Origin of the sequence: Colwellia sp. MB3u-45 (assembly GCF_014077005.1) — a bacterium.
Taxonomy (GTDB): Bacteria; Pseudomonadota; Gammaproteobacteria; order Enterobacterales; family Alteromonadaceae; genus Cognaticolwellia.
Genome location: NZ_JACGVC010000035.1, coordinates 1 through 57,671, shown reverse-complemented (window position 1 = coordinate 57,671; position 57,671 = coordinate 1). Strand labels below are relative to the sequence as shown.

42 protein-coding genes and 1 pseudogene (1 of these 43 running past the window's edge) are annotated in these 57,671 nt (G+C 38.8%); 10 read left to right on the top strand and 33 right to left on the bottom strand.

Annotated elements, in window-relative coordinates; all coding sequences use genetic code 11:
• The 3 genes from rapA to H4J41_RS01845 all read left to right on the top strand — a co-directional run.
• Positions 1 to 2,659 carry the 3' portion of an RNA polymerase-associated protein RapA gene (rapA, locus tag H4J41_RS01855; RefSeq protein WP_182136564.1) on the top strand. The gene continues 254 nt to the left of window position 1, outside the view, so only the last 2,659 of its 2,913 coding nucleotides appear in the window; the start codon falls outside the window, past its left edge; its stop codon occupies positions 2,657 to 2,659.
• Positions 2,660 to 2,803: 144 nt separating this feature from the next.
• Complete coding sequence (locus tag H4J41_RS01850; protein WP_182136445.1) at positions 2,804 to 3,487, top strand: pseudouridine synthase; 684 nt, start codon at positions 2,804 to 2,806, stop codon at positions 3,485 to 3,487.
• A 186-nt stretch (positions 3,488 to 3,673) separates the two neighbouring features.
• Complete coding sequence (locus H4J41_RS01845; RefSeq protein ID WP_182136446.1) at positions 3,674 to 4,657, top strand: DUF3530 family protein; 984 nt, start codon at positions 3,674 to 3,676, stop codon at positions 4,655 to 4,657.
• Positions 4,658 to 4,864: 207 nt separating this feature from the next.
• On the opposite strand, the gene H4J41_RS01840 is transcribed toward H4J41_RS01845, so the two are convergent.
• From H4J41_RS01840 to H4J41_RS01830, 3 genes are all read right to left on the bottom strand, one after another.
• Positions 4,865 to 8,020 (bottom strand): efflux RND transporter permease subunit, encoded by a 3,156-nt coding sequence (locus H4J41_RS01840; RefSeq protein ID WP_182136447.1) that lies wholly within the window; start codon positions 8,018 to 8,020, stop codon positions 4,865 to 4,867.
• The gene (locus tag H4J41_RS01835) at positions 8,017 to 9,285 is read right to left on the bottom strand and encodes an efflux RND transporter periplasmic adaptor subunit (protein WP_182136448.1); all 1,269 of its coding nucleotides are present in this window, start codon (positions 9,283 to 9,285) and stop codon (positions 8,017 to 8,019) included. Before H4J41_RS01835 ends, H4J41_RS01840 begins: the two co-directional genes overlap by 4 nt.
• A 153-nt stretch (positions 9,286 to 9,438) precedes the next feature.
• A complete protein-coding gene (locus H4J41_RS01830) occupies positions 9,439 to 9,816 on the bottom strand; it encodes a YacL family protein (protein WP_182136449.1) in 378 nt (125 codons plus the stop codon).
• A gap of 509 nt (positions 9,817 to 10,325) precedes the next feature.
• Between H4J41_RS01830 and H4J41_RS01825 the strand changes: the two genes are divergently transcribed.
• The 4 genes from H4J41_RS01825 (at position 10,326) to H4J41_RS01810 (ending at position 14,598) form a co-directional block, all read left to right on the top strand.
• Positions 10,326 to 11,201, top strand: a complete 876-nt coding sequence (locus H4J41_RS01825; protein ID WP_182136450.1) for a hypothetical protein — start codon at positions 10,326 to 10,328, stop codon at positions 11,199 to 11,201.
• A 315-nt stretch (positions 11,202 to 11,516) separates the two neighbouring features.
• Positions 11,517 to 12,500, top strand: coding sequence for an HlyD family secretion protein (locus H4J41_RS01820; RefSeq protein ID WP_182136451.1), 984 nt, complete (start codon positions 11,517 to 11,519; stop codon positions 12,498 to 12,500).
• A complete protein-coding gene (locus H4J41_RS01815) occupies positions 12,500 to 13,456 on the top strand; it encodes an ABC transporter ATP-binding protein (protein ID WP_182136452.1) in 957 nt (318 codons plus the stop codon). Before H4J41_RS01820 ends, H4J41_RS01815 begins: the two co-directional genes overlap by 1 nt.
• Positions 13,453 to 14,598, top strand: coding sequence for an ABC transporter permease (locus H4J41_RS01810; RefSeq protein ID WP_182136453.1), 1,146 nt, complete (start codon positions 13,453 to 13,455; stop codon positions 14,596 to 14,598). Before H4J41_RS01815 ends, H4J41_RS01810 begins: the two co-directional genes overlap by 4 nt.
• Positions 14,599 to 14,995: 397 nt before the next feature.
• Here H4J41_RS01810 and acnB read toward each other — a convergent pair whose 3' ends face one another.
• On the bottom strand, positions 14,996 to 17,587 hold the full coding sequence (gene acnB, locus H4J41_RS01805; protein ID WP_182136454.1) for a bifunctional aconitate hydratase 2/2-methylisocitrate dehydratase: 2,592 nt from the start codon (positions 17,585 to 17,587) through the stop codon (positions 14,996 to 14,998).
• Positions 17,588 to 18,066: 479 nt separating this feature from the next.
• On the opposite strand from acnB, the gene H4J41_RS01800 reads away from it, so the two are divergent.
• Complete coding sequence (locus H4J41_RS01800; RefSeq protein WP_182136455.1) at positions 18,067 to 20,871, top strand: bifunctional aconitate hydratase 2/2-methylisocitrate dehydratase; 2,805 nt, start codon at positions 18,067 to 18,069, stop codon at positions 20,869 to 20,871.
• Between the two features lie 285 nt (positions 20,872 to 21,156).
• Here H4J41_RS01800 and H4J41_RS01795 read toward each other — a convergent pair whose 3' ends face one another.
• The 7 genes from H4J41_RS01795 to ampD all read right to left on the bottom strand — a co-directional run bounded on the left by H4J41_RS01795 (position 21,157) and on the right by ampD (position 30,735).
• Complete coding sequence (locus tag H4J41_RS01795; protein ID WP_182136456.1) at positions 21,157 to 21,501, bottom strand: hypothetical protein; 345 nt, start codon at positions 21,499 to 21,501, stop codon at positions 21,157 to 21,159.
• A 218-nt stretch (positions 21,502 to 21,719) separates the two neighbouring features.
• A complete protein-coding gene (lpdA, locus tag H4J41_RS01790) occupies positions 21,720 to 23,150 on the bottom strand; it encodes a dihydrolipoyl dehydrogenase (protein WP_182136457.1) in 1,431 nt (476 codons plus the stop codon).
• 241 nt (positions 23,151 to 23,391) lie between these two features.
• The gene (gene aceF, locus H4J41_RS01785; RefSeq protein WP_182136458.1) at positions 23,392 to 25,074 is read right to left on the bottom strand and encodes a dihydrolipoyllysine-residue acetyltransferase; all 1,683 of its coding nucleotides are present in this window, start codon (positions 25,072 to 25,074) and stop codon (positions 23,392 to 23,394) included.
• Positions 25,075 to 25,099: 25 nt separating this feature from the next.
• Positions 25,100 to 27,775 carry a pyruvate dehydrogenase (acetyl-transferring), homodimeric type gene (gene aceE, locus H4J41_RS01780; RefSeq protein WP_182136459.1) on the bottom strand — a complete coding sequence of 892 codons (2,676 nt, stop codon included), beginning with the start codon at positions 27,773 to 27,775 and terminating at the stop codon, positions 25,100 to 25,102.
• Between the two features lie 149 nt (positions 27,776 to 27,924).
• Positions 27,925 to 28,695 carry a pyruvate dehydrogenase complex transcriptional repressor PdhR gene (gene pdhR, locus H4J41_RS01775; RefSeq protein WP_182136565.1) on the bottom strand — a complete coding sequence of 257 codons (771 nt, stop codon included), beginning with the start codon at positions 28,693 to 28,695 and terminating at the stop codon, positions 27,925 to 27,927.
• 431 nt (positions 28,696 to 29,126) lie between these two features.
• Positions 29,127 to 30,008, bottom strand: coding sequence for a beta-lactamase regulator AmpE (gene ampE / locus H4J41_RS01770; protein ID WP_182136460.1), 882 nt, complete (start codon positions 30,006 to 30,008; stop codon positions 29,127 to 29,129).
• Positions 30,009 to 30,141: 133 nt separating this feature from the next.
• The gene (ampD, locus tag H4J41_RS01765) at positions 30,142 to 30,735 is read right to left on the bottom strand and encodes a 1,6-anhydro-N-acetylmuramyl-L-alanine amidase AmpD (RefSeq protein ID WP_220460942.1); all 594 of its coding nucleotides are present in this window, start codon (positions 30,733 to 30,735) and stop codon (positions 30,142 to 30,144) included.
• Between the two features lie 98 nt (positions 30,736 to 30,833).
• On the opposite strand from ampD, the gene H4J41_RS01760 reads away from it, so the two are divergent.
• The gene (locus tag H4J41_RS01760; protein WP_182136461.1) at positions 30,834 to 31,355 is read left to right on the top strand and encodes a TIGR02281 family clan AA aspartic protease; all 522 of its coding nucleotides are present in this window, start codon (positions 30,834 to 30,836) and stop codon (positions 31,353 to 31,355) included.
• Positions 31,356 to 32,243 carry a carboxylating nicotinate-nucleotide diphosphorylase gene (gene nadC, locus H4J41_RS01755; RefSeq protein WP_182136462.1) on the top strand — a complete coding sequence of 296 codons (888 nt, stop codon included), beginning with the start codon at positions 31,356 to 31,358 and terminating at the stop codon, positions 32,241 to 32,243.
• A gap of 155 nt (positions 32,244 to 32,398) precedes the next feature.
• Here nadC and H4J41_RS01750 read toward each other — a convergent pair whose 3' ends face one another.
• The 22 genes and pseudogenes from H4J41_RS01750 to rfaH all read right to left on the bottom strand — a co-directional run bounded on the left by H4J41_RS01750 (position 32,399) and on the right by rfaH (position 57,578).
• On the bottom strand, positions 32,399 to 34,354 hold the full coding sequence (locus H4J41_RS01750; protein WP_182136463.1) for a nucleoside-diphosphate sugar epimerase/dehydratase: 1,956 nt from the start codon (positions 34,352 to 34,354) through the stop codon (positions 32,399 to 32,401).
• Between the two features lie 570 nt (positions 34,355 to 34,924).
• Entirely contained in the window at positions 34,925 to 35,809 is an 885-nt protein-coding gene (galU, locus tag H4J41_RS01745; RefSeq protein WP_220460947.1) for a UTP--glucose-1-phosphate uridylyltransferase GalU, read from the bottom strand.
• A gap of 21 nt (positions 35,810 to 35,830) precedes the next feature.
• Positions 35,831 to 35,983 (bottom strand): annotated as a pseudogene (locus H4J41_RS17530) (protein CapI); the annotation flags it as partial.
• An 18-nt stretch (positions 35,984 to 36,001) separates the two neighbouring features.
• Entirely contained in the window at positions 36,002 to 36,568 is a 567-nt protein-coding gene (locus tag H4J41_RS01740; protein WP_182136464.1) for a sugar transferase, read from the bottom strand.
• Between the two features lie 29 nt (positions 36,569 to 36,597).
• Positions 36,598 to 37,494: an NAD-dependent epimerase/dehydratase family protein gene (locus H4J41_RS01735; RefSeq protein WP_182136465.1), complete on the bottom strand. Its 897-nt coding sequence runs from the start codon at positions 37,492 to 37,494 to the stop codon at positions 36,598 to 36,600.
• The gene (locus H4J41_RS01730) at positions 37,484 to 38,593 is read right to left on the bottom strand and encodes a glycosyltransferase family 4 protein (protein ID WP_182136466.1); all 1,110 of its coding nucleotides are present in this window, start codon (positions 38,591 to 38,593) and stop codon (positions 37,484 to 37,486) included. Before H4J41_RS01730 ends, H4J41_RS01735 begins: the two co-directional genes overlap by 11 nt.
• A 54-nt stretch (positions 38,594 to 38,647) precedes the next feature.
• Complete coding sequence (locus tag H4J41_RS01725) at positions 38,648 to 39,967, bottom strand: hypothetical protein (RefSeq protein WP_182136467.1); 1,320 nt, start codon at positions 39,965 to 39,967, stop codon at positions 38,648 to 38,650.
• Positions 39,967 to 41,034, bottom strand: coding sequence for a glycosyltransferase (locus H4J41_RS01720; RefSeq protein ID WP_182136468.1), 1,068 nt, complete (start codon positions 41,032 to 41,034; stop codon positions 39,967 to 39,969). Before H4J41_RS01720 ends, H4J41_RS01725 begins: the two co-directional genes overlap by 1 nt.
• Positions 41,027 to 42,121 carry a non-hydrolyzing UDP-N-acetylglucosamine 2-epimerase gene (gene wecB, locus H4J41_RS01715; protein WP_182136469.1) on the bottom strand — a complete coding sequence of 365 codons (1,095 nt, stop codon included), beginning with the start codon at positions 42,119 to 42,121 and terminating at the stop codon, positions 41,027 to 41,029. The genes H4J41_RS01720 and wecB overlap by 8 nt, the downstream gene beginning before the upstream one ends.
• On the bottom strand, positions 42,118 to 43,470 hold the full coding sequence (locus tag H4J41_RS01710; protein ID WP_182136470.1) for a polysaccharide deacetylase family protein: 1,353 nt from the start codon (positions 43,468 to 43,470) through the stop codon (positions 42,118 to 42,120). The genes wecB and H4J41_RS01710 overlap by 4 nt, the downstream gene beginning before the upstream one ends.
• Before the next feature lie 3 nt (positions 43,471 to 43,473).
• Positions 43,474 to 44,424, bottom strand: coding sequence for a GNAT family N-acetyltransferase (locus tag H4J41_RS01705; RefSeq protein WP_182136471.1), 951 nt, complete (start codon positions 44,422 to 44,424; stop codon positions 43,474 to 43,476).
• A complete protein-coding gene (locus tag H4J41_RS01700) occupies positions 44,421 to 45,404 on the bottom strand; it encodes a methionyl-tRNA formyltransferase (RefSeq protein WP_182136472.1) in 984 nt (327 codons plus the stop codon). The genes H4J41_RS01705 and H4J41_RS01700 overlap by 4 nt, the downstream gene beginning before the upstream one ends.
• Before the next feature lie 47 nt (positions 45,405 to 45,451).
• Positions 45,452 to 46,969 (bottom strand): asparagine synthase C-terminal domain-containing protein, encoded by a 1,518-nt coding sequence (locus tag H4J41_RS01695; protein WP_182136473.1) that lies wholly within the window; start codon positions 46,967 to 46,969, stop codon positions 45,452 to 45,454.
• 5 nt (positions 46,970 to 46,974) lie between these two features.
• Complete coding sequence (locus H4J41_RS01690) at positions 46,975 to 48,297, bottom strand: lipopolysaccharide biosynthesis protein (RefSeq protein WP_182136474.1); 1,323 nt, start codon at positions 48,295 to 48,297, stop codon at positions 46,975 to 46,977.
• Between the two features lie 2 nt (positions 48,298 to 48,299).
• On the bottom strand, positions 48,300 to 49,400 hold the full coding sequence (locus H4J41_RS01685; RefSeq protein ID WP_182136475.1) for a DegT/DnrJ/EryC1/StrS aminotransferase family protein: 1,101 nt from the start codon (positions 49,398 to 49,400) through the stop codon (positions 48,300 to 48,302).
• Between the two features lie 19 nt (positions 49,401 to 49,419).
• Positions 49,420 to 50,001, bottom strand: coding sequence for an acyltransferase (locus H4J41_RS01680; RefSeq protein WP_182136476.1), 582 nt, complete (start codon positions 49,999 to 50,001; stop codon positions 49,420 to 49,422).
• Positions 50,001 to 50,957 (bottom strand): Gfo/Idh/MocA family protein, encoded by a 957-nt coding sequence (locus tag H4J41_RS01675; RefSeq protein ID WP_182136477.1) that lies wholly within the window; start codon positions 50,955 to 50,957, stop codon positions 50,001 to 50,003. The genes H4J41_RS01680 and H4J41_RS01675 overlap by 1 nt, the downstream gene beginning before the upstream one ends.
• Positions 50,958 to 51,014: 57 nt before the next feature.
• Positions 51,015 to 52,295, bottom strand: coding sequence for a Vi polysaccharide biosynthesis UDP-N-acetylglucosamine C-6 dehydrogenase TviB (gene tviB, locus H4J41_RS01670; protein WP_182136478.1), 1,281 nt, complete (start codon positions 52,293 to 52,295; stop codon positions 51,015 to 51,017).
• 390 nt (positions 52,296 to 52,685) lie between these two features.
• Positions 52,686 to 54,941 (bottom strand): polysaccharide biosynthesis tyrosine autokinase, encoded by a 2,256-nt coding sequence (locus H4J41_RS01665; protein ID WP_182136479.1) that lies wholly within the window; start codon positions 54,939 to 54,941, stop codon positions 52,686 to 52,688.
• Positions 54,942 to 54,955: 14 nt separating this feature from the next.
• Positions 54,956 to 55,390 (bottom strand): low molecular weight protein-tyrosine-phosphatase, encoded by a 435-nt coding sequence (locus tag H4J41_RS01660; protein ID WP_182136480.1) that lies wholly within the window; start codon positions 55,388 to 55,390, stop codon positions 54,956 to 54,958.
• A gap of 12 nt (positions 55,391 to 55,402) precedes the next feature.
• A complete protein-coding gene (locus H4J41_RS01655) occupies positions 55,403 to 56,518 on the bottom strand; it encodes a polysaccharide export protein (protein ID WP_182136481.1) in 1,116 nt (371 codons plus the stop codon).
• 571 nt (positions 56,519 to 57,089) lie between these two features.
• Positions 57,090 to 57,578 (bottom strand): transcription/translation regulatory transformer protein RfaH, encoded by a 489-nt coding sequence (gene rfaH / locus H4J41_RS01650; protein ID WP_182136482.1) that lies wholly within the window; start codon positions 57,576 to 57,578, stop codon positions 57,090 to 57,092.
• Positions 57,579 to 57,671: the final 93 nt, after the last annotated feature.

Below are 57,671 nucleotides of genomic sequence, written 5' to 3'. Positions count from 1 at the left end.
TACTCGACAAGACACAGGTGAAGCCTGCTCGTTAAAAGAAATGATGATTGATCATTTCATTAAATTCAATAAACCTCATGACCGCCTACTGAACGGCCAAATTGATCGCCTAGATTGGTTTCGCTTACGCAAAGATTGCTTACAGCATCAATTTAGCCAACAACAATCTGATTTAACCGGCCTTAGCGGTGGCCGTGTGAGCTTGATCCCACACCAATTATATATTGCCGAAGAAGTCGGTAGTCGTTTTGCGCCACGGGTTTTATTAGCCGATGAAGTAGGCTTAGGTAAAACCATCGAAGCGGGTTTAATTATTCATCAACAATTGGTCACAGGGCGCGCTAAACGTGTGCTGATCATAGTACCAGAATCATTGATGCATCAATGGTTGGTTGAAATGTTACGCCGCTTTAATTTGTCGTTTAGTATTTTTGATGAAAGTCGCTGTGAAGAAATCACCGCTAACAGCGAAGAGGAAAATCCCTTTAGTTCTGAACAACTGGTGCTGGTCAATCTTGGTTTTATTACCAAAAACCCACGTTGGTATGAAGCTATTATGGATGAAGAATGGGACTTGATGGTGGTTGATGAGGCGCACCATTTAAACTGGCAGCAAGATAATGTCAGCATTGAGTACCAATGTATTGAACAGTTAGCGCAAACTATTCCTGGGGTTTTATTGTTAACAGCAACACCCGATCAATTAGGCCATGAAGGTCACTTTGCCCGTTTGCGTTTGCTTGATCCTGATCGCTTTTTCGACTATCAAAAATTCACCGAAGAAGAGCTGCATTATACCGAAGTCGCCAATGCGGCCAATACTTTGGTTACCGATGAGCCATTAGCGACTGAACAAATAACCACCTTGACCAACTTATTGCACGAAGCTGACGTTAGCGCACATATCGCAGCGATAAATCATCTGGAAGAAGCCGCTAAAAAAAATGCTCGCCAGCACATTCTTGACCAGCTTTTAGACCGTCATGGCACTGGCCGTATATTATTTCGTAATAGTCGCAACACCATTAAAGGCTTTCCGGGTCGTGAATTACATGCCACGCCACTGGTGATGCCAGAAGCCTATCAAGACTCGATCAATGAACTATTATTGTCGGGCACAACTGAAGATTTAAAGTCGCAAGCACAAGCAAAACTCTTGTTTACGCCCGAAATATTGTTCAGCTTAGATAGCCATGAAGACTGGGTTGATATTGACCCACGTGTTGACTATTTAATTGCGCTATTACAGTCATTGAAAAAAGAAAAAGTGGTGGTGATTTGTGCACATGCGCAAACAGCAATCGACTTGGAAAACGCCTTACGTGTTAAAGAAGGTATGCGTGCAGCAGTATTTCATCAAGGCTTAAGTATTTTTGAACGCGATCGTGCGGCCGCTTATTTTGCTCAAGATGAAGATAGCGCCCAAGTGCTACTGTGTTCTGAAATTGGTAGTGAAGGACGTAACTTCCAATTTGCTCATCATTTAGTGTTATTTGATTTACCGCTTAACCCTGATTTACTTGAACAACGTATCGGGCGTTTAGACCGTATCGGTCAAACAGAAATTATTCGTATCCATGTGCCATACTTTGAAGAGTCAGCGCAGAGCTTACTGTTTAATTGGTATACACAAGCGTTGAACGCTTTTGAACATACCTGCATTACTGGTCACTCGGTGTTTAAAGCTTTTGGTGAAAGCTTATTTGAGCTTGCACTTAGTGCCAACTGGGACTCTAGCGAAGCACAAAACTTGATTGAGCAAAGCCATGAAAAGCATCTGACCATCAAACAAGATTTAGAAACCGGTCGTGATAAACTGCTTGAGTTACATTCTTCTGGCCAAGGTAAAGCGCATGCTTTAGTGAAGAAAATAGCAAAATTAGATCAGCAAATTCATTTGCCACAATTTATGTTTCAGCTGCTAGACGTTTTTGGTATTCAACAAGATGATAAAGCCGATAACGCCATTGCCCTGCAGCCTTCTGAGCATATGTTATGTGCCAACTTTCCGTGCTTACCAGAAGACGGTACCACCATTACCTTTAATCGTGACACCGCCTTAGCGGTTGAAAATTATCAGCTGATCACTTGGGATCATCCTATGGTGCGCGGCGCGATGGAACTGGTACTTTGTGATGAAATTGGTAACGCTAGTATTGGTGTTTTGAAAAATCCCGCACTACCTACCGGCACATTTTTCTTAGAGTGCATATTTACCTTAGCCGCCATCGCACCGAGCAATTTACAACTAGGGCGTTATTTACCCACTACACCTATTCGTATATTAGTCGACAAAAATGGCAATAACCTTGCTGATAAAGTTAGCGAAACCGTATTAGATCAACAATTATCACCGGTTAAAAAGCAAGTGGCATTGCAGTTAGTTAAGGCACTTAGAAGCCAAGTGGCTCCGTTAGTCGCCAAAGCAGAAGACCATGCCGAGCAGCAAGTTGATTCGATTCAACAAAAAGCGCTGAAAGCTATGCACCTAGCTATGGATGAAGAGCATCAACGCTTAACCGCGCTAAAAGCGATCAACCCAAGTGTGCGTCAGCAAGAAATTGACTTTATTCTTATGCAAAAAAAGGCTTTGGCTGAATATATTGAAAAAGCCAAAATTCAATTTGAAGCGGTACGTTTAATTGTGGTCAGCAACTAAGTCAATACAGACTAAAAGCTAAACACTAAAAAGCTCTTGATAAAAGCCATCAGGCTGGGCATATTCTGTCACCTGATGGCTAGCTTACCAACATCAAAAAGTACAACCTTCAACAGTACAAGCGTTTAAAAGGAAAACAATAAAATGGCTGCTAACCCTGACTTTATTTATCAGCCTCAAATGCGCCCCTACCTTGATATTATTTATCACGACAATGATATTGTGGTCGTCAATAAATCCAGTGGTTTATTGACCGTATCTGGCCGTTTACCTGAGCATCAAGACTGTTTAGAAAGTAGAGTGCACAAAGTATTGCCCACGGCAACTATTGTGCATCGATTAGACATGGCGACATCGGGTATTATGGTGATGGCACTTAATAAACCTGCGCATGTGGCTATTAGTCGCCAATTTGAAAAACGCTTAACGCAAAAAAGCTATATTGCTCGGGTCTTTGGTAAGATTGAAAAAGCGCAAGGCTCTGTTGAGCAACCCCTAATGGGTGATTGGCCTAATAGACCAAAACAAAAAATAGATCATCAACAAGGTAAAGCGGCATTAACGCATTATAAGGTATTAAGTTATCGCCAAGATATTGATGGTCAAACTAGCACCTTAGTTGAGCTGACACCCATAACAGGACGCTCTCACCAGTTGCGCGTGCATATGCTGTGGCTTGGCCACCCAATACTCGGTGATCGACTTTATGCCCACGAGCAAGCCTTGGCGATGAGTAGCCGTTTACAATTGCATGCCCAAATGCTACAAATAAGCCACCCAGTGACAGAGCAAACCTTAACATTTTCAAAAGCCTGTCCGTTTGATTAACACCAAGAGCGGCGAGAGCTAGTTAAAAGCTACTTAAAGGAAAGCCCCACTAGCGTCGATAATATCACTAGAGCCGGTTTTGTCGCGCTTAATAATCCGTTATTAATGATCCGTTATCGACCATCAGTTGCTGATACTCAATGTGCAGTTATTGCTCAGTCACCCATTTAAGGAAGTTTGCTTTTTATGCGCTTAAACATACGCCCACTATTTTTATTCATCGCGTTAACGACCTTAAGTCTATTAGTTAACAGCGCGCACTCATGGGCAATGGAGACTGCTCCGCCTGAAAAGCCAACGGATAACACGAGCTCAACAGCGCCAAAAAGTACTGAAGCTGACACTAACACTGAAACTGAAGCTAGCACTGCGCCAACAAAGTCCACAGAAGATAGCCAGCAAAATAAAGTCATGATCAAGGCACCTGTTGATGCTTTTGAGCAGCAGCAGCAAGATATTAAACACTACTTAGCGCAAGAAAAAATAGTGCCATTACTGGTAGGTACTGACAGCTACCTTACGGTCATTAATGAACACACCACGGCAATTAATAAAGGCGTGATGGTGTTAATTCCTGATTGGCAACAAAGCATAGCAACACCTAATGCACTCAATCAGCTAAGTAGCAATATGCCACAACATGGCTGGACCACCATTACCTTGCATCCCCCGCATAAACCGCAAAGCTACCCTTCACAAGCCTTCACGGCGCAAGAGCGTAGCACTGAAGATATTGAGACCTTAACAAACTATGAGAAAAAATTTGCTGATGTTATGCAAGCAGTCATTACAAAAGCGAAAAGCTACCCAGGCGTCATTATTGTGGTAGCAGAAGGCAATCATAGCGCCGTATTACTGAATATCTATCAACAAGCATTGGTGGCCGAACCCAGTGCTTTAGTGATGCTCAGTAGTTATATGCCGACCTTGCCCGAAAACGATAAAATTGCTCAACAACTCGCGCTAAGCGATTATCCTATACTCGATTTATATTTGCAGCGCGATCACCGTTTAGTACTGGCCAGCGCGAAAATGAGAAAAGATTTTGCCCAAAGAGCCATGAAAATATATTACCGACAAAGACAATTAAGTAATCAAGCTACGGGTTACTATGCGAAAAAAACCTTAACCAAAGCGATTATCAGTTGGCTTAGTGCGATGGGTTGGTAATTAAAAGCAGCTGTCAGCTTGAAGTTATAAGCTGTCAGTAAAAATAAACACCAACTGCATGTTGGCATTGTCTGACAGCTGACAGCTTTAAACTTATCGCTAAAAGTAGCTGTCAGTTTGAAGTTATGAGCTGTCAGTAAAAATAAACACCACTGCATGTTGACATTATCTGACAGCTGACAGCTTTAAACTTACCGCTAAAAACTATTAATTCGGCCTTGTTTCAACCCCGAACTCTGGTCGCTTTCTAAAGAGATTAGCGATATCTTCTTTAATCAAATAAAGCGCTGGGATCAAAAACAGTGTGATCACAGTCGCAAAAACAATACCAAAACCTAATGAAATCGCCATCGGTATAATAAACTGAGCTTGTAAGCTTTGTTCAAAATATAATGGGAAAACACCAAAAAAAGTGGTTAGTGAGGTGAGTAATATCGCCCTAAATCGTTGAGTACCCGCTTGACTCACAATGTCGAACATTCGCATACCCGACCCTTTCGCTTTATTGATAAAGTCGACCATGATTAAACTGTCGTTAACCACAACCCCAGTTAAAGCAATAAAGCCAAACATCGACATCATGTTGATCGTACGGCCCAGCAACCAATGGCCGATAATGGCACCGATAATACCAAAAGGAATAACCGACATAATCACCAAGGGTTGGCTATATGATTTGGTTGGAATAGCGATTAAACCATAAATCAAAAACATCGCACCAATGGCGGCAAAGCCAAGTTGAGATAGGAAATCAGCTTGATCTTTACTCGCCCCTTCAACACCGTATTCCACACTGGGATAGTCCGCTAAAATTTCAGGAATATAATCATCATTCATTTCACTGACCACTTTTCTTGATTCAACCTTATCGCTGTCAATATCAGCTGAAATGGTGATTGAACGCTTCTGGTTAATCCGGGTAATCGTGGAAAAACCTTGGCCTATTTCAATATCAGCCACTTGATAAAATGGCACTTTTTCACCTTGAGGTGTCCTAATCCACATATCTTCTAGATCAGATACCGATAAACGGCTAGCTTCAGGATAACGCACCATGACTTTCAACTCATCACGGCCACGTTGAATACGCTGTGCTTCATCACCATAAAAGGCTTGCCTGACTTGTTTGGCTAAGTTCGACAAAGTTAAGCCCAGTACTTCTGCTTCTGGCTTGATACTAAGCTTAATTTCTTGGCTGCCTCGGCTAAAAGAATGTCGTACATCGTAAACACCATCATAACTATTCAGTTGCGCCTGAATAGCCTCAGCTGCCGCTTCAAGTTCAGTGTCATTTTGACCGGTTAGCTGAAATTCAATCGCGGCACCACCGCCGGCATTAGTGCCAGCAAAAAAGCGTAACTCTTTAGCGCCTGGAATTTCACCAATTTCATCACGCCAAAGTTTCTCTATTTGATAAGCGTCGAGCTCACGTTGATCGGGTTTGACTAATTCTAACAATACATTGGCAACGGTATTACCGTTAGTGAAGATCATTTTATGCTTAATAAAACTGACGCCATTATACTTATTTTGTTTCGCTATGGTCTTAACGGCTTTCTCTACTTGTGCTATCGCTTTATTACGTTGATGCGCAGGAGAGCCGTCCACCATAATAAGATTACCTTGAATAAAGTCACTTGGAATATTAGGGAACACTTCTAACTTAACAAACGCTCCGGTAATAAGGCTAATCGACAAGATTAAAATCGCCACAAATATTGCCATGGTGTTGTAGCGGGCAATTAAGGCCTTTTCAAGAAAAGGCTGATAAACAGTATGAATAAAGTTTTCAAGTTTTTCCTTGAAACGCATTTGAAAACACTCAAGAAAATTTGAATTTTCAGCACTTAACGGGACATATTTCATGTGCGATAAATGGGCTGGCAATATCCACTTTGATTCAATCAGTGAAAATATTAAGCAAAAACTCACCACAATAGAAATAGAACGGAAAAAGGCGGCAAAAGTGGCATCAATAAACAATAACGGTGTAAATGCCGCTATGGTGGTAAGCACACCAAAAGTTGCTGGCATGGCTACACGCATGGTGCCGCGAATAATATTATCACGAGAATGACCATATTTCTCAATTTCGGCATAAGCACTTTCACCAATCACAATGGCATCGTCTACCACAATCCCCAGTACCATGATAAAGGCGAATAAGCTCAGCATGTTAATTGATACCGACCATTCACCTAATAATGGCATCATTAACAAGGCACCAAAAAAGCTAATGGGAATGCCTAACATCACCCAAAAAGCGATTTTTATTCTTAAAAACAGTGTTAACACGATAAAGACTAAAAACGCCCCAATCAACATATTGTCAATCATCATATCTAAGCGCTCAGACAGATAATATGAGCTATCTCCCCAAACGGTTAATCTCGCGCCTTTAGGTAATTGCTGATTTTTTTCATCAACGTAGCCTCGCACTTGGCCAGCAATCTCTAAATCATTTTGATCACCGGTTGACTGCACCATGATGCTTGACGTGTTTTCATCGTCAAAGGTGGCAAAGTCTGCTTGCTCAACAAAGCCATCGTTAATGTTAGCAATGTCTGAAAGCACTAAGCGCGTGCCATCAACATCGGTACGCAACACTAAGTCGCCATATTCATGTCCTGTGTAGGCTTGGCCTTCTGTGCGCAGCAAAATATCACCACCACGCGCTTTAATTGTGCCACCGGGCATGTCTAACGATGAACGACGCACCGCCTGAGTAATGTCGTCAAAAGTCAGTTGGTACTCTTGTAGTTTTTCTTCAGACACTTCAATACTAATTTCATAGTCACGGTTGCCAACAATTTCAGCACTGTTGACACTGGGCAATGCCATGATTTCATCACGAATATTTTGCGCCATCACTTGTCGGGCGCGTCGCTCCATTGAGCCACTAACCGACAACCACATTACCTGACCTTTGAACTCTTGTTTAGTGACTATCGGTTTTTCAGCTTGCTCGGGGAAGGTAGTAATGGCGTCAACTTGCATTTGCACTTCATCAAGTTTTTCTGACATTGAATAGCCTGATTGCAATTCAATAGTGACAATACCCACACCTTCTCTAGCCGTTGCTGTAATACGCTTTATACCTTCAATATCTTCTAATGCTTCTTCAACTTTTAAAATAACTGATTGTTCAACTTCTTCTGGTGCGGCACCTAAGTGAGGCACCATCACCTGAATACTATTAGCGTTAAACTCAGGAAACATTTTTTTATTAATGCCCTGATAAGAAAAGTAGCCTGCCACTAAAATAAACACCATCAAGAGATTAGCCGCGACACTATTGTGCGCAAACCAAGCAATAATACCTGTGTGTTTTTCGTCGTTATGGGCTTGAGTCAACTCGCTCATTCGTCGTCACCTTGCTCGTCGACAATGCTATCTTCGCTTGAGGCTTTTGGTGTATCTTTTAGCTCTCCTAATACACGTAGCGCCATGCCCTCGACTGGCGCTTGCATTTGAGTGGTGACCAATCGAAAGCCGGCGCCAAAGCTGTCATGGCTATAAACATAAGTAGCATCGTTGCGTAAGATATTAATTTCTTGAATATGCAGTTTATTGTCTTTGTCTACCAAGTAAACTCTGTTGGCGCCATGTAAGGCATCACGGGGGATAGTGACAATATCTTTAACTTCTTTGCCTGAAATTTTGGCATTAACAAAGCTGCCAATGCGCAGCTCTTGGTGTTTACTCGATGATAAAACACTATAGGGGTCGTCAATTTGAGCAATGACATAATGCACACGACTTCGACTGTCCACTTCGCCTTCATAACGCGTTAAGTTTGACGCCCAACGATGCTCAGTGCCATTAACTTTAGTGTAAATATCCACGGTTGAGCGACTGCTTTGCTGAGCATTAATTTTTGGTAAATTCAAAAAGCCGACATCACGCGGCTTAATGGGTAACCTAACTTCAGCATAATCAACGGCAAATATGGTTGTTAAAGCCGAGCCCATAGAGACATATTGACCTATATCTACTTGTTTTTCTTTTACTATTGCATCATAAGGTATGATTATTTTAGTACGCGCTAGCTTGACTTCTGCACCAATAACATTAGCTTTTGCTGCTTTGATATCAGCTTTCGCTTTTTGTAATTGCGGTAAGCGTAAAGCAAGTACTGGCGCTTCAGACAAAGCTCTTTTGGTTAACAACCATTGCTCTTCTGCCTGATCTTTTTTCGCTTGCTCTTCAATCAACAGCGCTTTAGCGGCATCTAATTGCGACTGTGCTTGTAATAATGCCACTTGGTAATTAATGTCATCAATACTCAATAACACTTCACCTTGAGTAAAAAACCCACCGATATTAAACTTCTCGTTGACGAAGGTTATTTGTCCAGAAACCTCCGAAATTAGCTGAGTTTGTGTACTAGGTAAAACACTACCTTGGCTGGCAATAACAAAACCAACATCTTGTCTGGCAATCTTTTTAACTTCCACCAGCGGCGCTTTAATAATGACAGGTTTTTTCGCCGGTTTAGGTGACAAAACCGTAAAAATAATTAAGCCGATAACAGCGACTAAAATGATAGCGATGGGGGCTACTACGAAGCGTAGTGGGATCATGCGTTGGTTTTTTTTGTGGTTATTTTCAAGCGCAGAGTTCATCATCAATTCTCAATAAATTCTCAATTAAAGCTTAATAAAGGCTATGCCAAGGACGTTTATATCTTAATTATTACTCTCTTATTAAGATAATAATAACTCTCTTAATGAGAGAGTAATAATCACTTAGCCTGATAAGTCAACCAGGCTAAGTGATAACTATTTATTAAGAAACTTTGCCCAAGACAATAATATTTCACGAAAATCTTCACGCCCACAAGACGATGAGTCATGTTGATCAAAATCAATGTCTTCTTCCATCAGATCCTCTGGCAAGACCTCGACCCCATTCATACTGGCATTGGTTTGCACTGTGACATCGCCACGATTAAAAACCACGGTATATTCACTACCCGTTATGGTGATCTCCAATTTTTTCTCTTGTTCAATCTCGGAAATTGCAGATAATAAATTTGCCAACTTTACCGGGTCAGCACCCACTTCAACCTCTAACCAAGGTCCGATAACTTCATGCTCAAGTGAAAACTTAGCCATGGCGCCACCGGTTATTGGATCGTTTATAAATTGATATTCCATACATACCTCATTTTGAAAAATCTTTGGGAAAGCCCTATTTATACCAAACGGATTATATCACTGGCCACTTAGCGAGAATAATTAAAGCCAATTTAGTATTAAGACGGGTAATTGTTACTTTGCGACAGCAGCAGTGCTTAACATTAGGCTTAACATTAGGCTTAGAACACCAGTGCTATTAATAAAATAGTCACCATGTTTTCAAGAAAATCTACAGCTTAGCTTTACGATGTTTAGCGAATTGCTGTCGCAGCTTAATTGTAGCAAAATCATAGTTTTTAACACGAGATTACGCGCACTTGTTTACTATTTTTTATCCTCACATTAAAAATGGCAATTCAACCAACCTCAACTCAGTATAATTAGTACAGATGAGTGCTATAGACGACTATATCTCTTTGGTAAAGCTGCCATGAGCTAAAACACATGTGCTAGCAATGATATTTTTATCATCTATGGTTCAATCGAATACACCTAGCCCCTATATTAGAAACCAGTCACTCGGGTAAATGACCATTGAACTTAAATTGGGTTACAACGTCTATAAATTACCTGTCTATTTATCTGATCGTTATATCTTTGTGAAAAAAGGAACTTTCACCGCCGTTTTATTATCGCTAATTGTGCATAGCTTAATACTTTTCGTTATGTTCGTAACCCAGCCCGGCCAACAAAAAATAGTAAAATCACCCTCGAAGCATGCGCCAATAAAAAGCTTCATCTATTATGCACCCAAGTTAGACAAAACCGAGCTAAAGGCCATTAAAACAAAACCGCTAGCAAAAGAAATACCCATTGAAGACCTGCCTACGGTAAAAAAAGACCATGAAAATGCGAAAACGAAACAGGCATCAAAACCTAAAAACACAGAAAAACTCATCGATAAAGCACTTGATAAAACACTCAATAAAGCACTCAAAAAACCCTTTAACGATACAATAAGCAAGGTAACCGAATTACCTAAAGCGCGGTCTAAAACGTCACAACCAAAGCCGTTAACAGAGCCAACGAGAAGCAAGCTAGATAGTTTCATGCAATTACAAAGGCTGCGCAGTAAACTTAATCAAAACTCAGTGTCCAATACCGAAAATCCTTATCAAAGCGAGCAACCGCCTTCTATCTTTAATAACGACGTAAAGACGGTGCCTCATTCAGTACCGTTAAAAGATGAAGCACAAACACGTGAAAAAAATACTAAAAATATGGGCGCAGGTATAGCTATTACCAAGGGTGATGACGGCAGATGCTCGATAACTCAGGATTTGAGCGCCTACGGCCTAAGCGAAGGCTCATCAACACAGTTTTTTAGCTGTGGGGAGTCAAAATTTGATAAAAGCTTTCGCGAGCACATGAAAAAAGTCCAAGCTAAACTAGGTAAAAACTAGGCTATCTAATTGCTAACTAAGGGCTAACTAAGGGCTAACTAAGGATTAAACTAAATAAGAAATAAGCTAGGTAGATAGCAAGCTAGGTAATTTTGTCAACTTAGCTGTCACAATCGAATTAACCCCCAAACAAAACTTTTCACAGCCAGTAAAAATCAAACCAAACTTTTATGGTGCACAATTTTTAATCACAGTTACACTTAAAAGTAGCTCCGAAATAAATCCTTAAGCAATAAGTCCTTAAACTTAGCAGGTTACGGCGTAGACTAAATATCCATCACCAAATTTATCAGCTGTTTCAGGAAGATAATAGCCATGTCTAATAAAATACTAGTCAGTTTTGTTTTTTTACTTTTAATCGCATGTAACAACGATCGAAAAAATGTCGCATTAGGCACATTAGAACGCGACCGCATTGCTCATACCGCCACCGTTAGTGAAGTGATCACCGACTTACCTGTTAGCGCAGGTAGTCAGGTCACTAAAGGCATGATACTGGTAAAGCTTGATGATGACTTACAAAAAGCGTTAGTTGCCAAAGCACAAGCACAGGTGCAACAAGCACAAGCAAATTTAAACAAAGCGCATAATGGTGCTCGTGCAGAAGAAGTTGCTGCGGCACAAGCTAATGTGGCTGGCGCTAAAGCGGCATTAATACAAAGTAAGGCAAATTACACCCGAACACAAAGCCTGATAAAGTCTAATTTAACCAGTCAAGCGACGCTTGATAATGATCTAGCGTTGCGCGATGAAAGTTTAGCTAGGCTTAACAGTGCCAAAGAGCAATTACGACAATTAGTTAATGGTACCCGCATTGAAGATTTAGCCATTGCTGAAGCTGTGTTAGCAAGTAATATTGCGATGTTAACCAGCGAACAAAAAAATCTCAGTAATTTAACCATTACCGCAAAACGTGATGGTATTTTAGATAACTTACCGTGGAACTTAGGTGAACGCGTCACTGTAGGTAGCCCAGTGGCTATTGTGCTTGCGGGTAAAGCACCTTTTGCGCGCGTTTATATTCCTGAGCCTTACCGCGTTCATGTCCATATTGGTGATGAATTATCTGTCTACGTTGACGGTTTAGCGCAACCGCTACTGGGTCATGTTCGCTGGGTAGCTACTGAGCCAGCATTCACCCCCTATTACGCACTTAATCAAGCCGAGCGCGCTAACCTAATGTACTTGGCTGAAATTATACTGCCTGACAACGCCGCTGATTTACCTAGTGGCATTCCTGCACAAGTAGTCTTACCCAGTAAAGTTTCACGACAAAAAACCTCCCTAAGTGAGCGCTAATGGCTGAGTTAGCGATTGATGCCAATAATTTAACCCATAAATTTGGCTCTGTGACCGCGGTTTCTTCATTGAATTTACAGGTAGAAAAGCAACGTATTTATGGCTTTCTTGGTCCCAATGGCTCAGGAAAAACCACCGCGATTCGTTTATTTACCGGTTTATTGAAACCTAGTGCTGGCACAGTTAACGTCTTAGGTTGTCATTTACCTAAAGATACCGAAAGCTTACGTCGACAAATAGGCTACATGACACAAAAATTTTCTTTGTATGATGATTTAACCATCAAAGAAAACATGCAGTTTATTGCTCGCGTTTACGGTTTACCCCCCAAAGAACAAAAAGCTCGCCTCGATGAACTCATCAGTATTTATCAATTAGAAAAACTTAAAAAGCAATTAGCCGGCAGCTTAAGTGGCGGACAAAAACAACGCTTAGCACTGGCGTGTGCGGTAATGCATAAACCTAAGTTATTATTTTTAGATGAACCAACATCTGCGGTAGACCCTGAAAATCGTCGTGAATTTTGGGAGCAGTTATTTGATTTATGCGATCAAGGCATCACTATTTTAGTATCAACCCATTATATGGATGAAGCTGAACGCTGCCATAAATTAGCTATTTTAGACAATGGCATTAAACGCGCTGATGATTCACCAGCACAATTAATGGCTGACATGCCGGCTAATGTGATTGAAATATCAACCGACAATCTTAGGCAACTAAAACAACAATTAATCGCCTTACCTGAGGTAGTTTCTGCATCACAGATTGGCGCTCATTTACGGGTATTAATCAATAAAAGCATTGTTGACCCTATCGCCTTTTTAAAGCATAGCCGTATTATGTCTAGCAAGGCAGAACTCAACATCGTTAGAGCCAGTCTTGAAGATGTTTTTGTCTTATCAACTAGCAACAAGCTTATGCCAGCATCACAGGTCAGTAAGGCTCAGTTATGATGTCCTTATTGAGAATTCAAGCCATTGTTATCAAAGAATTAATTCAACTTAGACGTGATCGAATGACCTTTGGCATGGTGATCATGATCCCTTTAGTGCAATTGTTATTATTTGCTTTTGCCATTAATACCAATATTCGCCATATCCCCGCCGGCATAGTCGATCAAAGCCAAACTGCCTTAAGTCGTGTCTTACAACAAACCGTTGCCGCGACGAGTATGGTTAATTTTACCCGCCATTATCATTCGTTACCCCAAGCGCAAGCCGCCATTGACCGAGGCGATGTGCGGGCGGTATTAATTATTCCTAAAGATGTTGCTCAGCGCTTAGTTCGCCATACTAGCATTGGCTTTGGATTACCCCCCGCAAGCGATGAAGAAACCAGCCGCCCTATTGCGCAGTGGTTAGTTGATGGCGCTGACACCGCAATTGCTAGCAGCATAAAAAGTTTACGCAACATGCCCTTAGCCGAGTTATTAGACAAGCCGGTGAATCGTAATGTCCCGACCTTTGAAGTCACTTTATTATATAATCCTGAACAACGTAGTGTGGTCAATACTGTGCCTGGTTTGGTGGCAATTATACTCACCATGACCATGATCATGTTCACCTCAGCCGCGATTGTACGAGAGCGAGAGCGCGGTAATATGGAGCTATTAATTACCACACCCTTAGCTTCGATTGAGCTCATGATAGGGAAAATATTTCCTTATATTTTTATTGGCGCTATTCAAGTGAGCATTATTTTAGGCTTAGGACATTTCTTTTTTAACGTGCCTATTAATGGCAGTTTATGGCAATTAACCTTCGCCACTTTACTCTTTATTTGCGCAAGCTTGGTGTTAGGATTAGTTATCTCTACCTTGGCAAAAAACCAACTGCAATCGATGCAAATGACGGTGTTTATTTTACTGCCTTCGATATTATTATCCGGCTTTATGTTTCCTTACGAAGGTATGCCAGAAGTAGCGCAATATATCGCTGAAGGTTTACCTGCCACGCACTTCATTCGATTAATTCGCGGGGTAGTTTTACGTGATGTTGCAGTAGTAGATATGACTTTTGACATGTTATGGCTAATGGGCTTTACCCTGCTAGGCTTAATGGCAGCGGTACTGCGCTTTAAAAAGACCCTAGATTAGCGATAAATCTATCAACTGATCAACTTAAGCTATCAATAAAAAAAAACCTGTTGATTATAATAATCAACAGGGGTTTGCATTGGCTTTTTACTATGAGGTATAAGCTATGAGATATAAGCTATGGAGAAATAACCCAGTAAAAGCGCAGAGCCTAGCTTATACCAATCTCACTAATTATCTGATCATTTTTACTGGTTAAAATAACCCACTACTGCGTTATTTATTTAATAATTAGAACAACTAGTTATTAAAATAAATGCCTTATATTTGGCCATTTTCCCTGCGTATAAAGTAGACCACCTAATTAATAAAATTGGTATTACTTATATTGGCACGAGTACGAGATAAGCACTGCTCACGCCGTTATTTATTGATATCACAACAAGCAGGTATCAAATTAGGCTTCTACTTGTAAAATGACTTTATCGGCTTTACTCGTATAACTTTCCATTTGATGAAAGTTCAAGTAACGATAAGTATCAGCGGCCGTTGCATCAATTTGTGACGCATATTTCATGTATTCTTCAACCGAAGGTAGCTTACCTAAAATTGCCCCCACACCGGCTAATTCTGCCGAGGTTAAATAAACATTAGCGCCATTACCTAAACGGTTAGGGAAGTTACGTGTCGAGGTTGAAAGCACAGTTGATTTTTCTTCAACCCGTGCTTGGTTACCCATACACAGTGAGCAACCTGGCGTTTCCATACGTGCGCCGGCTTTACCATAAATATTATAGTAACCTTCAGCCGTAAGTTGGTCTCTATCCATTTTCGTTGGTGGAGCCACCCATAAACGGGTCGGTAAGGTTTTGCCAAACTTCTCAATCAGTTTACCTGCCGCGCGAAAATGGCCAATGTTGGTCATACATGAGCCGATGAAAACTTCATCAATGGCAACTCCCGCCACTTCTGATAATAATCTCGCATCATCAGGATCATTGGGACAACATACAATAGGCTCTTTAATATCGGCTAAATCAATGTCAATAATGTGGGCATATTCAGCATCACTATCTGCTGCCATTAATGAAGGATTAGCTAACCAAGCTTCCATGCCTTTGATACGACGCGTAATGGTGCGAACATCACCGTAACCTTCACTGATCATCCACTTTAACATCACAATATTAGAGTTTAAATACTCGCTAACCGCTGCCTCTTCTAGTTTGATTGAACAACCACCCGCTGAACGCTCAGCTGAGGCATCCGACAATTCAAAGGCTTGCTCAACCGACAGGCCTTTAAGCCCTTCAATTTCTAAAACGCGACCAGAGAATTCATTAATTTTACCGGCTTTTGCAACGGTTAATAACCCCTTTTTAATACCGTAATAAGGAATGGCATGCACTAAGTCACGTAAGGTAATTCCAGGCTGCATTTCACCTTTAAAGCGCACTAAAACTGACTCAGGCATATCCAATGGCATAACACCGGTTGCCGCCGCAAATGCCACTAAACCAGAGCCGGCAGGAAATGAAATACCTAAGGGGAAACGGGTATGAGAATCACCACCTGTACCGACAGTATCAGGTAGCAACATACGGTTTAACCACGAGTGAATAACGCCGTCACCCGGGCGAAGCGAGACACCACCACGATTCATCATAAAATCAGGTAAGGTGTGATGAGTCACCACATCAACCGGTTTAGGGTAAGCCGAGGTATGACAAAAAGACTGCATGGTTAAATCGGCAGCAAAGCCCAAACAGGCTAAATCTTTTAATTCATCACGGGTCATTGGCCCAGTAGTATCTTGCGAGCCCACGGTCGTCATTTTTGGCTCACAGTATTGACCCGCGCGAACACCAGTAACACCACAAGCTTTGCCAACCATTTTCTGCGCTAAAGTATAACCTTTAGTCGAAACAGCAGGGTCGACGGGTGTGGCAAATAAATCTGTTATTTCCAAACCTAATGCTTCACGCGCACGGCCGGTTAAACCACGACCAATAATCAGGGGAATACGCCCACCAGCGCGCACTTCATCTAACAATACTGCGCTTAATGTAAATTGTGAAATCACCTCGCCAGCGGCATTTTTAACTACGCCTTCATAAGGATAAATGTCTATCACATCACCCATATGCATTTTTTGCACGTCTAATTCAATCGGCAAGGCACCTGAGTCTTCCATGGTGTTATAAAAAATAGGGGCAATTTTACCGCCTAAACAAACACCACCACTGCGCTTGTTTGGAATATAGGCGATATCGTCGCCCATAAACCAGAGCACTGAGTTGGCGGCCGACTTACGTGAAGAGCCCGTGCCGACAACATCACCGACATAAGCCAGTGGAATGCCGTCTTTTTGCATTTCTGCCAGTTGCGCAATAGGACCCACCACGCCATCTTCGTCAGGTGTAATACCTTCACGCTCAATTTTAAGCATGGCTTTAGCGTGTAATGGAATGTCAGGGCGAGACCAAGCATCAGGTGCCGGTGACAAATCGTCGGTGTTAGTTTCACCGGTGACTTTAAAAACTTTAACGGTAATTTTTTCCGCTACTTTTTCTTTACTGGTAAACCATTCGGCATCAGCCCAAGACTGCATCACTTGCTTGGCCGCCCCATTGCCCGCTTCAGCTTTTTCTTGCACGTCATGAAATGCATCAAACATTAACAAGGTATGGGATAAACCTTTCGCCGCAGTGGCCGACAATTTATCATGGTCTAACAGCTCAATCAGGGGTTGAATATTATAACCGCCCAACATGGTGCCTAATAATTGTGTTGCTTGTTCAGGGCTTAAAATTGCTGACGTGACTTCACCGCGAGTAACCGCCGCTAAAAAACCGGCCTTGACATAAGCCGCGTCATCAACACCCGCAGGTATATGATTGGTTAATAAGTCGATAAGAAATACTGCTTCACCTACCGGTGGATTTTTAATTAATTCGACTAATGCTGCGGTTTGTTCCGCATCTAACGCTTTAGGTACAAGACCTTCAGCAGCACGTTCTGCTATATGGTTGCGATATTCTTGAAGCACGATATTCACCTAATAAGATAAGTGATACTTAATATGACTTTTGGTTGGACTCGATAATTTGATTATCAAGGCTAGGACAGCGTTGTTAAGTATCTGAGATTAAAATTTAATGTTCTCTCTATTAATGTTCTATCTATTGATGGTTAGGTCAAAATTAAACAGCGTCAATAGATGCTTACTATAACTAACCTCTAATATAGGAAATTATCAGCCGCTAGAAAATTAGACTTTTCTACTAAGTAATACAATTGCCGTGCTTTTTTATCCTGCTAACAACGGATAATAACTAATAACGACACCAACATAAGCAATATAACTATATCTTCTATTAACTATAACAGTGATGAATAATGCTTATTTAATCTAATGATTCGTAGTCAGCATAAAATCAGGTAAACTAGGGGGTATAATTTGTCCTGCTAATAACAATGATTAACAAATGTTATTAGCAATAATATCGCTAAAGAAGAGAGAATTTAATGAGCCTGTATCTAGAATATATAGCAGAGATTGAAAATCGTAAAAACGAATTAGCACTAGCACCTAAGCCTATAGATGGTGCTGAGTTATTAGCTGAAATTATCGAACAAATTAAAGATCAAGATAATGAGCACAGAGCTGATTCACTTAATTTCTTTATCTATAATACCTTGCCAGGTACAACAAGTGCCGCGGGTGAAAAAGCCAAGTTCTTAAAAGAAATCATTCTGGGTGAATTTGTTGTTGCTGAAATCTCAGTAGCCTTTGCTTTTGAATTACTTTCTCACATGAAAGGTGGTCCTTCAGTAGAAGTTCTACTTAGCTTAGCATTTTCTGACGACTTATCAGTGGCAAAACCTGCAGCAGAAGTATTAAAAACCCAAGTGTTTTTATATGAAGCAGATACTGCTCGTCTTGAAGAAGCATTTAAAGCCAATAATGCCATTGCCAAAGACATTCTTGAAAGCTATGCAAAAGCTGAGTTCTTTACAAAGTTACCAGAAATAGCAGAAAAAATTGACCTAGTGACTTACATTGCTGGTGAAGGTGATATCTCAACAGATTTATTATCTCCTGGCCATCAGGCTCACTCTCGTGCTGACCGTGAATTGCACGGCCAATGCATGAGCACTCCAGAAGCTCAAGAAGAAATAAAAGCATTACAAACTAAATACCCTAGCGCGAAAGTCATGCTTATCGCAGAAAAAGGCACTATGGGTGTTGGTTCATCTCGTATGTCGGGTGTTAACAACGTAGCACTGTTGGCAGGTAAACAAGGCAGTCCATACGTACCTTTTATTAATATTGCCCCTGTGGTTGCTGGTACTAATGGTATTTCTCCCATTTTCTTAACGACAGTAGATGTCACTGGCGGCATTGGTCTTGATCTTAAAAACTGGGTTAAGAAAGTCGATGCAAGTAGCAAAGCTGTTGTTGACGAAAACGGTGATTCTGTACTAGAACAAGCTTACTCAGTAGCTACCGGCACGGTATTAACTATCGATACTAAAGCGATGAAGCTATACAACGGCGACAAAGAGCTTGTTGATGTATCTTCAGCTTTTACACCGCAGAAAGTAGAATTTATGAAAGCAGGCGGTTCTTACGCCGTTGTCTTTGGTAAAAAACTTCAAACTTTCGCTGCTGAAACCTTAGGTATTACAGCGCCAGCAGTTTTTGCACTTGCCAAAGAAATGTCAATTGAAGGTCAAGGCTTAACGGCAGTTGAAAAAATATTCAATAGAAACGCGGTCGGTGTAACCTCTAAAAATGCCTTACATGCAGGTTCTGATGTTCGTGTTAAAGTCAATATTGTGGGTTCTCAAGACACAACAGGCCCAATGACATGCCAAGAGCTAGAAGCAATGGCAGCATCAACTATTTCTCCAATCGTAGACGGTGCTTACCAATCAGGTTGTCACACAGCGTCTGTTTGGGATAGTAAAGCAAAAGCTAACATTCCTAAGCTGATGAGCTTTATGAATGCTTTTGGCCTTATCACTGCGCGTGACCCGAAAGGTGAATACCATGCAATGACTGACGTTATTCACAAAGTGTTAAATGATATCACGGTTGATGACCGCGCCATTATCATTGGCGGTGACTCACATACGCGTATGTCAAAAGGTGTAGCCTTCGGTGCCGATTCAGGTACTGTTGCACTGGCACTTGCTACAGGTGAAGCATCTATGCCAATCCCTGAGTCAGTAAAAGTGACCTTTAAAGGTCACATGAAAAAATACATGGATTTCCGTGACGTTGTGCATTCAACGCAAGCGCAAATGCTTAAGCAATTTGGCGACAACGTTTTCCAAGGCCGTGTTATTGAAGTACATATTGGTACTTTATTAGCTGACCAAGCTTTTACTTTTACCGATTGGACTGCAGAAATGAAAGCAAAAGCTTCAATCTGTATTTCTCAAGATGACACCTTAATTGGTTCACTTGAATTAGCGAAAAAACGCATCCAAATCATGATCGACAAAGGTATGGAAAACGCAGCGAAAACCCTTAACGGTTTAATCGCTTTAGCTGACCAACGTATTGCTGGTATTAAATCTGGCGAAACACCAGCATTAACACCAGATGAAAATGCTAAATACTACGCTGAAGTCGTTGTTGATTTAGACCTGATTGACGAGCCTATGATTGCCGATCCAGATGTAAATAACGACGATGTGTCTAAGCGTTACACGCATGACGTTATTCGCCCTGTTTCGTTCTACAAGGATAAAACGGTTGATTTAGCTTTTGTGGGTTCTTGTATGGTACATAAAGGTGATATGCAAATTATCGCGCAAATGTTCCGTAATATTGAAAAGCAAAATGGCAAAATTGAATTCAAAGTACCTTTAGTTATCGCGCCACCAACATACAACATTGTTGATGAGCTTAAAGCGGAAGGTGACTGGGAAATACTACAGAAGTATTCTGGTTTCGAATTTAACGATGCTGTGCCTAAAAATACCGCCCGTACTAAGTATGAAAACATTATGTACTTAGAACGTCCTGGTTGTAACTTATGTATGGGTAACCAAGAGAAAGCTGAACCTGGTGATACCGTTATTGCAACGTCAACACGTTTGTTCCAAGGTCGTGTTGTAGCCGATACCACTGAGAAAAAAGGTGAGTCATTATTAGGTTCTACGCCGTTAGTTGTACTGTCGTCTATGCTGGGTCGTTTCCCTACCTTAGCCGAGTACAAAAGCGCTGTAGACGGTATTAACCTAACAGACTTTGCTCCGCCGCTTGAAGCATTAACAACGCCAGCATCAGTGGCTGTTAAAATTGCTGATCCTAGCTAGGCTCATACCTTTTAAGATCTGAAAGCAAATAGCTAAAAACGATTAAGCAAAAGGGCTACTTTACCATGCGGTAAAGTAGCCCTTTTTTTATGTCTATTCAGTAATTATTATTTGCTAACACCCGTTTCATTAATTATCTGCTCTACTTTATAGGTAGCGAAAAAACCCAATATAAGCTATTTACGGTACTCACGAGTTGTTCTAATTATTAAAGAAATAACGCAGTAGTGCGTTATTTTAACCCGGTAAAATGATCATGAAATTAGTGAGATTGGTAAGACTATATTATGAAGTAGGACATTCAATATTAGCTGATAAAGACGGCATGATCATATTAGGAAATGACAATTTATCATCAAAGCGCTCAACACCTTCTAGCACTTCAATTTTAAAACCATAACTTTTGCATAGTCGTAATGATTGGCGCATAAGAAAAGTGGCTAATTTACTAAATTCTGTACTTTGTTTGGTGATGACTTGTAGGTGGTATTTACCATTTTTTAAGTCGGTTTGTTTAAATTGTACTTGATGGTCAAAGTCCCACTGAGAGGCGCCGTTGGGGGTATTAATATTGTTCGCACATGCCGTTAACAACAGCGCTAACAATAGGCACATTGATTTTTTCATCATCTAAATCTCCTTATAAATAAAAATTAATTTTAGCCTCAGCCGTAATACCTGTTCCACTTAAAAATGCAGGCTAGTGTATTTTTAAGTAAAAACATCGTAAGTATAATCACAGATAAAGCCTATGGCTATAGCCAAAATTAAAACACAAAAAAGCCAGCAGTGTTGCTGGCTTTTCAATTAATGCACTTAACAGTTAAGTTAAAGCTTACATTAACTAATTATTTTTTCTTTTTCACTGCTTTCGCATTCGGTAAATCAGTGATTGAACCTTCAAAAATCTCTGCCGCTAGACCGATTGATTCATTTAAGGTTGGGTGAGCATGAATAGTTAAACCAACATCTTCAGCATCTGCGCCCATTTCAATCGCTAAACAAATTTCGCCTAGCATTTCACCGGCGTTAATACCGACAATAGCACCACCTAAAACACGGCCAGTTTCTTTGTCGAAAATCATCTTAGTTTTACCTTCAGTACGCGCAGAAGCAATAGCACGACCAGAAGCAGCCCAAGGGAAGTTAGACACTTCAACATTTAAACCTTGCTCTTTTGCTTCACGTTCTGTTACGCCAGCCCAAGCCATTTCTGGGTCGGTATAAGCCACTGATGGAATACAACGCGGTTCAAAAGTATGTTTCTTACCAGAGATAACTTCAGCAGCGCAATGTCCTTCATGTACCGCTTTATGCGCAAGCATAGGTTGGCCAATAACATCACCAATAGCGAAGATATGAGCAACATTAGTACGTAACTCATTAGTTACGTTGATAAAGCCACGTTCATCAACATTAACACCCGCTTTATCTGCAGCAACTAAGTGACCGTTTGGCTTACGGCCAACAGCCATTAAAATTTTGTCGTAACGTACTTGTTCTTTCGGGGCATTTTTACCTTCAAAAGTAACATACAAGCCGTCATCTTTCGCATCAACAGCAACCACTTTGGTTGACAACATGATGTTGAATTTTTTACTGTTAAACTTAGTGTAAGCTTGAACAATATCTTTATCGGCAGCTGGGACTAACTGATCAGCAAACTCTACCACTGAAACATTTGAGCCTAAGGCTCTATAAACTGTACCCATTTCTAGGCCAATAATGCCACCACCAAGTACTAACATTTCGCCGGGTATATCTTTCAGCTCTAAAGCACCGGTTGAGTCGATAACACGTGGGTCTTCAGTAGGTACGAAAGGTAAATTAACTACTGATGAACCTGCGGCAATAATCGCATTATCAAAAGTGATCGTCGTTTTGCCATCAGCGCCTTCTACTTCAACAGTTTTATCTGAAGTAAATTTACCGTAACCAAATACCGTTTTAACTTTACGGGCTTTAGCCATACCGCCTAAACCACCAGTTAATTGACCAACAACACTTTCTTTCCAGCCACGAATTTTGTCTAAATCAATTTTAGGTGCACCAAAAGTAACGCCATGAGATGCCATTGCTGCTGCATCGTCAATAACTTTAGCTACGTGTAAAAGTGCTTTTGATGGGATACAACCCACATTCAAACACACGCCACCAAGCGTTTCACGGTTTTCAACTATCACTACGTCTAAACCTAAATCTGCTGCGCGAAATGCTGCTGAATAGCCGCCAGGACCTGCACCTAAAACTACTACTTGAGTTTTAATATCGTTACTCATGCTAACCTCAAAAATTTATGTGTTTATTGCTGGTGTTGCCAGCCTATATTTGCCGAGCTTTTATTAACAGCATTAACCATTAATATTTTCAGCATATTACTCTATTGTACTTGTTTGCGATCTTACTTAAAGCGCACAAAGATCGCCATCTTTAAATCAGTAAATATGTGCAAAAAATGGGTAAAGTGAAAATTAATTACTTTACCCACTTTATCTTATCTCACTGACTTATTCAGGTAACTTATAAAATGAGTTTTCTGATGTCACTCATTACGCCCGCTAGGTGTACAGTAAACCGCGCCGCTAACGCGCCGTCAATTACACGATGGTCGTAGGACATAGACAATGGCAACATTAACTTAGGCTCAAAGTCTTTACCATTCCACTTAGGTTTCATTTCTGATTTAGAAACACCTAAAATTGCTACTTCTGGCGCGTTAACAATTGGCGTAAATGCTGTACCACCAATACCGCCAAGGCTTGAAATAGTAAAACAACCGCCTTGCATATCATTTGCTTTTAGCTTGCCGTCACGTGCTTTCATACTGATTTCAAGTAATTCACGTGATAACTGGTGAATACCTTTTTGATCAACATCACGTACCACGGGCACAACCAAGCCATTAGGTGTATCAACTGCCACACCAATGTGAATATACTTTTTAAGGATCAAGCTTTCACCATCGGCACTCAAACTAGAGTTGAATACTGGGAAAGTACGCAGTGCATCTGCTGCTGCTTTTAAAATAAACACCAGTGGCGTAATTTTAAAACCCAGCTTTTGCTTTTCACAAATAACGTTTTGCTCTTTGCGGAAGGCTTCAACATTCGTGATATCAGCTTCATCAAATTGGGTTACATGTGGAATAGTGACCCAGTTACGATGTAAAAATGGTCCAGAGATTTTCTGAATACGTGTTAGTGCTTTTGTTTCAACTTCACCAAACTTAGAGAAATCAATTTGTTTCGCGCTAACAACTTGTAAACCACCTTCTCCAGACGCTACTGAACTACCCGCATTTGCTTTTGGACGAGACAATTCATATTTAACATATGACTGCACATCTTCTTTTAAAATACGGTTTTTACGGCCAGTACCTTTAACTAATGATAAATCAACACCAAATTCACGTGCTAAACGACGAATTGAAGGTGAAGTATAAATAGCACCCGCATTGGTTAGACCCACTTGTGGATGATGTGGCACTGGCGCTGGCTTTTTAGCCGCCGGTGCTGGTGCTACAGGAGCGGCCACTGGAGCCGCTACTGGTTCTGCTACAGGCTCATCAACGTCAACAGGTGCACCCGATGCACCCGATGAAGTTTCAAGTTTAATAACAATAGAGCCTTGCTTAACTTTATCACCGGTATTAATGAAAACTTCTTTTACCGTTCCGGCATGCGGTGACGGTACATCCATAGTCGCTTTATCAGTTTCTAGGGTGATCAAGCCATCTTCAGCTTCAATAACATCACCAACAGCCACCAAAACTTCAATAACGTCAACTTCACCATCTTCACCAATATCAGGTACTAGGATGTCGATAACTTCACTACTGGCAGCCGCAACAGGCGCTTTTTCTGGCGATTTTTCTGGCGTTGGCTCGGCTGCAGGTGCTTCTTCTTTTGCTGCTTCAGCTTCTGGCTCAGCTGCAACTTCTGCTGGTGCTTCAGTCGATGCTGTTGCTGTACCTTTCATCTCGGCAATCACATCACCTTCTTTGATCTTATCGCCCACTTTAACTGACAGGGCAACAAGTTCACCAGCAAACGGAGCTGGAATATCCATTGAGGCTTTATCTGTTTCAACCGTAATAATACCTTCGTCAGCCTCTAAACTATCGCCGACTGCAAAGCATATTTCGATAACTTCTACTTCATCGCCACCGACATCTGGGACTAGAATTTTTTCAATATCAGACATTTGTTAATTCCTTATCTAGTCTTAATTACGCGTAAAGCGGGTTAAGTTTGTCAGCGTTAATATTAAAGCGTTTAATCGCTTCACTTACCACAGCGTGTTTAATATCACCACGGTTAGCCAATTCATAAAGTGCAGCAACAACAATGTAGTTTTGATCCACTTCAAAATGTTGACGCAAATTATCACGGCTGTCACTACGACCAAAACCGTCAGTACCTAGAACACGATACTCAGTATTGATATAAGCACGTACTTGATCAGAATAGTTTTTAACATAATCAGTTGCGGCAATCGCTGGGCCTTTATCGCTCGTAATTACCTTAGAAATATAGGCTGTTTGTTGCTTACTTTCTGGGTGTAACATATTCCAGCGCGTTACTGCTTGGCCTTCACGGGCTAATTCATTAAACGAAGTTACTGAATAAACATCACTTGATACACCATAGTCTGCTGACAAAATTTGTGCAGCTTGACGCACTTTTTGTAAAATAGTACCTGAGCCCATTAATTGCACATTCGCTTTAGCTTTTTTAGCTTCAACGCGTTCAAGTTGGTAAATACCTTTAATGATTTCATCTTCAACTGTTTTGTTTTCTGGCATCGCCGGATGTTGATAGTTTTCATTCATTAGCGTTAAGTAGAAGAAAATATTTTCATTTTCTTCATACATACGACGTAAACCTTCACGCACAATAACGGCAATTTCATAACCGTAAGTTGGATCGTAAGTCACACAGTTAGGAATTAAACCCGCTTGTACGTGTGAATGACCATCTTGATGTTGTAAACCTTCACCATTAAGCGTGGTTCTACCGGCAGTAGCACCTAATAAGAAACCGCGCGTTTGGCTATCAGCCGCGGCCCATGCTAAATCACCCACACGTTGGAAACCAAACATTGAGTAGTAAATGTAGAATGGAATAGTGGTCGCGTTACACGTTGAATAAGAAGTACCTGAAGCAACCCAAGACGCCATAGCACCTAGCTCGTTAATCCCTTCTTGTAACACTTGGCCTTTCTTGTCTTCACGGTAATAAGCGACTTGGTCAGCATCTTGTGGCACATATTTTTGACCTTCGCTAGCATAAATACCTACTTGGCGGAATAAACCTTCCATACCAAAAGTACGCGCTTCGTCAGGAATAATAGGCACAATACGCTTACCAATTTTCTTGTCTTTTAATAAGCTGTTAAGTACCCGAACAAAAGTCATGGTTGAAGATACTTCACGTTCACCTGAGCCTTTTAAAATCGGCTCAAATATTTTTAATGCTGGAATATCAAGTGACTCTTCGGCTTGCTGACGACGTGCAGGTAATGAACCGCCTAAGGCTTCTCGGCGTGCTTTCATGTACTGAAACTCTTCACTTTCTTCTGAGAACTTGAAGAAAGGTAAATCAGCAATATTTTCATCACTAACTGGAATATTGAAACGATCACGGTAATGCTTAAGCGAATCAAGGTCCATTTTCTTCACGTTATGAGCAATATTTAAGGCTTCACCTGAAGCACCTAAACCAAAACCTTTAACCGTTTTAGCTAAGATAACGGTTGGGCGACCCTTAGTGTTTTGGGCTTTTTTATAAGCCGCATAAACTTTCACTGGATCATGACCACCACGGTTTAAACGGTAAATATCTTCATCTGACATATTCGCCACTAGTGCAGCAGTTTCAGGGTATTTATTGAAGAAGTTCTCGCGGGTGTATTTACCCCCTTTGGCTTTACAGTTTTGGTATTCACCGTCAACGGTTTCACTCATTAACTGTAATAATTTACCTGAAGTGTCACGGGCAATTAACGCATCCCAGTAAGAACCCCAAATAACTTTTACCACTTCCCAGCCTGCGCCGCGAAATGTGCCTTCAAGCTCTTGAATAATTTTACCGTTACCACGAACAGGGCCATCTAAGCGCTGTAAGTTACAGTTGATAATAAAAGTTAAATTATCTAAACCTTCACGTGTTGCTAAACCAATAGCACCTAGTGATTCAGGCTCATCTGTTTCACCGTCACCTAGGAAACAATAAACCCGTTGGTCTGAACAGTCTTTAATACCACGGTCAGTTAAATATTTAAGAAAACGTGCGGTATAAATAGCTTGTAGTGGACCTAAGCCCATTGAAACCGTAGGAAACTGCCAAAAGTCTGGCATTAAATGCGGATGAGGATATGACGATAAGCCTTTGCCATCACATTCTTGGCGGAAATTATTCATTTGCTCTTCGGTTAATCGTCCTTCCATAAAAGCACGAGCATAAATACCTGGAGAGATATGACCTTGGGCAAAAATAAAGTCGCCACCATCTTTTTCAGAAGCGGCTTTAAAGAAATGGTTAAAGCCAACATCGTATAACATAGCAGAAGATGCAAAGCTGCCAATATGGCCACCTAGGTCTAAATCTTTTTTAGAGGCACGTAATACCAAAACTAACGCATTCCAACGAATAGCAGCACGAATACGTGCCTCTATGGTTTGGTCAGCCGGCATATGCGGCTCTAACCCTGGAGGAATGGTGTTTACATAAGCCGTCTTGGCGTCAAACGGTAAATGTGTACCGCTACGACGGGCTCTATCGATTAACTTTTCAAGTAGAAAATGAGCGCGTTCCGGCCCTTCGTTTTCTAACACAGACTCCATTGATTCTAACCATTCTTGGGTTTCCATTGAATCAATATCTAGATTTGGGAGCTCAGACATAATTACTTAGTCTCCAGTTGTTGTTTGTTAAGTAAATTTAGTGGTTTAAAGATAGCTGTTATTAAACAGATAACGTTAATTCGTAGTAATTTTTTATCACACCTATACCGTTCAAGTAATAAATCATGCACTTGGCAAGCATTCATTTTTTAATTGCTGACAGTTTTCGGTCGTTTCATTCTGCGTATTGAGCGTTCCATACGACTATTTTCCTGCGACATTTTTAATAGCACTTCTTCAATGAAGGCTAAATGGCGATGGCTAGCTCCCCAAGCAATTTGGGGCTTGCCACTGACAATCGCACTCATTAAACGTGTACGATAATCAGATATTTGGCTAAACACGTCAGGTCGCTTAGCCAATATAGTTAAATTCTTCTCAATGTTGTCAATCAACAATGGCGCCATACTCTGGGCTAAATGCAGAATAACCGCATTGTGGCTCGCGGCGCATATAGCAATGTAAAAACCAAAAACCGCTTCAGCTTCAAGCCGGTAATTGTCATCCAATTGCGCGGTGCCAATACTGTCATGTTTCCGCTGAATTTCTTCAAAGTCAGCTTGAGTACCACGCATAGCCGCATAATAGGCTGACATACCCTCAATACCATGGCGAAACTCTAATAAATCAAATTGTGATTCTTTATTGTTCGCCATTAGGGCAAATAGTGGGTCTGACAGTCCACTTAAAATCTTATCACTAACATAAGTGCCGCCACCTTGACGACGAGTGACTAAATTTTTTGCTTCTAACTTTTGCATGGCTTCACGTAACGAAGGACGCGAAACATCAAACTGCTTAGCCAGTTCTCGCTCTGCCGGTAATTTTTCGCCCGGCTTCACACTACCTTCTAGGATCATAGTCTCAAGCTGAGCCAAAATAATATCTGACAACTTAGCTTGCTTTACCGGCTTTTTAATACTCGGAATCGACATATAAAATCCTTTGTTATTGCACTATTAGGTATCTAAAGCCACTGGCTTTACTTCCAAATACCTTGGTCAATTGGTCTTACCAATTTGATAATTTCGAATATAATGTAACAAATGCCTTTAGCGTTGTAAACACTGTGGGTGATTTATAATCAATTACGCGACTTAAGTAGTTTCGTGATATCGGTGTAGCAGCGTGAATAAACGATTTCGATTTCACTTCGTGGAAATGAAAATTAAATGATAACAGGTAGTTTTATGTTCTAAGCGGTAAGTTTTAAGCTGTCAGCTTTCAGTAACAAGAGTTTAGCTATATGGGTAGACGATTAAACTTGGCTTTGGTTTTAAGCTGACAGCTGAGCACTGACAGCTTAAAACTTCTCTTTTTTCTCTTTTCTTTAATTTAGTTTAAGTTAAAACTAAGAAATAATACCGGTTAAGGTTAATACCGCTATTACCGCTAGAAATAGTAACAAGGTACGTTTGGCTAATTTTACTAATAAACAAGGCCCTGCAGTATAGTCATCCGCGTCAACCATAAAGTCTTCCGACATTTGAGCAACACTTATTAAGACTTGGCTTGGCGTTTTTTCAAATTCAAATAAGTTATCTATCCAAGCCGGCATGGCTTTTGAGAAATGGCCAACAAACATATAACCAAAAGCAACCAGCCTAACCGGCAGCCAATCAACCCAAAATAATAATTGTTGCGTTGCTTTATCACCTTCATCGCCGTCGTCAATAGCCCGCTCTTCGCTATCTTCATCCTCAACATCCACAGCAGAGTTTTGCGCGTTAACACTTTCATTTACCGTAGTTAATAGGCGATAAAACAATGCACCTGCCGCACCGAATAAAACGAAAAACAGCATAACCGCGATAAAGTAACGATAATTTAACCAAACCATTGTTTGGCCAAAGTCCATGTCAGCAATATTTTTATCTTGTTGTAGTTGCAAGTGATGCAACTCACAACTGGTTAATTCACCTTTAAAAGCTGATTGTAAATAGCTTTTATAAGCCTCGCGCGTTTTCATGCAACCAAAGCAAACAATCAATATTAAGGTGGAGGCAATTAAATACAGTAAAGCGTTATCCACTTGTGCCAATAGAAAATGACAACCTAGTACAGGAATAAAAATTACTGCATAACTTAACAGTGCAGAATGTCGATAATTAGCCAGCAACTTAGTTTGCTTAATTACCGCCATATATCGTTGGTACAAGGTATTAAACTGCCAAGCACTTGACGACAAGTAACGCTCAGCAGCTAGTGCAATTAACAAACTAATTAAGCTCATTTTTAATTATCCTATGTTTTTAAAAAAATCTTAGCTCTTCAGCTACGTTTTATTAGCTGTAAGTCTTAAGCTGTCAGCTATCAGTTATTCCCAACTCACAGTTGATGTTTGTTTTTACTGACAGCTGACAGCCTCAAACTGACCGCTTTTGTATTAATAATGCTCTAAAAATTGGCCAATCAAACGCCGCCCCAGGGTCTGTTTTACGGCCCGGCGCAATGTCACTATGACCAACAATGTTATTTTCTAAGCCGGCATAAGTACCGATTAAGCTCTGACTCACTCGGCTAAGCTGCTGATATTGTACTTCAGTATAAGGAATATCATCAGTCCCTTCTAGCTCAATACCAATTGAAAAGTCATTACACTTTTCTCGACCTTGATAACACGACAGGCCAGCGTGCCAAGCTTTATCGTTAAACGAAACATATTGCACAATATTACCGTCACGCTGAATAAGGCAATGCGCGGATACACGTAGGCGGTATATACTTTCAAAGTAAGGATCTATGCTTGGGTCTAAATTACCCAGAAAAAAATTCGTGATGTGGTCAGCGCCAAATTGCCCCGGTGGCAATGAAATATTGTGCACAACCAATAAACTCACGGTTTCATTTTCGGCTCTAGGCTCAAAGTGGCTCGACGGTTGAATTTCAACGCCACTAAGCCAACCTTTTTTAATGCTCAGTTCAGCGCTATTTTTTCGATCATTTGGCAAAGATGACATACAATAATTCACCGATTGTTTATCCTGATACTATTACATAGTAAAGTGGACAACAGAACAAGATATACCAAACAGATTAACCTAAGAGTTGGACATAAATGACTGAAAATGACACAACAGCAAATTTTGGCAAAGGTTTTGTCTGGATAGCTTGGGTGCTTGGCATCGCCTTATTAGTTTTTATTTTTCAAGACTTGTTAGACGGACAATATAATCCCAATCAAGACCCTAAGCTTTCAATGCAAGCCAATGGTAAAGCCGCCGTTACCTTAGAACAAAACCGCCAAGGGCATTATGTAACCAACGGGGCTATTAATGGCCGCCAGGTTACATTTTTACTGGATACTGGCGCAACACAAGTGTCAATTCCGGCCCATATTGCAGAAAATTTAGCCCTGCAAGCGCAAGGGCAACAACGTGTGCAAACCGCCAATGGCATTATTACCGTCTTTACCACGCAAATAAACGAGTTACGCATAGGTAATATTTATTTGTATGATATAGCAGCAAATATTAACCCCAGCATGGCGGCTGATGAAATTCTATTGGGCATGAGCGCGCTAAAAAGAGTAGAATTTAGCCAAACCGGAAAACAACTAATTTTACGAGAGCAGCTTTAAATGTTACCAGCCTCATTATTACACGACATCAGCAAAACCGTTACCTGGGCATTATGTGAAGACCTAGGCGTTAATACCTACCAAGAACTCGCCGCTAGCCGTGATATAACCGCCGAACTTATTCCCTTAGAAAACCAAGCGGTAGCTAACATTATTAGTCGCGATGCCTGTGTTATATGCGGCGTTGCTTGGGTAAATGAAGTGTTTAAACAACTTGATAACATTTACCACACCACCACCAAAATCACTTGGTTTGTTAACGATGGCGAAAGCATAAAAGCCAATACCACCTTATTTGAATTAACGGGTAATGCGCGTATTTTATTAACCGGTGAACGCACCGCCTTAAACTTTTTACAAAGCCTTTCAGGTACCGCAACCGTTACTAGCCGCTTTGTTAAACACTTGGCCGGCACCAGCACTAAGCTACTTGATACCCGTAAAACTTTACCCGGCCTGCGCAGCGCACAAAAATACGCGGTAACTTGCGGTGGTGGGGTCAATCATAGAATAGGCTTGTTTGATGCCTTTTTAATTAAAGAAAATCACATTGCCGCTTGTGGCGGTATTGAAAAAGCGATTAAAACCGCCCGCATCAACCATAGTGATAAAACAGTAGAAGTGGAAGTTGAGAGCATTGAAGAGCTAACGCAAGCATTAAATGCCGGTAGCGATATCATTATGTTAGATAACTTTAGCCCGCAGATGATTGAGCAAGCAGTGCAATTAACCGCAGAAATATCGGCCGGTAAAACCAAGTTAGAAGTGTCGGGTAATATGACACTGGCAACACTAACAGATTATGCAAAAACAGGCGTCGACTTTATCTCGGTTGGGGCATTAACCAAACACGTACAAGCGGTTGATCTGTCAATGCGCTTTTGTTGAAACGAAAAAAAACAAATCAAGTAAAGCTGTCAGCTTTCAGTTCAAAGCGGTCAGTTTAAAACTGAAGCCAAGTTAATCGCTAGCTAATACAGCTAAGCTCTAATGACTGATGGCTGATGGCTGATAGCTGATAGCTGATAGCTGCAAGTTGGTTTTTAGCTTTTCAAATTAACCACATTACTCAAACCCCTCTCTTCCACCAAATTTTCAGACCTAGCATTCCACACTAAATCACAAATACCATCGGTAGGGTTAAAGCCTGTAGGTGCCTCGAGTAATAGCTGGCGAATTTTTTCGTGCTCAAAATTATGACAAGCAATATCTAAGGCATCAATAAATACATTTAACTCTTTAAGCGGCAGCATAACTTCGTTGGCGGTCATTATACGCTCGTGCCGGGTTTGCGCTACGTTATTGCCTATTAGCAGTTCTTCATAAAGCTTTTCACCTGGACGAAGGCCGGTGCATTTTATTTCTATATCGCCATGCGGGTTATCTTCTGTTTTAATTTCCAGGCCCGACAACTTCACCATTTTAGTGGCTAGGTCTTTTATTTTTACCGAGTCGCCCATGTCGAGCACAAATACATCGCCACCTTTACCCATAGCCCCTGCTTGTATTACAAGTTGAGCGGCTTCAGGTATGGTCATAAAGTAACGAGTAATATCGGGGTGAGTTAATGTAATTGGGCCGCCTTGTTGTATTTGGCGACGAAATAATGGTACTACAGAGCCAGACGAGCCAAGCACATTGCCAAAACGCACCATACAAAAACGGGTGTTATGTTTGCTACCTTGCTCTTGCGCTAAGCCTTGCAGTACTAGCTCGGCCATGCGCTTTGTAGCCCCCATAACATTAGTGGGGCGTACGGCTTTATCGGTAGAGATCAGCACAAAGGTAGCTACTTTAGCGTTAACAGCAGCTTTTGCGGCATAATAGGTGCCAAAGACATTATTACGCACCCCTTCAACTACATTTTGCTCAACTAAGGGTACATGTTTATAGGCTGCGGTATGATAAACGGTTTGCACACCAAAGCTGAGCATAACAGTTTCGAGGCGGTTAACGCGCTGTACTGAGCCCATAATAGGAATTAACTCAATGGCTAGTGCTTGGCGAGTAATGTATTCAGCTAGTTCTTTTTCAATAGAGTAAAGCGCAATTTCACTACGCTCAAAAAGCACTAACTTTGTGGGTTTTATTTTAACTATTTGCCGACACAGTTCAGAGCCAATAGAACCCCCCGCACCGGTAACCATAACGATTTTATTGCTTATATTTGCGGTCATTAGTTCAGGTTTAGGCGTTACAGGGTCGCGCCCTAATAAGTCTTCAACACCAACATCTTTAAATTCAGAGAGCTTTGCTTTACCTTCAACCACATCAGCCATACTTGGAATGGACAGTACTTTAATGGTTAGGGACTCTAGCTGAGCCAATACCTGTTTACGCCTTGCACGTGTAGCACTCGGCATGGCTAGTAACACTTTAGTTGCTTTACGTTTTTTTATTAACTCATCTATGTTACTAAAAGCACATACAGGTATACCCTGTATTATTGAGCCATGTTTGTTTACATCGTCGTCAATAAACACACTGACAAAATATTCAGGGCCTGCATTTAACGCAGTAGCAAGCTGCATACCCGCAGAGCCCGCGCCATAAATAATCACTGACTCTTTATTACTGGTGGTCATTTTACCAATAAGTGCCCTGACTAATATGCGCGAACCGCCCACGGTTAACAAACACAACCAAGCAAAAATAAACGGCATAGTACGGGGTATGCCCACACCGATAAAAAAAGCTAATAACACCAGCACAACGGTTGTTATCGCTGTACCTAATACAATGGCCCAGAGTGCTTGCGAATTCATGTATCTAAGCACGGCACGGTATAAGCCCAATTTCATAAACACATATAAACTGATGGGTATTAATAAAGCCAACAACAGCCAGTTATCGGCACTTTTTAAAGGCTCAACACTATCAAGCCTAACAATAAGCGCTAACCAAAAAGCCATGGCGATAAAAAGCGAGTCGACACACAAAGTAATCACGCGCTTTTTTGCCCGTGATGCATTGATAATTAAGCGGATAAAATTATCCATTACAAGTTCCTCTTACTACTTAAGGTGCTAGGTTCAGGTTCTAGGTTCTACAAAATTTTGTCATCTATCCAGCTAATTAAAGCCCATTTGCCAAAGGAAATATAAATGGCAAACAGGGCAGGAAAACCACTACCTAAGGCTATAGCCCAAACCGATTGTATACTCATATCGTGCAGTACTGCACGATAAAGGCCAAACTTTACAAAAACGATTAAACTTAGCGGTAGAGCGCAGATAAAAACAATCCAATAATTTTATCAAATAAAGGCGTATAGCTATCAAGGCGCGTAAATAATGCCAGCCAAAAAGCACACAGTAAAAATACATAATCTATCAACAACAAAATGGCACGTTTGTGAGGGCGCGGCAAACTCAAAACAGACTGAATTAAAGACACTTAAATTTCATTTTTATAGCTAACTACACATTAAGTTTTTTATATGACTAAGTGGATGTGTATTATACATATAAAGGAGAAGGTGTTACATATTCATACAGTTTTATTACTTTGCTATTTCTATCAAAGCTCTTGGTTGTCATACCCTATAATACGCACTATATTTTAGATACTTATCCTATCAATTCAGACAAATAAGCCTTAAAATCATCGCCTAATTCTGCATGACGTAAGCCATACTCAACATTTGCCTTCATATAACCAAGCTTAGAACCACAATCGTGAGACTTACCTGTCATATGAAAAGCTTCAACGGTTTCAAGCTTCATTAGCATTGCAATAGCATCGGTCAATTGAATTTCATCACTGGCACCAGGTTGAGTAAACTCAAGTAAATCCCAAATTTTATTTGATAATACATAGCGTCCAACTACAGCTAAGTTTGAAGGCGCTTCATCAATAGGTGGTTTTTCAACAACAGCAGTCATTGCTTTCGATTCACCCGGTACTAATTCATAGCCAGCGCAATCAACTACGCCATAGCTACTTACTTTCTCCATAGGAACAGGCTCAACCATTATCTGACTATAGCTTCCTACTTCCTTATAACGGGTTAACATTGCCGCTAAGTTTTCCGTTTTTAAATCCGCTGTTGTATCATCTAAAATAACATCTGGCAGTACCACCACAAATGGTTCATTACCAATAATAGGCCGGGCTTTTAATACCGCATGCCCTAAACCTTTAGCCTCACCTTGACGCACATGTAATATAGTGACATCTTTAGGACAAATGGCTTGAATTTCATCTAATAATTGGCGTTTAACGCGATTTTCTAACGTTGTTTCTAATTCAAATGATTTATCAAAATGATTTTCAATGGCATTTTTAGAAGAATGCGTAACTAACACTATTTCTTTAATACCTGCCGCAACACATTCATTAACAATGTATTGGATCATAGGTTTATCAACAATAGGCAACATTTCTTTTGGGATGGCTTTTGTTGCGGGTAGCATACGCGTGCCTAAGCCTGCTACTGGGATTACTGCTTTCATTATTACAATGTCCTTTGTATTTTATATTTTATAAAAATCTTTATACCAAGCTACAAGTTCAGTAACACCTTCTTTAACAGATATCTTAGGCACATAATTTGTCGCCTTAAATAAGTCTTGGGTATCAGCATAAGTTTGATATACATCACCAGGTTGCATTTTACGAAAGTTCTGACCGCTTCACCCACCTAATTAATCTTTAGTAACTCTATCACCGCGACCAGCTCCGGTAACAGTTTGAAGTATATATTTGAAATAATCACTAATCGTCAAAGTAGAAATCATTTTTTCATCAGTCTGAGCAAGTAGTTCAGGTGTAGACATATCGATTTCATTCACCTGAGCTAAGCCGGTTATACCAGGGCGTACTTGATAAACACCACGAAATTCACGTTCAGTAATTAGCTCTTCTTGGTTAAACAAGTTAGGACGAGGACCAACTAAACTCATTTCTCCCTTAAGCACATTCCAAAGTTGAGGTAATTCATCTAACTTTGTCTTACGTAAGAAGTTACCGAACAGAGTAATTGATGAACTACTTGCGAGATGGCTAGCAACAGATGCAGTACCAACCGTCATAGTACGGAACTTAATAAGCTTGAATGGTTTTTTAAAACGTCCCACGCGTTCTTGAATAAAAATAGGAGAGCCAGTATCAAAGTAACCAATTACTGTTAAAACAAGTAAAAATGGAAAAGCAAATAACAGGCCTAAAAAGGCACATAGAAAGTCTAATAATCGAATAAGTAAAAGTGTCATGTTTATTTCTTAATAATATCAATGTAAATCTATGATTTTTTAAAAACGTCAATCATAGCTTGCTTTGGGTACCACGCTAATAATTTTTTAGCTTTAGAGTTATCAACTTCTAAGTTATCAAATAACTGAAGATATATTGATGAACGGCCTAAAACTTTAAATAATATTTTAAAAATAAAAGTAGGTACGGGGATTAAAAAAGAACTGATATTTTTCGCTTTCCAAATAGTCTTAATTAATGATTTAGTAGAAACCCTCTCATCATCCGCAATTAAAAACAACTCACCTGCAGCACTTGGGTGTGTCGTTGTCAAAGCAATAAAGTCGCACAAATTACTTACAGAAATAAAGCTCCGAGAATTATTCACGAGACCAAATGGCAAAGGGACACCTTTAGATATTAAATTATACAAACTTTTAAAGTTACCGGGCGCATTTTCACCATAAACTAAAGGAGGTCTAATAATCACAAGCTCAAAACCAAGACTTTTTGATAATTGAATTAGCTCAGTCTCTGCTTCGTATTTTGAAAGCGCATAATCTGCGTGTGGGTTAGCTAATGAAAGTTCATTAAATGGTTCGTTAACTGTATTATTCCCATTTACACCTATAGAACTAATAAAAACAAACCTTTTCAAACCTTTTGCGGCAACCTGCTTTGCTAAAGCAACTGTAGATTTAACATTAACCTTTCTGAATTCATCTAGATCATAGTTATTATGAGCTAGACCAGCTAAGTGGATAACTATATCAAAGTTATCAATTATCAATTCTTTGTCCAAAAAGTCTTCTAACGATGCTTGAATCTGATTTTTAAAGGGGGTTGTTCTAGACAAAAGAGTTATATTTTCATCATTAAACTTAGTCAGAAGTTCACGACCGATAAAGCCTGTTCCTCCTGTAATTAATATATGTCTATTTTTCATTAGAGCCTTTAAAAACATCCAAATATATATTTTCAGTTGAATCTATCATTTGTTGTACTTGGAATTCATTTTCGTATCTATCCCTTGCAGCTCGTCCAAAACGCTCTCTCATATCAGCATTTTTTATAATATTAGCTAGTGCTACAAGTAACTCATCACTACCGTTACGCGGTATTAAAAAGCCTTCCTTATCATCATCAATGGTTTCACTCACTCCACCTACATTTGATGCTATAATAGGCAGTCCATGGCTCATCCCCTCAAGTATGGTCAATGGTAGGCCTTCCCAGTTTGAAATTAGGATAAATACATCTGCTTTCGATAATAAATAATCCACATCATTTCTGGCCCCTAAAAAGGTGATTTTTTCATTTAACCCCATTCGTGCTGATTTTTCTTTTACCTTAGATAATAATGGGCCATCACCAACAAAAACCATTTCAAATGGGAGTTCTTTAATTTTATTTAATACTTCGATCAACATCAGCTGGTTTTTTTGTTGATCGAATCTAGCCACCATAATCAAGCGAACCTTATCCCCTGCCTTCTTTTCTATAATACTTTTCCGGTCCTTTACGCCATTTCTCACTGTTGATATTAAACTACTTTTACAGATAGAATTACTTAAAGCCAGTTTTCTATCAAATTCAGAAACTGTAATTATTTTATCTGAGTAATTAGCAATAAACCTTTCAATTAGTTTATAAGTTATTCTTCTTAAGGATGAGACTCCTTCAGTAAACGACCAACCATGCGCAGTAAATATACTAGGGCTATTCAATTGATGAGAGACAAGTCTCCCAATAATACCTGCTTTCGAAGAGTGAAGATGAATAAGGTCAGGCGCAAAAAGTAAAACTTCTTTTTTTAACTCGTAATAACATTTTACATCGTCCAAAAAATTAATTTTTCTTTTTAAATAAATTAAGCTCCTCACATCAACTCCAGAGGTAAGTAAACGGTCTAATAAAATACCATCGCCACCAATTAAAACCCTAACAGTGTGCCCTTTTAACTCCATCCCCATTACCAGATCGTGTAAGTGTACGCTAGCACCACCGATCACATCTGAACGTGTTATAACAAAAAGTAATTTCAAAAAAACCTCTAAATATTGATAAATACAGTAGATTACTGTACAAAATTAATTAAGCTAAGAGCTATAATTTTTTATAAAAAAATTAAGCAATAAACTAACCAGATAAATAACAACGAAAACAACCAATAATAAAATAGTACCTTTTTGAAGTACAACGGATGAAAAATCACCAGTTAACTTAGTTGTTGTAAACAACAATGGAAGTGTAAAAGTCTGTGATACGGATTTTGAGAAAAGTATTGTCAAGGTGGAATAAATTATCAACAGTTTGATGACATATCCAAAAGAAAAAATAAACGGTGAAACTATAGCTAATTCCCAACTTCCCATTCCGAAGGCTTCAGATATAAACAAACTATTCTTAACCCCAACAGATGTGTGTGTACCACCTTCAGATAACAACATAAGATCTTTTGAAAAGATATTGTAATCAACAAAAAAGTGTGAAAAAGGTACTGCATGCCAAGCATATTTAGGAGAGTATAGTTCAGCTGAAAAGGTTTCATATGTACCTGCCATTTGATCAACACCAATCCTCTCAACTAAATATAAGAAGAATCGTTCAACACTTAAATCAGGCACTTGTAAAGATACAACATGAAAAAGTAATACGGAAGATAAGGAAATAAAAAAAACAAATACGACTAATAACTTGAGCAGATTAACCTTTGGCTTGAAAAAATAAAAATAGGCCACAAATGTAACAACAGCTAAATTCATTATGTCTCCTTTAGACCCCTCCGATGTGGCTAAGAATAGAGAAATAATGAGTGTGATATAGCCTAATTTTTTATTGTTTATTTTAAATAAATACACGGAAAAAATAGTAGAAATAAACGTTGATATTGATATTAAATAAGATGCCTGTGATGGCAACATAGAATAGTATGTATTTTCAAGCCTCACTTTAATTAAATTATCACTTGAAAAAATGGTATAAATGAACGCATGTTTATAATTAAGAAAAAGAATGGCAATTAATAATAAAGTCACCGCAGTAAACATAGCAGAAGACCCAAAAATGACTATATCTCTACGATCATTCAAAGTGAAACTTGAAGGTTCAGCTACAAATCTTGTATTTGTGATACCAATGAAACTAAAAAATATCATACAAGTAATAAATGACATTACACAGTAAAGAACAACCCAAGACGTAATATTTTCCATTTCAGGCTTAGCTAGGACGAATGTTCTAAAGCTTTCAACTCCATAAATTGATATAAAAAATATAGAAGGTATGATAAAGAACATTTCTTTATAAAAAAGTAATGACCAAAAATTAAAATTTAATGAAACAATTGACTTTTTTCCAAAGTAATGAATTATTAAAATAAAAGTAATTAACGTTAATGAAAATAAGCCTATATTCACTACAGCGCCTCGAGAATGACTTTTAGTTTAGACTCAATTGAAAGGTTTACCTTTGCATAACTCCGAATATCACTTTGTGATAAATCTCTTAATTTTAGCGGTAAGCTTTTCAGGCAACAAACTAAAGAATCTATTTCTGAAGAATTACTTACACTAAAGCGAAATCCACAATCGCTAGGAAAGTCAGGATCATTTCCAGCTGTTATTACAGGCAGACCTCTAGCCATATATTCGCGTGTTTTTAGCACCGAGGCCTCATGTAATCCTATTCTATATAGCCCCAAACTAGCGATGCCTACGTGTTTATTTTCAAAAGCATTATTTAAATCATCACCTACTAAACGGCCTGTAAAAATAATATTTTTTAGTTTTAAGCTATTAGTTAATTCTTTTAGCTTATAAAGTGACTCACCTTCCCCAACAACTGTAAGGTTATAATTAATACTACTAGTTCCACTTACTATCGCCATAGCTTGAATTAATCTGTCGTAACCATGCCAGTCAGCTAGTTGTGCTACAGCAATCATATTTATAGAATTTTGAACTCCTTCCTTATTGGCCAAAGGTATATTATTATCTATTAAAATACCATTCCCCATTTTTAGGGTCTTTTTCCTAGTACCATAAGAGAACCATAGGTGCTCATCCGCATATTGAATGATTAAATTTGAAGGAAATAAAACCCAACTAGAAGAAATATAGGATAACGTCTTCCTTAATAGTTTGAAAAATGGTTTTTTTATATTAACTTCCATTTCTTTTATGCAAATAATTCGAGGAGTGGGTACATCTACGATCACTTTCTTCCCTTTTACTCTTAAGTAACAAAGAAATAAAAAAATAAAAGGAAATAAAAAGTCCGAGAAGCGAATATAAATAATTTCAGAGCGACAAGATACTATACTTCGAATAAAGTTGAATATTCCAATTAGAGAAACAGGAAATATTTTTTTTTGTGCATTTATGTCTATATCTATTGCAGCTTTCACTAAATTATCAATTTTCTGATCTACACCAGGTGATTTCTCTATATTTAATAAAGCAAAATATGAAAGTGATTCATACATTTAAAGTACCTAACATTTCATCAATAATTATTTTACTAGTATTGCCTTGCCCATACAAATTGTTGTCACCTTCAAAACTATACCCGTTAAAAAAGTTAAAAGCGTTAATGATTTTTGTACAGTCAGTACCTACTAGCTTGTTGGCACCTGAATCGACCAACTCTACCCATTCAGTTTCATCTCGGAGAGTAATACAGGGCTTATCAAAAAAGTATGCTTCTTTTTGTAATCCTCCGCTATCAGTTATAACTAAATCAGAATTCTCAATTAACCACACCATTTTTAAATATCCTACAGGCTCAGTAAAAGTGATACCTGCAGTATCTACATCATTAGAATCTAAAACCTTTTTGGTTCTTGGGTGAAGAGGCATAATCACCTGTTTAGTTTTTGAAATTTCTCTCAAAGCAGAAAAAATACCATCCATTCGTTCTAATGAATCTGTATTTTCAGCTCGGTGGATAGTACATAAAATAAAGTCACTATCTATTTCTATTAACTCAGGTTTTACCGAAAATTGTCTATAAAAGTTAGCTCCATCCTGCATTACGTCACCAGAAAGAACAACTTTCGTATTATTACCCCAATTAACCACCCCTTCTTTATTTAGATTATCGACAGCTCCGAGCGTAGGGCAAAATAAGATATTGCTAACTCTGTCTGTGAGGATTCTATTAATTTCCTCTGGCATTCTCATATTAAAGCTTCTCAAACCAGCCTCAACATGGGCAATTTTTATATGTAGCTTAGAGGCAGCAATTGCACCAGCTAAAGTAGAGTTAGTATCACCATAAACCATTACCCAGTCTGGTTTTTCAACTAACATAATTAACTCTAGCTTTTCAATCATACTAGCAGTCATCGCACCATGACTTTTGCCACCTGCGTCTAATTTATAATCTGGTTTTGGTATTTTTAATTCATCAAAAAATACATCACTCATATTTTCATCATAATGCTGACCAGTATGTACAATTACTTCTTTAATTATCTCACCTTCAATAGCAATACGTTCGGCTATTGCACGACTAACTGTGCCTGCTTTTATAAATTGTGGTCTTGCACCTAAAATAGTTAATATTTTCATTTAATTAGCTCTTTATAAAATTGTTTGTCTTTGGCGTTTGAAAAATGACTATTATGCCAAAGTAAGGTGTAGTTCCCATTGTATTGTGATGTTTTTCGTATAAAGTACTTGAACCTTTCCATAGCTTGATTAGAATATCCTAGCCCTTCATACATGGGGCTAATTACAGTACACTCCATGTTAATTAATGGCCTTTGTTTAAGTTGCAGGTGACTTTTTTCATTTAAATCAAACATTGAAAACTCGCGGCAAGTCCCACACCTAAAACCACTTAAATCTGCAAAGCTTAATGTTGAGTCGTATGCTAGCCCATTCTTAGCCCATAAACTGGCTGTTATAGACGCATCCCACCTTAAGTAATGCATTCTGCCACCTATACTTTGCTGATTGATGCCAGCTATATCCATTGCATGCTTTAAAGTCTCGACACTCTTTTTGAAGTTTTTCTCATGCTGAAAGGTGTTATACCCAGGGTGTAAACCAATCTCATGCCCCCTAGCACTAATACTTTGTAGTAGTTCAATCATGTCACTAGACGTTAGATCAAAAGTTGAGTCAAGTTCGGTTGTTGCGAAGGAAATAAAATAAAAAGATATTTTATTTCCTACTTTTTCATTCACATCCATCATCCAATCAATTGAACTTCTATAAATATCGCCTTGTTTCAAACCAAGTTGATGATATAAATATAGTTTCAATGTTGTGACTGCAGACATGATATCTTTCCGTTTCAGTAGATCTCCTACAAACTTTTTTAAAGACTTTTTCAATGATCTTCTAACAGGATCGTAAGGCCAATCTACATCACATGTAATAAATTTTTTAAAGTTATGTTGTTTTCTAATTAAACTGGGCTGGAGGTAAGAAAGCATGTTCCACAGCATTTCGGTATATTCATCTACAATAGGCCGATCTAAAAAGCCAAACTTAAAAGCTATCGAATTGTTACTTTGAAAGCGATTATGATTATCTTTTATCGTTGAATTTTTTTCTTCCATTCTAGAAAGCATAAAAAAACAACTTGAAAAAATATCTATATTGCAAATAATTTCACTATCAGATACTTCAACATTTCCTGTTCCATAAAGATTGGGGATATCACATTCTGGTGTAAATTTATTTTTTACATAGCGCACTTTAGGTAAGTGATGAGAAGACAGGTAATCTTCAATATTTAGTAATTCACAACAAACGACCAACCTAGCTTCATTATCTAACGTTATTGAAATATACTCATGATTATCATCAATTATCACTTCATATTCCAAGTTAAAAAACTCTGAAAACATCACATCAATAATATAATTTTTTTCTGCTAATAATATTGATGACATATGTATTTTTATCACGACTCATCCCAATAAAGATTTAAAAAACAATGCCATATCGATTATTTTTGAATTTGATTTATTAATTGAATGATATGCTTCTTGTTTTGCGCCAAACTGTCTAAAGGATCGTTCAACATTTTCTATCATAGAACCTTCAAAATCGAATTTTTTTGTTTTATCAGATACAAAAGATATTATTTCTTTAATTAAAAGAGATGCTGCACCATATGTCCTATATTCAGGATCAATAGTGCTTATTAAATCATATGCACTGTTCTCGTCCCAAACAACAAATAATGCGGCATGTAAATTACCATCTTTGTCGTAAGCAGCGATAGTTTTTCCACTATTTCGTTCATAGGCACTATCATATAATTTTTTAAACAAATCATACGAGTAAGTTATATCAACCCCTTGCTTAGAAAGGGTGAGCTTATGATTATTATAAAAGTCGGAGGATGTAATATCATATACAATATTTACAAGTTCTGCTGATTTTTTGATATTCTTCTTTTTTGATGATTCAAAACTCTTGAATATGTCTTCAAGTCCACATTGCAAATCAATTACATACGTGTAACGCGTAGTTTGTTTATAACCTTTCCAATAGAAAGGTAACCAATTCGTATTTTGATAATTCCAATTTTGGCTAAAATAATCAAAACTTGGTAATTGAGCTATTAACTCTTGCATTAAGTCTTTTTCCTGCGCAAGCTTTTTGCTATATTTTCCATCGAAATTCTTAAGCCAAGGACCTAATGTCTGCGTCATACTAGGTTGGGTTGAAAAGGTAAAAAAATTTCTTTTGACAATATAATATGGCATTGTAGCGACAATCTGCCGACCTTTTTCAACCAGACAAACATCCCAACTATCTTCTCCACAAACTGCATCTAGCCACCAATCTTGACTAAATAAAGGTATAGTCGACTCTATATTACATAACTCACGGTACTTACTTTTATTGTTCATTTGACCAAACTTAAAATTAATTTTTTAATATTAAAGGAAACTGTCAGCGTTATTTTACCATTTTTTGCCGCTACATATTTTTGTTTCTTATTATGATATATTTTTCCTGGCACTGTTCCATCCATATCACACTTTTCATAACTTCCGATCACCCATCGTTGGCCTTTAAATAAACCTCGAGGTTGTTTAATGGCATTAAGCCAACTTTCTGTACCCCTCAAAACATGCCATATACTTTTAACATCCCATTCATCCCAATTTATGAGAGAATTATGTTCTTCGAGGTGCAAGTTTCTTGCTCTCATAGTTTGAGAATGTTCCGGCTGTTTTATTCTTACGATTGAATCATCTTCAATTTTTTCTAAAGTTTTTATTATTAATGCCAAACCTAACTGTCCGACTAGTTTTTGTAAACGTTCAGGGGATTTCATACCAGAATGTATAATACTTCGCTCTTGCAAGATGATATCCCCTGTATCCTCTCCTTTATCAATGAAGTGAATAGTTACTCCGGGATTCATCTCTAAATTCATATATTGCCAAAAGTCAGGGTTAGGGCCCCTATAATCAGGAAGAAATGAAGGGTGTAAATTGATACTCCCAAATTTTGGACTAGAAAAAACATTACTTTTTAGTAACTGTGACATTCCGAAAACAATAATAATGTCAGTATTTAAAGTTTTAAGCCAAGCTTCAATATTGACATCGCCACCATCAGTCATGAATCTATATGGTATTTTTTTCCTAACGCAGAAACCTTCTATACTTTTTTTATAATTTCTATTGATCCATTTATTAGATCTAATAAAATTAATATAGAAGCGTAATAGTATATTTTTATTATAATTTCTTGGTGCGGATTCAATCACTCCAATTATATTATGATTTAAATCATGTAAAGGTTTTAATATCTTTGATAAGTCTTGAGTAATTACAACAACCTTTAATTTAGAAGTGTTTGTGATTGTATTTTGATCCATATTATATTTTTAACTCTCAAGTTTAAATCAGAGATATTCTGATAATTTTATTTTAGTATCGACAAAACAATCTTTATTAGGTCTGAGTTTATATCCCCTTTTGTTACTATATTTAAGTGTCTATTAAGTTGATAGATTAAATAATCAAAATTATTCAATCTATCAACTTGATTACTAAATATTCCAATAAAACGATCGAGTACTTTGCGTAATACCAATAAGTTACTTGTTTTTTTATAACCAACTCCATAGATATAAAAAATTTCGAACAAGGTGTTTTCATACAAATTAGTTGAAAAATTATATTTATTATGCTGAGAGTGGTTCTTATATTCCAATGGTATTTCTTTGAAAAATTCAGCTAGTTCTTTATCCCATAATGGCAATCTAGCTTCCATCCCAAAAAACTCGTAAACTTTTAATGAATTAACTATAAATTTAGCTTGCCTTTCTTTCCAGCTCCAAGCTTCTGTATTTGAATACGAAAAAAAATCAGGATTACAGTAATCAATTGTAATCTCTAGATCAGTAGTATCAGATAAGCAATAGTGTTTTCTTTTGATAGCTTCTTGGACTGCATCTAGATTATTAGTCGCTGTTTTCTCACAGGCAATATGAGTTCCTGCAAACAAATCCCCTGAGTGTCCCGGAACAAAAATCGAGCCAGTAGGAACTAAACCATTTTTAACTAAATATTTCACAGAGAGAAAGTCTTGGATATGAGGTAAGGATGTATAGTTTGATGCATATTTAATGTAATCAATATATTCAGCTATATCTAGATTCTCATCAATAAATTCTGGCGTATAATCAATTTCAATCAATTTAACATTATGTTTTCTGGCAACTTTTCTAGCTATCTTTTTTTCAAAGCTTGTTTTAGACCCATATGTAAAACAAATTACACTATTATATTTATGTTTTTTTAAAAGGCTTACTATCAGTCTTGAGTCATATCCCCCACTTAGAGGGATAACCACTGTTCTTCCATCAACACTTTCTACTAACCTCTTAGTTACATCATCAAGAATATTCAAAAGCGAATTCTGTAACTTATAGAAAGGTTTATTAACTATTTTCGAGGTTGCATAGGTCCAATATTCATAACATTCTACCTCATTATTGAGTAATACAACTTCAGCAGCTTGTACTTGATATAAAGAATCAAGGAGAGTATTACAACCAGTAACATAACCAGTACATTGAAATAATTCTCGTTTCTCAGAGGATATTCTCAAAGAATACTTTGCTTGTAAAAAGTTAGCATCATCACTAACAATCCAAGCATTATTTTGTTTTGTATAAAATAGAGGGAAAGTTCTTGTTATATCTGACGCTAGCAAGACTCCTAACTTAGTCTTTATAACTACAGAAAAAGATCCGTTGAGTCTATGAATAAGCTTCTTAAACTGTTCTAAATCCGAGCAGTTTTCAAATAAAATCGCAAGCCTATCAAGATTAAAATAACCACCTAAATCATCAAAAGCGTAGCCCTTAACAGATACATTGTCATGAACCGTCCACTCCCCTCCCTTATTATTTCGTAACGCTATTTTATATTCCATAAGACTCAAATTAAATTTAGTAATGCCGCAGCTGCAATTACAGCTAGGTATTTATATAATTGATTGGCTGTTTCGGCATAACTAACACCAGCAATTTTCATAAGATAAAATACAAAAGAGCTCCATACTAATGTACCCACTAGAGCATATAAGCCTATAGCAACATGAGGATCATTGAATAACAACCAACCAAGTAATAAGCTACTAATTCTTGAAACAAAAAGAAAAGCATTAAAAATCACAGACTCTTTATGCTTCTCATATATTGTCATTAAATGTGACAATGGCGAGCTAACAAAAACAAAATAAACCCATATACTTAGCAACTGGGCATATTCACCTGCTACCCTCCAGGTTTCACCGAAAACTATAGCGAAAAGGTCATCACCGAATGATAATATTATTAATGTAGGAAATATACCTATCAAGAGTAATTTATTATGCAAATCAAGTGTTAGTTTCTTAAGTTTTATTTTATCATTTTTTATTTTTGAAGCTCTTTGGTAATAAACCTGACCTATAGAGACACCTATCAAGGACATAGGCATTTGTATAATTCTTTGCGACAATGAAAAAAAACCAGTTGTAGATGCATTGAACAAAGTGGTTAACATTAGCACTGGAACTTGTAGAGAAGCTATATTTAAAAGGGCTGACCATGTATTAACTAATGGAAAATTTTTATAGCGCTTAGCCAATGCATACATTTTAATTTTTTTATTAGTATTTGATGATTTTTTTTTACTGTACATTACCTTCACCAACATAAATACCGATATTACTTGAGAGATAATGTAGCCTATGACTAACCCTGCAGAACCCAGTTTAGAAAAAATTAATTGAACCGAAACAAGGCTACCACTTTGTAAAATCTTATTTTGTGAAATGTCCTTAAACTCTTTATTTCTACTGCACCAACAAATGCTTGCCTGATATATTCCCGATAAGAAAATACTTAAGGGTATAAAATACAGCCAGTGAGAAAGCTCTAGAACGCCCAAAAAAACAGTTATCTCATGATTAAATATAAATACTATTAATAATGATAATAAGCTTATAAAAAAAGAAATCAAAGCCGATATAATTAATAAAGTAAGGGCATCAGAATCTTTTTTTGGCAACATAATAGCAAGTTCATATCGGCCTGTTGCTATTGATGAAAAAATCATGGTTATCGCCATGTACAAAGCAATAACACCGAAGTCATCCGGAGTATAAATACGAGTTAGAATTGGGCTTAAAGCAATGGGAAGCCCTTGAGCTATCACAGATCCTGTAATTAAAGTTAATACATTTTTATTAAAATTATTTTTATTAAGCTTGCTCATTGCTATTTAGTTAAGCTTAGTAATTTTAAATAAGGGTGCATTGGTAAACTAACCACCTGTTTTGCTAACTTTTCAGCAATAGGAAAATCACCTTTCTGGTAACCTAACTCTTTAAATGCTGTTTGCTGGTGCATACAGGTACCATAATAAACAACAGTTGGCATACCTTGTTCTTTATATTTTGCCATCACCGCATCACGGTTTTCATCTACTAGGGTATATTGCGCCCATGAACTTAGGAATCCTGCTGGTACTTGTGGTGTTTTATAGGTAGCGGCTAATTCTTTTTCGTAGTTAGCTGCAGCCTTATTGCGTTTAATTAGCTCTATTGGGAACTCCGCTAGTTTTTCTAATAAGATTGCTGCTTGAATGGTATCTAAGCGACTGTTCATTCCTATTCGCACGTTATCGTATTTATCTTGTCCTTTACCATGTACACGGTATGATTTTAATAACTCTGCATATTCATCATTATTAGTAAAAACAGCACCGCCATCACCATAACAGCCTAATGGTTTCGCTGGGAAAAAGCTTGTAGTCGCGATATCACCAAAGCCTCCCGCTTTTTGTTCGTTGCCGTTCTCATTAGTGATTGAACCACCGAAACCTTGTGCTGCGTCTTCAATAACTTTCAAGTCATATCTATCAGCTATTGCTTGTATTGCAGGGTAATCTGCAGGCAAACCAAATAAATCTACCGCAATAATTGCTTTGGGTGTGAACTCTCCTTCAGCAATAACTTTTTTGATTTGCTTTTCTAAATCTTGTGGGCAAATATTAAATGTAGCTTCATTTGAGTCAACAAATACAGGTGTCGCTTTTTCAAAGGCAATGGCTTCAGCTGTTGCAAAAAAAGTAAACGTCGGACAAAAAACTGCATCACCTTCTTTTACGCCTAACACCATTAAGGCTAAAGTTAACGCATCAGTACCATTAGCACAACTTACGGTATGCTTAACACCAACATAATCAGACAGTCTTTCTTCTAACTCTTGAACTTCAGGACCCATGATATATTTACCATGCTCCAAAACTGTTTTTATTCTAGCGTCTATTTTTGTCTGCAAGTGCCTATATTGCGCTGCTAAATCGATGAATTGCATTGTGTTCACTTTAAAGAAGTTATGAAACGAGTATTAAGTCGCCGTCATTAAGTTGATATTTATCACCCGTGTGTTCACAGGTAGCTTCAGCCGAGCCAATAATAGGCAAATCAAGTTGCTCGCCATATTTACTTATCCAGCCAATTTGTTTGCCCGGAACGCCAACCAACAGCGCAAACGGTTTGACATCTTTATTGATAACAGCTCCTGCACCAATTAATGCGTATTCACCTAGGGTAACACCACAGACTATTGTACAGTTTGCTCCAAGAGTAACGCCACGTTTAACTAACGTGTCACGATATTCTGTTTTTCGCTCGATGAACGAACGTGGATTATACACATTAGTGAACACCATGCTCGGTCCACAAAAAACATCATCTTCAAGATGAACGTTGTCGTAAACCGACACATTATTCTGAATCTTAACGTTATTGCCAATTGTCACTTTATTACCGATAAAGACATTTTGACCGAGTGAACAGCCTGCACCGATTTTTGCGCCACTACAAACATGTACAAAATGCCAAACATGAGTATCTAATCCAATTTGAGCACCATCATCTACGATAGCGCTTTCGTGTTTATGGTAACTAGTCATTAGCCAATCACTTTTGATACAAACGGATGAACATCAGAATGGTTAACCACAATATCTTGCTTGCGAATTGAGCTAACAATCTCAATGCTCTTACGTGCCTCTTCTAAACCGAAGCCACCACCTGTTAAGATATGGTCATAGCTTTTGGTATGAAGGTCAGTAAAACCACCTGAAAATTCAATTTCATTACCATCAACCGTAATCGAACGATAAGTACGTTGTCCTGCAGCTTTAACATCAGCAGGAATATAAGTATAATTTACCGACAAGAACCAACGGACTTTAGCGTGTTTAAATTCTAAATAGCCAGCGTTAGCATCTTCTTGTTTTAAGTGCGCTTCATTTTTAACTAAATCACCAAAAACCCAACCTAGCATGTCATAAAAATGAACACCTATGTTAGTTGCGATACCACCAGATTTATTATCATCGCCTTTCCATGATGTGAAGTACCAATGCCCACGGCTTGTTAAATAAGTTAAGTCAACATCAAAAACTTTGTTAGGATTTTTAGCAATTTCATCTGCAACATAAGCTTTAAGGTCAATAATGCTTTGATGTAATCTAAGTTGAAGAATATTGTAAACTTGCTTACCTGTTTCTTCTTGTACGATTTGTAAAGCATCAATGTTGTGCGGATTTAATACCAAAGGTTTTTCACAAATTGCATGGGCATCATGACGTAAGGCAAAACGAATATGTGAGTCATGAAGATAGTTTGGTGAAGCTATTGCTAAGTAGTCAATTTGAGTACCCTTTCTTTTTAATAAATCAATATGACGATCAAATCGCTCATACTCTGTAAAAAAGTCAGCTTCTGGAAAGTAACTATCTATAATGCCTACTGAATCATTTTTATCTAATGCCGCGACAAGATTATTGCCTGTTTCTTTAATAGCTTTCATGTGACGTGGTGCTATATAACCTGCCGCACCTATCATTGCAAAATTTTTCATGTAACTTCCTATTTATTAATATATTATTTAGTACTAGCACTATTGATAACTACATGGTTACAAGCGCAAATCAACAGACTCTTTATCAAGGATATATTTCAAGTCATATATAACGTGAGATTTTTTCCCTAATGCACGAATACTTTCCGCGCCTAGCTCTTTAAACTCATTATGACCAACCGCTATAATTATCCCATCATAGTAGTTTTCTTTATCTAATTGAGTTAAGGACAAACCATATTCATGTTGTGCTTGTTCGTTTGAGCACCAAGGGTCTACAATATCTACGTTAATATTGTATTCTTTAAGTTCACTAACAATATCGACCACTTTAGTATTGCGTAAATCGGGGCAATTTTCTTTAAACGTTAAGCCCATTAGTAATACATTAGCACCATCAACTTGAATGCGTTTTTTAAGCATCTTTTTAACTAGTTCAGATACCACATGTTTGGCCATACCATCGTTAAGTCGGCGACCGGCTAAAATCATTTCTGGGTGGTAACCAACGCTTTGCGCTTTATGTGTTAAGTAGTATGGATCAACACCAATACAATGCCCACCGACCAAACCTGGTCGAAATGGTAGGAAGTTCCATTTAGTGCCTGCGGCTTCTAATACTTCTAATGTATCGATGTCTAATTTGTTAAATATAATTGACAGTTCATTGATTAATGCAATGTTGACATCGCGCTGAGTATTTTCAATCACTTTTGCCGCTTCAGCCACTTTTATACTTGATGCTTTATGTGTACCTGCGGTAATTACTGACTTATATAGTTGGTCTACTACTTCAGCAATGTCAGGGGTTGATCCACTGGTTACTTTTAAAATATTAGTAACACGGTGTTCTTTATCGCCTGGGTTGATTCGCTCTGGAGAGTATCCCGCAAAAAAGTCTTTATTAAAGATTAACCCTGAAACTCTTTCAACTTCTGGTAAACAAGTTTCTTCTGTCGCACCTGGATATACGGTTGACTCATAAATAATAATATCGCCTTTTTTAACCACTTTACCTAGCATTTCGCTGGCTTTAATAAGGGGTGTTAAATCAGGTTGTTTATGATCATCAATCGGGGTGGGTACGGTAACAATATATACGTTACAGCTTTCAAGGTCTGATGCTGTAAAAGAGTAATTTAAGTTTGGAGACTCTTTAAGCTCTTCATCACTCACTTCAAGTGTAGAGTCGTGGCCTGATTGTAGTTGTGCAATTCGGCCTTGGTTAATATCAAAGCCTAATACCGGGAATTTTTTACCGAACTCAACTGCTAATGGCAGGCCCACATAACCTAAACCTATAATGCCAATTTTTAGGTCTGTTAATGAATCGTGCATATTTAGTATTCTCTATATTTAGTTTCAGCTTTGGGCTTTGAGCTTCGAGCTTCGTAAAAGTTAAATTTTTGAAATCAGTTTTAAATTAAAAGGTATAAGATGCAAGGTAAAGCTAATTACCGAATAATATGCTAGGGGTATTTAACCTATTTTACAATCTGTTTTGAGTGAGTTATCGTTTGTTTTTTGACGATATAAACGTTCCCAAACTTACTAAGTGAGCAAGAAACAACCAGCATTTGCTTGTATTTTTGCAAAAGAGCGTCTCAGGCATACTACATGCCTGAGACGCTCTTTCTGTATTGAGATAGTCAACTTTAGTTAACTGATTGTAATTACTTGTTTTTGATGTTTTATTTAAAAACGGCCAATAGGCCCTCAAAATACCTGCTATTTTTTATCACTTTCGTAAGCATAACCATAATACCCATAGGCATTACTGGCTTTTTTAACTACGCCGTTAAATACCACGCCTTTTACGTCAATGCCGTTTTGTTCAAAGCGGTTACGGGTTAACTCTATTTCGCGTAAATGATTTTGGCCAAAGCGGGTTACCAGTAAGGTAGTGCCTGCATGTGCGCTAACAATTGCTGGGTCGGTTACTGCTAAAATAGGGGGTGTATCTATAATAACTAAGTCGTACAGTGCGCTTACCTCGGTAACAAATTGACTAAAGTTGCTATGCATAAGTAGCTCTGACGGATTAGGCGGTATTTGCCCGCGCGTAACTACACTTAGCCCGGCTACTGGGGTTGCATCAGTTACTTCCGCTAAGGTTAATCGGCCTGATAAGTAATCACTTAAGCCATTTTTCGACTTTAAACCAAACTGAGTTTGCAGGTAGCCTTTGCGCATATCCGCATCAACTATTAACACTTTTTTATCACTTTGCGCCAGTACGGCGGCTAGGTTTACCGATATAAACGATTTACCAACGCCTGGGCTTGGGCCTGATATAGCAATAACGTTATTTTTAGCTTCCATCATCGCAAAGTGTAAACTGGTGCGTAAACTACGCAGTGCCTCTATTGATAAGTCGGCTGGGTTATCGAGTGCCAGTATTGATTTTGCTTTATTGGCTTTAGCTGCCTTCCCTGTTTTGCTTACTTTACTTAGTTTGGAGAAGCCAGAAAGCTTATCTTGATAGTCTGAGTACGGCACACTGGCATATACAGGTAGGCCAATGGCTTCGATCTCTGCTGGGTCTTCAACGCCTTTATGCATAGCTTTTTGCACTAATACAATAGCCACCGCTAACATGCCGCCTAACAGTGTTGCCATTACCACAATAAGGGCTTTTTTAGGCTTAACCGGTTTTGAGCGGTTAACCTCGGCAAAGTCGATTACCCGCACATTACCTACGGTGCCGGCGCGCACTATGTCTAGCTCTTGGGTTTTACCGAGCAGTAACATGTATATTTGGTTACTGACTTCTATATCGCGCTTTAAGCGTAATAGCTCTTGCTGAGTTTTGGGTAATTTACCCACTTCGGCCACGAGTGTATTGCGTTGCTGTTTTACGGTGGCTACTTGCTCAAGTAAGCCTTGATAGGTAGGGTGATTTTTTTTAAATTTACGGCTCATTTCTAAGCGCTTTAATTCTAGCTCTTGTAATTGGGTTTCAAGCTTTACTACTTGCTCAAGCACGCCTTGGGTTTCTAAGGTTATATTGATTGACTGGCGTTTTATTTGGTAGTCGTTAAAGCGCGCTTCAGCGGATTCTAATTGCTGTTTAATTTCTGGCAGTTGTACTTCTAAAAACTCAAGTGACTTTTGCGCTTCGGCGCTGTTGCGCTTTACATTACGTTGCACGTAGATAGCCGCTACTTTATTGAGCACTTTTTCGGCATAGTTGGCATCAGCGCTTTGTAAGCTTAAATTTATGATGCCTGAGTCTTTACCTTTTTCGTTGGCACCTATTGCTGCTTGTAGGTCTAACACTGTATTTAGGCGGTTGCGGCGCATAAGGGTAAACTCTGTGCCTGCGCGCGCGTTAAGCTCACGCACGGTTAAATGAATAATGCCATTACTGAGCTCTTGCCCTACTTGCCCAGTTAGTACCGTTTCGCCATTGGGGTTTTGCAGTGCTAGCTGATTATTGGCTAACGCCACTAGGATGTATTCACTGCCAATAGCGTAATTGGGTACGTCAAACCTAAATACGCTAATTTTTTCACCGCCCCACGCATAGCTACTTGCGCCAAAGCTTGGCGCTGCTAATGCATTGGCTTGGGTTGGGTTAAATTTACGAAATGCACGACCGCCGATAAAGGGGAATAATTTTGGCTCTGCCACTATGTCTAACTTTAAGCTGTCGACTGCCTCGCCAATGACCGAACGTGATTTTAACAATTCGATTTCTGTGATGGCTGCCGAGGTGCTTTCGAACATACCGGCCATATCGTCAAGGCCAGGTACCGAACCGCCTGTTTCTTCAACTTGGATCATTGAGGTGGCTTGGTATACCGGGGGTGAAAACACCGCGATCATTATACCTACCAGCATAAATAACGTGGTAACAGCAATAATAAAATATTTGCGATCAATTAATGCGCCAAATAGCGCCATTAAGTCGATTTCTTGGTTTGCTACTGGTTGATTGGTGTTTTGCTTATTTGCTGCAATGTTGTGGGGCTGAGCATTCATTAAACTGCTATTCCTTATAAATACTTTTGCCAAGCGCTACAGGCGCTGTCGATTAATGTGTAAACGTGATCAAACGCTTCGATACTTTTACGGTAAGGATCGGGGATTTCTTTATCGCCAAGCCATTTGCCTAATAAAAATGTTTTACCACGGGCCTCTGGGTACCGGCTGTGTAGGTCGTCTAAATGGCGTTGTTCCATTACTAAAATAACACTATTTTCTGCCACCAGTTGCGAGTTTAGCTGCCTGCCTTGGTGGCTATCCATATTTATGCCGTGAGTTTGAGCAAGCTGCTTTGCCATGCTGTCAGCCGGTTTACCTTCTAGGGCGGTTAAGCCCGCCGACGATACGCTAATATTTTTGCCGGCCAATTTTTCTTTTAATAGATATTCGGCCGTGGGGCTACGGCAAATATTACCGGCACATACGACTAGCACAGAATCAAACATTTTAATTAACCCTTAGTTAGCCGTTATATCGTCAACACTGTCTAATGTGGCGATTGACGGTAGTAATAAACTGATAACGCGGTTCCAACGTGCCAGCGGTGCTGAGGTTACATATACAATATCGTGTGGCTGTAGCTGAAATTGCTCGGCTAATACCAGTGAGGCAATGTTTTTTGCATGCAATTGATATACATCAGCAATAACGCCATCGGTTGCTAGGTTACGCTTACGTAATACAAATACACCGTTGGCATCGGCGGTATTTTCGTTTAAGCCACCTGTGTCGGTTAATGCTTGTGCTAAATTTAAACCATAACGGGTTACGTCAACGGTACCTGCGCGTTTAACATCGCCGAGTACAAATACTTTTTGTGTATCGTCACGGCTTACATGCACAATATCGCCATGCTGTAATAAACGATTTTGCGAAATATCGCCATTGGCATAAAAGTCATTTAATTTAATGACTTCGGTGCTATTGCCGCGCGTAAAGGTAACCGTGCGCCAGTCGGCACGTTCGGTTAAGCCACCCGCATGGTTAAGTGCGTCAATTAAGGTAAGCGGAATATCTGTTACTGGGTAAACACCCGGCTTAGTTACTTCGCCTGTTACATAGGCTTTTTGGCTTTTAAAACTGACTATTTTCACATCGACTTGCGGGTTTTCTATTACGCGAGCTAAACGGGCGATTAAGTCTTTACGTATTTCGCTTATGGTTCGCCCTGCTGCAGGGATATTAGCTGCATAGGCGTAAGTAACCGTGCCATCGGCTTGCACTTTAAAACCGTCAAACTCTGCCGTACGCTGGGTACCTGCAGGTATGGTAAGCTCTGGGTGATCCCATACCCCTACCGTTACTACGTCACCTACCCCTAGTTTATATTCGTAGTTGCTGGTATCAATACTGGTTAGGCTTGATGGGGCTTTAACTTTTGGCTTTGCTTGTTTTTGTTGATTAATTAAGCTTGAATCGATTATTTGAATATTGATTCTTTCAAGCTCTTGCTCAATATTTGTTGTTTGATCGCCTGATGCTATACCTTGGAAATGGCTGCCGGGTATGATGGTACAGCCTGTCATCGTGAAAAATACGAGAGAGGTAATGAGTGATTTACAGCGTAACGCCATTGTGAAGAATCCCAATATTTTTTATTTTATTTAATTGTCCATCACACTCGATGGCTATTTATTTATTTTTCGCGCAATTATAAACATGATTAATGTGAAAAGGAAAGGTTCATTCTAGGTGCTATAGCCATTAAAATAATTAATCGCTCATTTTAAGCTGGCCTAACTATGCAACAACTATACAACAACTATGCAATAACTCGGTTACTTTCAATTCCAATAGCCAGCTATTTATTGCTCAATCAAGCGTTTTGCTGTTGAATAGTTAGTTTACTTATTATTGCTCACTATTCATTACTCACTTATCACTACTCACTTATCACTACTTACTTACTGAGTTTACATGGTATTAGGAGCTTTGTTAGTTGCGCCTTTATCTTGCTAATGCCTTTTTTTTTCTAATGTTTTTCCTAGAAGCTTTGTCTTCCAGACACGCTTCCGCCCCTAGGTTGCAGTTCCTACGTACTGATAACGTGCTTTATTTTTAAAATTTTAGCGGCTGGGTTTCAGGGCGCTAAAATTTGATCTCTGACTTCTAACTTCTAACATTTAACATCCAACAACTTGGTTTTTAACCGTTAGCTGCTATGTCTTTATTATCTACGCTGATTGTTACTTGCCTATTAAGCAGGTTGATTAACAATATGCTGCGCATGTCGCCGTCGGGCTGTTGGTATATAGCGTCTATGTTATTAAATGATGCATTAGTTAACCCAACTACCTCACCGGTCTTGGGTAATCTTGATTCGCTGCTCTCGGCACGTTCTTGTTTAAGCTGGTGTATTAATGCATTGGGTACCGGTTGGTATTTAGCGCCACATCTTACAAAACTAGCCACGCCACGGGTATTTTTTACCGCCGCAAAGGGGCCGTTTTCTGAGTCTACACAAACGAATAAGTAATTAGGAAATAAGGCTGTTTGCTTAAGGGTACGACGACCTTTAAGTATTTTTTCGGTGCTGAGCTTGGGATAAAAGGAACTAACCCCTTGATTATTTAGGTTAGTGTGTACACGCTCTTCTTGTCGGGGTTTACACATTAGTAAATACCACTTTTCCATGTTTGACTAAATCCCTATTTCAATTGCGTTTAACACAAGGTATTACAACGTATTACAACGTATTACAACGTATTACAGCGTATTACAACGTAT

Coding starts and splice junctions, on each gene's coding strand:
- ampD (WP_220460942.1), bottom strand. CDS start 30,735: ATGTCATCTTTGCCAAATGATCGAAAAAATAGCGCTGAACTGAGCATT.
- galU (WP_220460947.1), bottom strand. CDS start 35,809: ATGAAAGCAGTAATCCCAGTAGCAGGCTTAGGCACGCGTATGCTACCC.
- H4J41_RS01740 (WP_182136464.1), bottom strand. CDS start 36,568: ATGACACTTTTACTTATTCGATTATTAGACTTTCTATGTGCCTTTTTA.
- H4J41_RS01695 (WP_182136473.1), bottom strand. CDS start 46,969: ATGGAATATAAAATAGCGTTACGAAATAATAAGGGAGGGGAGTGGACG.
- H4J41_RS01840 (WP_182136447.1), bottom strand. CDS start 8,020: ATGAGCGAGTTGACTCAAGCCCATAACGACGAAAAACACACAGGTATT.
- tviB (WP_182136478.1), bottom strand. CDS start 52,295: ATGCACGATTCATTAACAGACCTAAAAATTGGCATTATAGGTTTAGGT.
- H4J41_RS01815 (WP_182136452.1), top strand. CDS start 12,500: ATGGCTGAGTTAGCGATTGATGCCAATAATTTAACCCATAAATTTGGC.
- H4J41_RS01675 (WP_182136477.1), bottom strand. CDS start 50,957: ATGAAAAATTTTGCAATGATAGGTGCGGCAGGTTATATAGCACCACGT.
- nadC (WP_182136462.1), top strand. CDS start 31,356: ATGTTACCAGCCTCATTATTACACGACATCAGCAAAACCGTTACCTGG.
- H4J41_RS01800 (WP_182136455.1), top strand. CDS start 18,067: ATGAGCCTGTATCTAGAATATATAGCAGAGATTGAAAATCGTAAAAAC.
- ampE (WP_182136460.1), bottom strand. CDS start 30,008: ATGAGCTTAATTAGTTTGTTAATTGCACTAGCTGCTGAGCGTTACTTG.
- H4J41_RS01655 (WP_182136481.1), bottom strand. CDS start 56,518: ATGGCGTTACGCTGTAAATCACTCATTACCTCTCTCGTATTTTTCACG.
- H4J41_RS01795 (WP_182136456.1), bottom strand. CDS start 21,501: ATGATGAAAAAATCAATGTGCCTATTGTTAGCGCTGTTGTTAACGGCA.
- H4J41_RS01750 (WP_182136463.1), bottom strand. CDS start 34,354: ATGGATAATTTTATCCGCTTAATTATCAATGCATCACGGGCAAAAAAG.
- H4J41_RS01680 (WP_182136476.1), bottom strand. CDS start 50,001: ATGACTAGTTACCATAAACACGAAAGCGCTATCGTAGATGATGGTGCT.
- H4J41_RS01720 (WP_182136468.1), bottom strand. CDS start 41,034: ATGTATGAATCACTTTCATATTTTGCTTTATTAAATATAGAGAAATCA.
- H4J41_RS01735 (WP_182136465.1), bottom strand. CDS start 37,494: ATGAAAAATAGACATATATTAATTACAGGAGGAACAGGCTTTATCGGT.
- H4J41_RS01820 (WP_182136451.1), top strand. CDS start 11,517: ATGTCTAATAAAATACTAGTCAGTTTTGTTTTTTTACTTTTAATCGCA.
- H4J41_RS01830 (WP_182136449.1), bottom strand. CDS start 9,816: ATGGAATATCAATTTATAAACGATCCAATAACCGGTGGCGCCATGGCT.
- H4J41_RS01685 (WP_182136475.1), bottom strand. CDS start 49,400: ATGCAATTCATCGATTTAGCAGCGCAATATAGGCACTTGCAGACAAAA.
- lpdA (WP_182136457.1), bottom strand. CDS start 23,150: ATGAGTAACGATATTAAAACTCAAGTAGTAGTTTTAGGTGCAGGTCCT.
- H4J41_RS01835 (WP_182136448.1), bottom strand. CDS start 9,285: ATGATGAACTCTGCGCTTGAAAATAACCACAAAAAAAACCAACGCATG.
- H4J41_RS01665 (WP_182136479.1), bottom strand. CDS start 54,941: ATGAATGCTCAGCCCCACAACATTGCAGCAAATAAGCAAAACACCAAT.
- H4J41_RS01705 (WP_182136471.1), bottom strand. CDS start 44,424: ATGAACAATAAAAGTAAGTACCGTGAGTTATGTAATATAGAGTCGACT.
- H4J41_RS01810 (WP_182136453.1), top strand. CDS start 13,453: ATGATGTCCTTATTGAGAATTCAAGCCATTGTTATCAAAGAATTAATT.
- H4J41_RS01660 (WP_182136480.1), bottom strand. CDS start 55,390: ATGTTTGATTCTGTGCTAGTCGTATGTGCCGGTAATATTTGCCGTAGC.
- aceE (WP_182136459.1), bottom strand. CDS start 27,775: ATGTCTGAGCTCCCAAATCTAGATATTGATTCAATGGAAACCCAAGAA.
- wecB (WP_182136469.1), bottom strand. CDS start 42,121: ATGAAAATATTAACTATTTTAGGTGCAAGACCACAATTTATAAAAGCA.
- H4J41_RS01760 (WP_182136461.1), top strand. CDS start 30,834: ATGACTGAAAATGACACAACAGCAAATTTTGGCAAAGGTTTTGTCTGG.
- H4J41_RS01690 (WP_182136474.1), bottom strand. CDS start 48,297: ATGAGCAAGCTTAATAAAAATAATTTTAATAAAAATGTATTAACTTTA.
- H4J41_RS01850 (WP_182136445.1), top strand. CDS start 2,804: ATGGCTGCTAACCCTGACTTTATTTATCAGCCTCAAATGCGCCCCTAC.
- H4J41_RS01700 (WP_182136472.1), bottom strand. CDS start 45,404: ATGGATCAAAATACAATCACAAACACTTCTAAATTAAAGGTTGTTGTA.
- H4J41_RS01845 (WP_182136446.1), top strand. CDS start 3,674: ATGCGCTTAAACATACGCCCACTATTTTTATTCATCGCGTTAACGACC.
- rfaH (WP_182136482.1), bottom strand. CDS start 57,578: ATGGAAAAGTGGTATTTACTAATGTGTAAACCCCGACAAGAAGAGCGT.
- aceF (WP_182136458.1), bottom strand. CDS start 25,074: ATGTCTGATATTGAAAAAATTCTAGTCCCAGATGTCGGTGGCGATGAA.
- H4J41_RS01825 (WP_182136450.1), top strand. CDS start 10,326: ATGACCATTGAACTTAAATTGGGTTACAACGTCTATAAATTACCTGTC.